Source organism: Acidobacteriota bacterium, assembly GCA_016716715.1.
Classification (GTDB): domain Bacteria; phylum Acidobacteriota; class Thermoanaerobaculia; order UBA5066; family UBA5066; genus Fen-183.
Window position 1 is genome coordinate 169989 of record JADJVE010000007.1, and the last position, 57671, is coordinate 227659.

The window sequence follows — 57671 nt, forward strand, 5'->3', positions numbered from 1 at the left end:
ATTCTCACGGACATGTTCGGCGGAACTCCGTCCAACCTCGCGCTCGCGTTTCTCGAGCCGGGCAAGGTGGAGATCGTGTCGGGCATCAACCTTCCGATGGTCGTGAAGGCCCGCGCTCTCGCCCGCGAGGGCAAGAGCGCCCGCGAGATCGCCCACGTGCTCGTGGAACGCGGCCGGCGCGCGATCGTCGCCGCCGCCGAGCTCGTGGACGGCGCCGCGAAGGGCAAGCCTTGAAGGAAGAGGTCCTGACGCTCCGGAACCGACTCGGTCTCCACGCCCGCGCGGCCGCCAAGTTCGTCCACGCCGCGGCGAATTTCGAGTCGAAGATCACGATCACGAAGGACGGCGACGAGGTGGACGGCAAGAGCATCCTCGGCCTGCTGCTTCTCGCCGCGGGGAAGGGCACGCCTCTTCTCGTGAGGGCCGAGGGGCCCGACGAGGACCGGGCGCTGGCGGCGCTGCGTGACCTCGTCGACCGCCGCTTCGATGAAGCCGAGTAGGCGCCCCGCTACAATAGGAAGGTGAAGCGTCCCCTTTCGTTGACCGGCATCGCGGTTTCCCCCGGCGTGGCCGTGGGTCGTGCGGTGCTCTGGGTCTCGCGCGAGGACACGTCGCCGCGGCGCACGCTCGAGCCCGAGGAGATCCCGGGCGAGATCGAGCGCTTCCGGCGCGCGGCGCAGGCCTCCGTCGCCGAGATCGAGGAGACCGCGCGCCACGTCAAGGAGCGGCTCGGCTCCGAGTACGCCGGAATCTTCCACGCCCACGCGCTCTTCCTGCAGGACAAGGCCTTCGTCGGCCCCGTCGAGCGCCGCATCGTGCACGACGCCGCCAACGCCGAGTGGGCGGTCGCGCAGACCACGGAGGACCTCGTGGCGCGCTTCCGGAGCCTTCCAGACGAGAGCCTGAGGGACCGGGCCTCCGATCTCGACGACGTCTCGCGCGTCCTGCGCCGCCACCTCGGCGGCGAGGAACAGTCGCGCCTGAAGATGAGCGACCTTGCGGGCGAGGCCATCGTCCTCGTCGCGGACGAGCTCACGCCCTCGGACGCGGTTCGCATTCCGCGCGACCGGGTCATCGCGTTCGTCACGGAGCGCGGCGGCAAGACGTCCCACGCGGCGATCCTCGCGCGCTCCTTCGGCCTTCCGGCGGTCGTCGCGGTCCACGGCCTCCTCACGGCCGTGGGGGACGGCGACCGGGTCGTCGTGGACGGACGCGACGGGGTCGTGTGGCGCGAGCCCTCCGAGGACATCGTTTCCCTTTTCCGCGACCGGCGCGACTCCGAGGCCCGCCGCGAGCTTTCCCTCAAGGAGCGGGCGCTCTCCGGCCCCGCGCACTCGGCCGACGGGACGCCCGTCGAGATCCGCGCGAACATCGAGCTCACGAGCGAGATCCCGGACGTCGTCGGCTACGGCGCGGACGGCGTCGGCCTCTTCCGCTCGGAGTTTCTCTACCTCTCCAAGGAGGGCGTCGAGTTCCCGAGCGAGGAGGAGCAGGCGGCCGTCTACCGCGAGGTCGTCGCGGGCATCGCGCCGCGGCCGGTCGTGATCCGCACGTACGACCTCGGCGGGAAGAAGGGCGCGCGCCACCTCGTCGGCGCCGAGGAGATCAACCCCGTCCTCGGCCTGAGGGGCGTGCGCCTCTGCTTCGCCCGGCCCGAGATGTTCATGACGCAGCTTCGGGCGCTGCTCTCGGCCGCGAACGCGGGCGACCTCCGGATCCTCGTCCCGATGGTCTCCAGCGTCGAGGAGTTCCGCCGCGTGCGCGAGATGGTGAAGGAGGCGCGAGAGCAGGTGCTCGCGAAGGGCATCGCGGTGCCCGACGACATCCCGGTCGGCGCGATGATCGAGGTTCCCTCGGCGGCCATCACGGCCGACCTCCTCGCTCCGGAGACCGACTTTCTCGCGCTCGGGACGAACGACCTCATCCAGTACACGCTCGCCGTCGACCGCTCGAACGAGACCGTCTCCGAGCTCTTCCGCCCGACCCACCCAGCGGTCCTGCGCCTCATCGCGCAGGTCGCGGGGGCGGCGCAGGCGGCGCGCAAGCCGCTCTCGGTCTGCGGCGAGATGGCGGCCGACCCCGCGCTCATGCTGCTGTTCCTCGGCTTCGGGATCCGCGAGTTCTCGATGGGCGCGCGGTCCGTGCCCATCCTGAAGGACTTCGTGCGCGGCGTGAACGTTGCCGACGCGGCGCGCATCGCGAAGGCCGCGCTGTCGCTCTCGACGGCCGACGAGGTGTCCTCGCTGCTCGCCCAGGAGCTGCGCAGCCTGCCGGCGGGGGAGCCCCTGCGGCGGGTGGAGATGTCCGCGTGACCCTCGGCACGAGCCGCCCCCGCGTCGTCCCCAAGCCCTGGGGCGAGGAGCGGATCTTCGCGGAGACCGGCCGCTACGCCGGGAAACTCCTCGTGATCCGCAAGGGCGAATCGCTTTCCTACCAGTACCACGTCCGTAAGGAAGAGACGATCCACGTCCTCGACGGCGTGCTCGGCCTCCAGCTCGAGAGGGACGGAGAGGCGGCCGATCTGCGCGTCCCGCCCGGCGAAACCTTCCACGTCACTCCCGGGACCCGCCACCGGATGTACGCACCCGAGGGCGACTGCCTTCTCGTCGAGGTTTCGACGCCCGAGCTCGACGACGTCGTGCGCCTCGACGACCGCTACGGACGCGCGGGGACGTCGGCCCCATGACGCGTCGCGCCGTTCCCGAAGTCCTGGCGGTGGTTCTGTTCGCGGCCGCAGCCGCGACCGCCCAGACGCCGGCGTTCTCCGGCCTGTCGCCGACGCCCACGCCTCCGGCGGCGACGAGCGGCGAGGGCACGCCGGACCCGACACCGGCCCCGAAGCTCAAGGGCGTCGCGGGCCCCCCGACCGAGGCCGGGCGCTCCGGCCAGTCGCTCGCGGACGTCGTCCGCGTCTCGAAGGAGGCGCGGAAGGACCAGAAGCCGAAGAAGTCCCTCGGAACGATCACGAACGAGACGCTGCACAAGGGAGGCTCCACGACCGCGGTGACCGCGAAGGGCCCGTCGAAGACCCCGGCTGCGTCCGCGGCGCGGAAGGAGCCGACGCCCGCGCCCACGTACGACGTGCCCCGCGACGACCAGGGCCGCAGCGAAGCGCAGTGGAAGGCGACGATGGACCACGCGCGCTCCCTCGTGCAGGACGGCGAGCGGCGCGTGAGGGAGCTCGAGACCAAATCCAAGCAGCTCGAGAACGACTTCTACGCGCAGAGCGACGGCTATCGCCGCGACGGCGTCATCAAGCCCGCGTGGGACAAGTCGCGCGACGAACTCGCGAAGGCTCGCGTCGACCTCGACGCCGCGCGCAAGTCGCTCGAGGACCTGTCCGACGAGGCCCGGCGCTCGAACGCCTCGCCCGGCTGGCTCCGCTGACGCCCTGCTAATCTTCGGGCCGTGAGCGTGAATCCCGATCTCAAGGGCGGCCGCCGTGTCTTCGTCGAGACGTGGGGCTGCCAGATGAACGTCCTGGACGGGCGGCGCTTCGCGGGCCTCCTCGCGCGCGACGGGTACGACGAGACGTTCGACGAGTCGGACGCCGACGTCTTCATCCTCAACACCTGCTCCGTGCGCGACAAGGCGGAGCAGAAAGTCTACGACCGAGTCGGACGCCTTGCGAAGCTCAAGCGGGCCAAGCCGGGGCTCGTGCTCGGCGTGTGCGGCTGCGTGGCCCAGCAGGAGGGCGAGTCGCTCCTCGAGCGCCTGCCCGCCGTCGACTTCGTCCTCGGGACCGGCCGCATCGAGACGCTGCCGTCCGTGCTGCGGCGCGTCCGCGAGGAGGGCGATCGGCCGTGCGACACGGGTTTCGACACGGGCGAGGTCGTGTACACGCCCGGCGCCATCGCGCGCCTCGTGAGACACCGTGCGTCGATCACGGTGATCGAGGGCTGCAACAAGAACTGCACGTTCTGCGTCGTCCCGCAGACGCGCGGGCGCGAGCGCAACCGGCGCCTCGCCGACGTCGTGGAGGAGAGCCGCCGGCTGCTCGCAGACGGCGTCGTCGAGCTCGAGCTGCTCGGGCAGACCGTCAACGCGTTCCGCGATCCCGTCACCGGCGAGGACTTCGCGGACCTCGTCCGCGCGGTGGGCGCGCTGCCGGGGCTCCGCCGCCTGCGCTTCGTGACCTCGCACCCGAAGAACTTCGACACGAAGCTCATCGACGCGATGGCCGACACCGCCACCGTCGCTCCGTACCTTCACCTGCCGGTCCAGTCGGGGTCGGACGCCGTCCTCAGGCGCATGAAGCGCCAGTACACACGCGCCGAGTACGTGGATCTCGCGGGACGCCTCCGCGACCGTCTCCCGGGCCTCGCGCTCTCCACGGACGTCATCGTCGGATTTCCGGGGGAGACCGAGGTGGATTTCGAGGACTCGCTGTCGCTGCTCACCGAGCTGCGGTTCGCGCTCATCTATTCGTTCACGTACTCGCCCCGGCCCGACACGGCCGCCGCCCGGTGGGAGCACGACGTCCCGCCCCGCGAGGCGTCGCGCCGACTGGCGGCGCTGATGGACCTGCAGCAGGAGATTCAGCGAGAGACTCACCGGCGCCTGGAGGGCCGGGTGATGGAGGTCCTCGTCGAAGGACTGGACCGGAAGGGCGTCCGGAGCTCGGGCCGGTCGCTGTGCAGCCGGGTCGTGAACATCGCGCAGCCGGAAGGGGAGCCTCCGATCCCGCCGGGATCGTTCGTGAACGTGCTGATCGAGCGCGGCTACCCGAATTCGCTGCTCGGAAGAGAGATTTTTGCTTTCGGAAAATAGATTTCGTCGAATGGTTAATAAAGAGGGGTGGCACGACCCCGCTGCGGGTCGGCATGTCGCGTGTTGCGGCCCGCTCCTAAACCTCTCTAAGCAAATCTCTTAGGTGCTCTTCGGAGTCCGCCGGCTGTGATTTCTCCTTGCGCAATGGCGTTGTGCTCCCTAGATTCATTCTCAGGAGGCGTTCGAGTGCGCATCAAGATGGACGTCAAGGCGTTGATCGTGGATCCCATCGCGAACGTTCCGGTCGTGATCCTCAGGGATGCGGATGAGAAGAACTTCCTCCCGATCTGGGTGGGTGTTTTCGAGGCGAACGCCATCGCACTGCAGATGGAGGGCGTCACGACGCCGCGCCCGATGACGCACGACCTCCTGCGAAACATCATTCGCCAGATCGAAGGGGACGTGACCCGCGTCGTCATCAACAGCCTGGAAGAAAACACGTTCTACGCCCAGATTCACATCAAGCTCGCGGACCGTGAGCTCACCGTGGACAGCCGGCCCTCCGATGCGATCGCCTTGGCCCTGCGAACGCACGCGCCCCTCTTCGTCGAGGAGTCCGTGCTGGAGAGGAGCCGGACTGGCGACGATTCGGCTGAGGCCCACAGCGCCGAGCGGCTGCGCAAGTGGCTCGAGGATGCTGACCCAGAGAGCCTCGGCAAGTACAAAATGTAGCCTCGGCCTCCGGATCTCCTTGAAGGCCGGCCGGGCCCTCCGTATCATGCGCATCTCTCTCGCATGATCATCACAGTCGCGAACCAGAAAGGCGGAGTGGGGAAGACCACGACGGCGATCAACATCGCCGCCGCCTTCGCGCAGAAGGGTCTTCGCACCCTTCTCATCGACCTCGATCCCCAGGGGAACTCCACGATGTCCTTCATCGACCGGAAGGAGATCGGGAAGTCGATGTACGACGTCCTCACGGACCCGGCGACGTCGATCTTCGAGATCATCCGGCCGGCCGCTCTGCCGAAGCTCACCATCGCCCCGGCTCGCATCGCTCTCGCGAAGGTCGAGTCGAAGCTCCTCGGCGAGCTCGACGGCCACTTCCGCCTCAAGGACAAGCTCCAGGTCGTGAAGGAGTCGGGGGAGTACGACGCGATCATCATCGACACGCCGCCGACGCTGGGAATGATCACGGTGAACGCGCTCGTGGCGTCGTCCCACATCCTCATTCCGATCCAGTCGTCCTACTTCGCTCTCGAAGGCACGGACGACCTTCTCGAGACGATCGAGAAGATCAAGGGCCGCCCGAATCCGAACCTCCAGATTCTCGGCGTGGTCATCACGCTGCACGACCGGCGCACAACGCTCGGGCGCGACATTCAGGCCCAGATCGACGAAGTCTTCAAGGGCAAGGTTTTCAAGACGACGATCTCGAAGTCCATTCGTCTCGAGGAATCCCCGGCGTACAAGGAATCCATCTTCACGTTCGCTCCGCGCTCGTCAGGCGCGCTCGAGTACTACAGCCTGACGGAGGAGATCCTCTCCCGTGTCTAAGCGTCGCGGCCTCCCCGAAACATCCCGCATGCGCCACGATTCGCACTTCGTCGAGCAGCTCGTGCGGGCGGACGAACTGCCCGTCGGGCGGCGCATCCCGATCCACCTCATCGAGGCGAACCCGGACCAGCCCCGTAGCTCGATGGGCGACCTTGCCGAGCTCACGAAGTCGATCACCGACAAGGGCGTTCTCGAGCCGATCCTCGTGCGCCCTCGTGAAGACGGCCGCTACACGATCATCTCCGGCGAACGGCGCTTCCGGGCGTCGCTCGACGCCGGCCTCACGGAGATTCCGTGCATCGAGATGGAGATCTCCGACAGCGAAGTCCTCGAGATCGCCCTCGTTGAGAATCTCCAGCGCAAGGATCTCAGCCCGTTCGAGGAAGCCGACGGATACCGCGCGCTGCAGGAGCGGCACGCGTACACGCACGTTCAGATCGCGGATGCCGTGGGGAAGTCGCGCGTCACGATCACGGAGGCCCTCGCGATCGGCAGGCTGCCTGAGGCCGTCAGGGAGGAATGTCGGCGCGCCGACATCCAGTCCCGTTCCTTCCTCCTCGAGCTCGGCCGCCTCAAGGACGAGGACCTCATGCTTGCCATGGTCGCCGCGATGGCGAGGGGCGAAGACGTGAGCCGCGACGTCCTGCGCGAGGCGAAGGGCGCTGCACGCCGGGGCGCCACGCCTGCCAAACCGGGAGCGATGAAGCGCGCGTACACGCTCGATTACGCTCCCGAGGATCGTCGCTACAAGGTGAGCCTCGTCCTCAAGGGAAAGCTCCACAGGAAGGACGAGATCCTCGAAGCGATCCGCGACCTGGCGCGCCGCATTGAAGCGGGCGACATCGACCTCGAGTCCCAGGGCCGCTTCGTCAAAGCGAAGCCGAAGAAGTAGCGCCCGAAGAGAACCAGAGAGAACGAAGAGAAGATCTTCCTAGAAGGTGAAGAAGGGGCCAGGCGCCGCGTAACCGCCGCACGCGCAGACGACAGAGGCGCCCCCCACACGTTCTAGGAATATCTCCGACGCCCGCTCCCGGTTCGAGAAGCCTAATAAATTCAGGCCTGGCGTCCCTCGTATTTAACATAATAAATATTATCGGACGTTGCCTATTGGCGCCGGAATCCGGTCATGCAGCAGCTCGTGGCGCGGCGAATAGCCCGCTGAAGCCCTCTTAACCTTCTAAGAAAATCTTTGTCCTCTTCCGGCTACCATCGGTCCCGTGCTGCGTCGGCTGGATCGGTACGTCTTCAGCGAGGTGCTGGCACCGACCGTCGTCGGCTTTCTCGCCTACACCGGCTTCATGGCGGTGCGCGGCCTCGTCCAGTTCTCCGATCTGCTCGTCCAGAGCGAGCAGCCGCTCGCCGAGGCCGGGATCGTCCTTGCCCTCTCCCTCCCGCACATCGTCGTCCTCACGCTGCCGGTCGCCTTCCTGCTCGGCCTCCTCATCGGCATCGGGAGAATGTCGGCCGACTCGGAGCTGACCGCCCTCCGGGCCTCGGGCATCGACCTGGCCGGTCTCTACCGCCCGATCGGCGTCCTCGCGGCGGCCATCGCCGGGCTCACGCTGTTTCTCATGCTCGCCGTCGTCCCCCGGACGAACCACCTGCTCTACACGATGAAGCTCCGCCTCTCGAGCTTCGCGTTCGCCCAGCGGATCCAGCCAGGCGTCTTCAGCCCCGAGTTCGGGGGCCTGAGGGTCTACGTCGAGAAGGCGTCCGCCGACCGCCGCGAGCTCTCCGGTCTCATCATCTCGGACCGCTCGAACCCCGACGAGGGCGACCGCCTCACGCTGGCCCGCAAGGGCTGGCTCGAGCTCGAGGAGGACCAGGGCCGCCTCTGGCTGCGGGTCGAAGGCGCCGAGACGCATCACCAGCAGGACGGCGGCAAGTCCTACGACGTGACGTCCTTCTCCAAGCAGCGGATGGTCCTCCAGGACAACGGCCCGGCCGGTCTCGTGAAAGAGAAGCTCATTCGCGAGCAGAACCTCCGGGAGCTCATCGCCCGGGCCGCCGCTCCCTCCCGCAGGCCCGAGGACCGCCGCCTGGCCATGACCGAAGTCCACAAGAAGTTCGCCCTGCCTGCCGCGTGCCTCGTCTTCGGGCTCATCGGACTCCCCCTCGGCATCGTCAACCGGCGCGGCGGCCGCGCGGCCGGGTTCGCGGTCTCGGTCGGGATCGTGCTCCTCTACTACGCCCTCATCGCAACGGGCGAGGCCCGGGCGATCGAGGGCCGGATGTCCCCCGCCCTCGCGATGTGGCTGCCGAACGCGCTCCTCCTCGCGTTCGGCCTCTTCGCGCTCGCGCGCGTCCGCCGCGACCGCACCGTCTTCGAAGTGACGTGGCGTACCCCCGCGCGGCCCGAACCGCAGCAGCCCGCCGGCGCCACGGCCCCGGCCGCCAGGCGGAGCGTTTCGAGCCGGCGGACGATGCGCCTGCCCGGCCTCCTCCTCATCGACCGCTACGTCGCGCGCCGGTTCCTGGCGACGTTCCTGCTCGTCGTCGCGTCCATCGCGGTTCTCTACGTCCTGATCGACTATCTCGAGATCTCCGACGACATCGCGCGGAACAAGACGCCGTTCGCGATGGTGCTCCGGTACTACCAGACGTTTCTCGCGCCCATCCTCCTCGACATCGTGCCGTTCGCGTTCCTCGTCGCGGCCCTCGTCACGACGGCGAGCCTCGTGAGGTCCGCCGAGACGACGGCGCTCCTGTCGCACGGCGTCTCGCTCCACCGCGCCGCAGCGCCGCTCCTCGTCATGGCCGCCGCCGCGGGCGCGTTCCTGTTCCTCTTCGCCGAGCGCGTCGTGCCGGCCGCGGCGGCCGAGTCCGACCGGCTGCGCTACCTGCTCAAGGGCCAGACGCCTCCGGCGGCCGGCTCCACCGGCGTCTGGGTGCGAGGCGAACACGGGCGCTTCTTCGCGTCGGCCGCGTACGACCCGGCGACGCGGCGCGTAGACGGCCTCACCATGCTGCAGATCGATCCGGAGACCTGGCATCTCGAGGCGCGGACCGACACGGAGCACGCGACCGTCGTCCCCGGACGCGGGCTTCTCGCGCGGGGCGGCTGGGTGCGGTCGTTCACGGGGCCGTCCGCAATGGCCGCGCGGCGGGACGACGACTTCATCCTCGACGCGCCCGAGGCCGCGGCCGCGTTCGTCGCGGGGCCGTCCGACATCAAGCGCATGAAGTTCTTCGAGCTGCGCCGTTACATCGCGGCGCGGCGGCGCGCGGGAGCCGACTCCGCGGCGCTCGCGACGGGCCTGTACCAAAAGACGTCGACTGCGGCGTCGGCGCTCCTGCTCACGCTCGTCGGACTCCCCTTCGCCTTCAAATACGGAAAGCGCGGCGCCGTCGCGGGGATCGGCGTCGCGCTGTTCCTGGGGCTGACCTACCTGTTCCTGACGTCGCTCTTCGTCAGGTTCGGAGAGTCGGGATCGCTCCCTCCCCTCCTCGCCGCCTGGGTGCCAAACGTCTTCTTCGGCCTCGGCGCGGCCTGGGGACTTCTCGGAGTAAGAACCTAAGAGAAGATCTTCTTAGAAGGTGCCCGAGCCCCTTTCTAAGAAATCCCTCTTACGTTCCCTCTTCCCAACCAGCCAGATATTTCTCCTGCTCCGGGGTGAGGACGTCGAGCGTGACGCCCATGGACGCGAGCTTGAGGCGCGCGATCTCGGCGTCGATCGCCTGCGGAATCGAGTAGACCTTCTTGCCGAGCGTCGCGTGGTTCTTGACCATGTACTCGGCCCCGAGCGCCTGGTTCGCGAAGGACATGTCCATCACCGAGGCGGGGTGGCCCTCGGCGGCGGCGAGGTTGATGAGGCGGCCGTCGCCCAGGAGGAACACGATCCGCCCGTCCGTCAGGCGGAACTCCTCGACGAACTCGCGGATCATGCGCCGCGAGCCGGCGCGCTTCTCGAGCGCCGGGATGTCGATCTCGACGTTGAAGTGGCCCGAGTTCGAGATGACGGCGCCGGACTTCATGACGGCGAAGTGCTCGTCGGCGAGGACGCTCTTGTTGCCCGTGACCGTGACGAAGATGTCGCCGACCTTCGCGGCTTCCGCCATCGGCATCACGCGGAAGCCGTCCATCGCGGCCTCGATCCCGCGGACCGGGTTGATCTCGGTGACGATGACGTTCGCGCCGAGGCCCTTGGCCCGCATCGCGACGCCCTTGCCGCACCAGCCGTAGCCGGCGACGACGACGTTCAGGCCCGCGACGAGGAGGTTCGTCGCGCGGATGATCCCGTCGATCGTGGACTGGCCCGTGCCGTAGCGGTTGTCGAAGAAGTGCTTCGTCTCGGCGTCGTTGACGGCGACGACGGGGAACTTCAGGACGCCTTCCTTCTCCATGGCCTTGAGCCGGATGACGCCGGTCGTCGTCTCCTCGGTTCCGCCGACGATCCCGTCGAGGAGGGACTTCTTCTCGGAGGCGGACAATCCCTTCGCCCACGCGGCGAGGGAGGGCTCGAGCTGGCCTTCCTTGCCGAGCGCCATGAAGAGGAGCGACGACACGAGGTCGGCGCCGTCGTCCATCGTGACGTTCGGGCGGTGCGCGAGCGCCGCCTGGATGTGCGCGTAGTAGGTCTTGTGGTCCTCGCCCTTGATCGCGTAGGTCGAGATCCCGAACTCGGCGACGAGGGCCGCCGCGACGTCGTCCTGCGTCGAGAGCGGGTTGGACCCGCAGAGCACGACCTCGGCGCCGCCGGCCTTGAGGGCGCGCATGAGGTTGCCGGTCTCGCTCGTCACGTGGAGGCAGGCCGAGAGGCGGATGCCCTTCAGGGGCTTCTCCTTCTCGAAGCGCTCCCGGATGCGGGCGAGGACGGGCATCGAGCGATCGGCCCACTCCATGCGCAGGCGGCCCTTCGCGGCGAGCGCGAGGTCCTTGACGTCGTGGGCGGGAAGGGTGGCGGTGGTCATGAGGGCTCCTTTTGTTCGCCGCGCGCGGCGCGCACGGCGTCGACGAGATACGTGGGCAGCAGCGTCTCCCCCGCTCCCGAGCAAACGAGATAGGGGTCGAGGGCGGAGAAGCGGGCGTCGGCGAAGCCGCCGCGCTTGAGGCCGGCGCGGACCGTCTCGCGCGGGAGGCCGAGGTGTGTCGAGCCGGTCGCCTCCCGCAGCGCGCGGTGGCCGTGCGGCTCGAGCTCGACGAGGACGACGCGGCCGCCCGGCTTCACGACACGGCCGAACTCGGCGAGCGCGTCGGCGGGCTTGGCGAGGTGGCGCAGGAGATGGAACGCGAAGACGGCGTCGAGCGAGGAGTCCGCGAACGGCAGGTCCTCGGCCGAGGCCTTCTTCACGGTCACGTGCGCGAGGCCGGCGCGCCGGACCTTCTCGCGGGCGAGCCGGACCATGCGCTCGCTCGAGTCGACGGCGTGGACCTCGTCGGCGACGGATGCGAGCCCGAGCGTCAGAAGCCCCGTTCCGCATCCGACGTCCGCGACGCGAAGGCCCCGCGGGACGAGCTTCAGGAGCGCCGCCTCGCGGGCGCCGGACGCGTAGAAGGGCCCCTGGATCCGGTCCCACTCACCGGCGACGGCATCGAAGCCGCCCTCGGGCGACACGGCGGTTCGCTCCTCGAGGACGTCCTTGAGGCGGTCGTCGTCGGCCGTGAACGCGACGTCCGTGACGGCGCCCGCGACGGACTCCCAGAGCCTCAGGCCTCCAGGCGTCGCGGCGTAGCGCTCGGAACCGTTCGTCCGCCGGGTCTCCACGAGGCCCGCGTGACGGAGGACCGCGAGATGGTTCGAGACGCGCGACTGGGCGGCCTCGAGGATCCGCTGGATCTCCCGGACCTGCAGCTCCCCCTTCGCGAGGAGCCTCACGGCCCGCAGGCGGAGGGGGTCCGCGAGCGCGGCGAGAGCGGGGGCGGCGTCCAGCACCGCGAGGTTATATCACAGAATCAGATTCTGTTGATGTAACTCAGACCTTCGCCGGAACGGCGGCACCCGCCGCGGCCGCCAGCGCGGCCGCCTTGTCCGTCTGCTCCCAGGTGAACTCCGGGAGACGGCGGCCGAAGTGGCCGTAGGACGCGGTCTTCTTGAAGATCGGCCGGCGCAGCTGGAGGGTCTCGATGATGCCCTTCGGCGTGAGCAGGAAGTGGTCCCGGACGATCTTCGAGAGGATCTCGGGGTCGACCTTCGACGTCCCGAACGCGTCCACGTAGACGGAGACGGGGTCCGCCACGCCGATCGCATACGCGAGCTGGACTTCCACCTTGTCGGCGAGGCCCGCCGCGACGAGGTTCTTGGCGATGTAGCGCGCCATGTACGAGGCCGACCGGTCCACCTTCGTCGCGTCCTTGCCCGAGAACGCCCCGCCGCCGTGGCGCCCGTAGCCGCCGTACGTGTCGACGATGATCTTCCGGCCCGTGAGGCCGGTGTCGCCCTGCGGCCCACCGGTGACGAAGCGGCCGGTCGGGTTGATGTGGAACTTCGTCTTCTCGTCCATGAGGGCCGCCGGAACGACCGGCTTGATGATCTCCTCGCGGATCGCCTCGCGGAGCTCGGGCGTCGGGATCGACTCGGAGTGCTGCGTCGAGATGACGACCGTGTCCACGCGCACGGGCTTGCCGTCCGCGTACTCCACCGAGACCTGGCTCTTGCCGTCCGGGCGCAGCCACTCGAGCGTGCGGTTCTTGCGGGCCTCGGCGAGACGCATCGTGAGCTTGTGGGCGAGCGTGATCGGGAGCGGCATGAGCTCCTCGGTCTCGCGCACGGCGAGGCCGAACATGAGGCCCTGGTCGCCCGCGCCGCCCGTGTCGACGCCCATCGCAATGTCCGGCGACTGCTTGTCGATCGTGGAGATCACGGCGCACGTTTCGTAGTCGAATCCGTACTTTGCCCGCGTGTAGCCGACGTCCTTGATCGTCTGCCGCACGATGCCGGGGATGTCGACGTACGTCTTCGTCGTGATCTCGCCTGCGATGAGGGCGAGACCTGTCGTCACGAGCGTTTCGCACGCGACGCGGCCCATCGGGTCGTCCGTCAGGATGGCATCGAGGATGGCGTCCGAGATCTGGTCGGCGATCTTGTCGGGATGCCCCTCGGTGACGGACTCCGACGTGAAGAGATGACGGTTCTTGCTCATGAAATGTCTCCGCGCCGCGTGCGGCGAAAGGCGGATGTTAGCAGGCGGGAAATCGGTCAGGGACGGTAGATCAGGAACCGCGTGAGGCCGTAGCGGCGGCGGTCGGACGGCGAAACGCCGCCTGGAGAGAGTTCGGAATCGTCGCCGCGTTCGTGGAACAGCCACCCGCCGACCACGACGACCGAGAGAAGGAGTTGAAGATCGGATTCGGAAGAGATTTCTTTGAAAGGGGGATCGTGGAAGACCACGTCGAACGAGGCACGTCCGGGCGCAAATCTTCCTGCGGACATCACCTCGAGCCGCGACGTGGCCGTTGCGCCGAGACGCTCCACGTTCCCCCTCAAGACCTCCGCGACCTTCCGATCCGCTTCGACGAACGTCGCGTGCGCCGCGCCCCGCGAGAGGGCCTCGAGCCCGTACGCCCCTGAGCCGGCGCACGCGTCGAGGACGCGCGCACCGCGGATCGCGTCCCCGAGGATGTCGAACGCCGCCTTGCGTGCGACCTCCGTCGTCGGCCGGATCCCATCCGGCACCTCGAGCTTCCGCCCGCGCCACTCCCCTGCCGTGATGCGGACCACCTAGTGCCGCCTTGCGGGGGGAACCGGCGTCGGGGCCGGCCCCACCTTCTCGGGATTCTCGAAAAGCCGCGCAATGTCCCCCCGGTAGAGGAAGAGGCGCATCTTGTGGCTGCCGTCGCCCCCCGTAACGGCCATCTCCTCGAGCTCGAAGTCGTGGTCGAGCACGTCGTCGTGGACGATGCGGTACCAGACGCCGTCGGACCGCTTCTTCAGGAGAGACCCGGCCTTGAGGCCCTTCGTGTCCCAGTTGATCTCGGACGGGTCCTCCTTCTCGAAGCGCGCTCGCAGGTCCTCGATGGCGCCCCGCGCATGCCCGACGGCGAGCGGGAGGGTCGAGAGCTCGTCGAATGGGTATGCCCGGATCTTCCCCGGCCCGTCCGCGATCTCCAGCCGCATGCGTCGGGCGGCCGAGTCGCCCAGCACCATGCGGGCCGGATCCTCGACGTCGCGCCGCTCCACGACGAGCGCGTCCTGGCAGACCCGCTTGATGACCTCGAGCTCCTGCTGCGAGACGGTTCGACGCTCCATCGTGTCGACTCCGCGGAAGCTCAGGATCTTCACGAGCGTGCCGTCGTCGAAGAGCGCCGTGCGCTCGCGGCCGACGCCCTGCCACGACTCGAGCGCGATGACGAGGCGGGGATTCCGGATCTCCGGAGTCCGCGTGGGCGTGACCGTGGCGGTCGGCGTCGGCGTGAGCGTCGGGAACGGCGCTTCGCCCGGCGCAAACGCGAGCGCGGCCGCGAGGACGAAGAAAACGCTCACGAGGGGACCCCGGCCGCGCGCCGGAGCGCGCGCGAGAAGTTGAGACGCGCGGCGGCGGCGGCGCGCTCGGGCCCCGGCAGGGGCTCGAGGAGCCGGCGCCAGATTTCCTCTTGCTTCGGACGCGCATCCGCCGCAAGGGGCTCGTCGAGCGATCTCGAAGCATCGGAACCGATGGTTGAAGATTTCTTAGAAGGTGAATGGGAGCCCGCCCAGCCTGGAAGCACATCGCCGAAGAGTTCGAGCTCCGCCGCGAGCCCAACCGCCTGGCCCCAATTACCTTCTAAGAAAATCTCTTCGATCCCTCTTCTCATTCGGTCGCCCGAAAGGCGACCGAATGCATCTCCCTTTCGTGCCGCTTTCAGAGCCTTTCCGAACTCCGCGTCCCAGGCGAAGCCAAGCCGCACCGCGTACTTCACCGCGCGGTACGCGCGCGTGGGGTCGTCGACGAGGGACTTCGCGTGCAGGAGCCGCAGGGTCTTCGCCGCGAGGTCGCGCTTGCCGCCGAAGGGGTCGAGGGTCGCGCCGACGAGGCCGCGCTTCCCGATGCGCCGCGCCATCGCGTGGATCGTGAAGTCCCGTCGCCCGAGGTCGTCGTCGATCGTGGCCGTGCCCGTCACGACGGGCAGGCTCGCGGGCGCGGGGTATTCCTCGCGCCGCGTCGCCGCGAGGTCGACGCGCAGGCCGCCGGGCGCTTCGAGCGTCGCCGTTCCGAATCGCTCGTGCCGCGCCTTGAGCGTCCAGCCCGGGAGCGCCGCGAGGCGGGAGGCGAGCTCCAGCGCGCTCGCGGCCCCCGCCTCCACGGCGAGGTCGACGTCTTTCGTCGGGCGCCCGAGCAGCAGGTCGCGCAGCGCGCCTCCAACGAGCCAGAGTCCCATCTCGCGGCGCTCCGCCGCCTCGCCGATCCGGGCGAGAAACGGCCGGAGGTCTTCCGCGTCCGGCGTCATGCCGACGGCGCGTAGCCGTACCGGACGGATCCCGGGCCGAGGAGCGTCTCCATCGACGTCGTGAACTCCGGCGTGGGCCGAATCCAGTACTCCGACGACAGCTTGAGCGGGGCCGCGAACTGGCCCGAGCGGCGCATCTCGAGAAAGACCGGCGTCGAGCCCGGGAACCTTCTGAGAATCTCTCCGAGCGACTTCTCGTCGAACGTGTCGAAGTTCGATGGGGCGATCACGACGTGCCGCGCGCCCTGCTCCTTCATCCCCTCGAGCGGCTGGATCTCCCGCGCGATCACCTCGATCGGCATCGACGACGTCTCGCCCTCGTGCTCGCCGGAAGCGGTGCCGCCGCCGATCTGCATCGAGGATCGGACGGTCCCGGTCACGAGAATGGCCTTGCCGGGCACGAACCAGCCGTTGATGCGCTCCAGCAGGCTCGCGAAGACCGTGACGGGCACGGTGCCCGTGAGATCCTCGACGACCGCCTTCGCCATCATCTTCCCCTCGTTCTGGCCCTTCTTGATCTGGTTCTTCTTGATCGAGGACACGAGGCCGACGAGCTTGACCGGCGCGTCGAGCCGTTCGTGGAGCGTCTCGCATGTCGCGTCGCCGAACATGCGGATCTCGTCCTCGAACCGCGTCAGCGGATGGCCCGTGATGTAGAACCCGAGCGTCTCCTTCTCGAAGCGGATCTTCTCGTCCGCGCTCATCTCGGGCTTGTCCGGGAAGCGGTCTTCCACCTGCGCGTCCTTCGGGACGTCGAAGAGGAGGCTCTGGTTCGACGTCGCGGCCTCGCGGGCGGCCGCGGCCACGTCGACCGCCATGTCGAGGCCGTCGAGAAGGGCCGCGCGGGTCTTGCCGAGCGTGTCGAAGCACCCGGACTTCACGAGCGCCTCGATGACGCGCCGGTTGTTGAGCCGCAGGTCGACGCGCGAGCAGAAGTCCGTGAGCGACCGGAACGGCCCCTCGCCCCGGCGCGCGTCGAGAACGGAGTTGACCGAGCCGTCGCCGACGCCCTTGACGGCGCCGAGGCCGAATCGGATGGAATCGCCGTCGGGCGTGAAGGACAGCTCCGACTTGTTGACGTCCGGCGGGAGGACCGCGATCTTCATCTCGCGGCACGTGTTGACGTACTTCACGACGTCGTCCGAGCTCCCCGACGAGGCCGTCAGCGTCGCCGCGAGGAACTCCACGGGGTGGTGGACCTTCATCCAGGCCGTGCGGTAGGCGAGGAGCGCGTAGACGACCGAGTGCGACTTGTTGAAGCCGTAACGCCCGAACGGCAGGATGAGCGCCCACAGCTCCTCGGCCTTTTTCTTCGGCGTCCCGGCGGCCGCCGCCTTCTTCATGAACTTGTCGCCCTCGGCCTTGAGGAGCGCGTCGTCCTTCTTGCCGATGGCCTTGCGGAGCTTGTCGGCCTCGCCGGGCGAATAGCCCGCCACGGCGCGGGCCGCGAGCATGACCTGCTCCTGGTAGACGAGGATGCCGTACGTTTCCTTCAGGATCGGCTCGAGCTGCGGGAGCGGGTACTCGAACTTCTTGCCGCGCCGGCGCTCGATGTAGATCTCGACCGTGCCCGCGTCGAGGGCGCCCGGCCGGTAGAGGGCGTTCAAGGCGGCAAGGTCCTCGAAGACGTCGGGCCTCACGCGGCGGAGGAGGTCGCGCATGCCCGACGACTCGAACTGGAAGATGCCGTCCGTCCTTCCGTCCGCAAACAGCCTGTAGACCTCCGGGTCGTCCAGGGGGATCGTCGAGAGGTCCGGCCTGACGCCCGTCTTTCGCTCGACGAACGCGAGCGCGTCGTCGAGGATCGTGAGCGTGATGAGCCCGAGAAAGTCCATCTTCAGGAGGCCCATCCGGTCGACGGACTTCATCTCGAACTGGGTCGTGATCTCGTCGTTGCTGTTGCGGTAGAGCGGCAGGTACTCGACGAGAGGCCTCGGCGCGATCAGGACGCCGGCGGCGTGGACGCCCGCGTGCCTCGAGACACCCTCGAGGCGCTCCCCGAGGTCGAAGAGGCGCCGGTACGTCTCGTTGTCGCGCAGCGCGTCCGCGAGCTCCTTCACGTCCCGGCGGGCCTCGGCGAGCATCGTCGGCTTGCCCGGGTTCGCCGGGATGAGGGAGCAGAGGCGGTTCACCTCGGCGAGCGGGACGTCGAGGACGCGGCCCACGTCGCGGATGACCGCGCGGGCCTTCATCGAGTTGAACGTGATGATCTGCCCCACGTTCTCGCGCCCGTACTTGCGGCGCACGTACTCGATGACCTCGCCGCGGCGGCGCTCGCAGAGGTCGACGTCGATGTCGGGCATCGAGATGCGGTCGGGGTTCAGGAACCGCTCGAAGAGGAGGTCGTACCGAAGCGGGTCGACGTCCGTGATCCCGAGCGCCCACGCAACGAGCGAGCCGGCCGCCGAGCCGCGGCCCGGACCGACGGGAATTCCCTCGTCCTTGGCGTACTTGATGAAGTCCCAGACGATGAGGAAATAGCTCGACAGCCCCATCTTCAGGATGACGGAGAGCTCCCACGTGAGGCGTTCGTCGTATTCGGCGCGCGTCTTCGGCGGCTTCGACCCCGCCGGATAGGGCGCCGGATGCGCGAGGCGCTTCTCGAGGCCCTCCTTGGCGAGAGATCCTCGAGGTACTCGTCCGGGTTCCGGTCGGGCACGGGGACCGGGTACGTCGGGATCTTCAGGCCCGTGTCGATGATGACGCTCGGCGTGATCCGGTCCGCGATCGCGGCCGTGTTCTTCACGGCCTCCAGCGTGTAGGGGCGGAAGACGTCGCTCATCTCCTCGGGGTTCTTCACGTAGAACTCCGAGTTGTAGAACTTCATCCGCTTGGTGTCCGTGAGCGTCTTGCCCGTGCCGATGCAGAGGAGGACGTCCTGCGCCGCCGCGTCGTCGCGCGTCAGGTAGTGAGAGTCGTTCGTCGCGACGGGCGGGATGCCCGTCTCCTGCGAGAGGCGCAGCAGGTCGGGCAGGATCTGCCGTTGCTCGGGCAGGCCGTGATCCATGATCTCGATGAAATACCGGTCCTTGCCGAAGAGGGCCTGGTACTTCAGCGCGACCTTCTTCGCCCCCTCGTAGTCGCCGGCGCGGAGGCGCTTCGGCACCTCGCCGTTCAGGCACCCGGAGAGCGCGATGATGCCGTCGTGGTGCTTCTCGAGAAGCTCCCAGTCCATCCGGGGCTTGTAGTAGAAGCCCGTCAGGAACGCCTCCGAGACGAGCCGCGCGAGGTTCTTGTAGCCCTCGGGCGTCTCGACGAGGAGCGTCAGGTGGTAGTTGTTCCCCTCGCCGTCGAACGTCTTGACGTTCTCGCGGTCGAAGCGCGAGCCGGGCGCGATGTAGGCCTCCACGCCGACGATCGGCTTGATTCCCGCTTCGAGCGCCGTCGTCTGCAGGTCGTACGCCCCGAACATGTTCCCGTGGTCCGTCACGGCCACGGCATCCATCCCGGCCGCCTTCACGTTGCGGATGAGGTCCTTGACGCGGTTGGCGCCGTCCAGGAGCGAGTACTGCGTGTGCAGGTGGAGGTGAACGAAGTCGCCGGACATCCGGGCCGGATTGTAGACTCGCCCCCACCAGGCCATGGCGCTGACTCCCGGAACGAAACTCGGACCCTACGAGGTGGTCGCTCCGCTCGGCGCGGGCGGGATGGGCGAGGTCTGGCGCGCCCACGACTCGCGCCTTTCCCGCGACGTGGCCCTGAAGGTCCTTCCCGATTCCGTCGCACAGGACGCCACGTTCCTCGCGCGCTTCCAGGCCGAGGCGCGGGCGGCGTCCGCTCTCAATCACCCGAACATCGTCGTCGTCTACGACGTCGGGCAGCAGGACGGCCGCGCCTTCATGTCGATGGAGCTGCTCGAGGGCAAGTCCCTCCGGGCCGTCCTCGACGGCGGCGCTCCCCCGCTCCGCAAGGCGCTCCAGATCGCCGCCCAGATCGCCGACGGCCTCGCGGCCGCGCACGCGAAGGGCATCGTCCACCGCGACCTCAAGCCGGAGAACGTCGTCGTCACGAAGGACGGCGTCGCCAAGGTGCTGGATTTCGGCCTCGCCAAGACGTCGCCTCTCGCGGCCTCTACGGACGACGAGACCGTGTCGGCTGCCGCGCCAGCCACCACTCCCGGCACGCTCCTCGGCACGGTCGGCTACATGTCGCCCGAACAGGCCTCCGGGCACCCCGTGGACTTCCGGTCCGATCAGTTCTCGCTCGGCACGATCCTGCACGAGCTCCTCACCGGAAAGCGAACGTGGAAGAGGGCCACGCCCGCCGAGACGCTCACGGCCATCCTGCGCGCCGACCCGCCGCCGCTCGCGGACGCACCGGTGCCCGCACCCGTCCGCTGGATCGTCGAGCGGTGTCTCGCCAAGGACCCCGAGGAGCGCTACGGCTCCACGCGGGATCTCGCCCGCGACGTCCGTTACGCCGCCGACCATCTCTCCGAGGTGTCGTCGATGGCCAGCGGCGCTCCCTCGGGTAGACGACGCGCGTTCGCTTCCTCGGGCGCCCTGCTTCTCGGGGCCGGGCTCCTCCTCGGCGCTCTCGCGGCTGTGCTCATGCGCCCGCGCGCAGCCGTGCGTTCGGGAGCGCCGCCCACGCTCCGCTATCTGACGTATTCCGGCCGGGAGAGCGCCCCCGCGGTTTCGCCCGATGGCCGGCTCCTCGCGTTCGTGTCCGAGCGGTCGCGTGTCTCGCGCATCTGGATCAAGCAGCTGAGCGACGGCACCGAAGCGGCCCTCACGCCCGGTCCCGACCGGTCGCCGCGTTTTTCGCCGGACGGGGCCTCGATCCTCTACACGCATCGCGAAGGAGGGGTCGAATCGCTGTTTCGCGTTCCCGTCGTCGGCGGCGAGCCACGCAAGATCGTGAACGACGCCCGCGACGGTGACTATTCACCCGATGGTGCGCGAATCGCGTTCATCCGCCCCGTTCCGTTACCCGACAATCGGGAGGAGTACGACCTCATCGTCGCCCTCGCGAACGGTACGGAGGGAAAGGCCGTCCATCGGACCGAGGGCGCACTCGTTCTCGCTTCGCCTCGCTGGTCGCCCGATGGCCGCACGATTTCGTTCCCCTACAGCCCGAACGGTCCGCTCGGAGGGTACCCGTGGACGATCGCCCTCGTGGCGACCGATGGAACCGGCGTGCGGATCGTGACTCCGCCGGGGTCGACGGGGCTTCTCTCGCCCGTGGTCTTCGCGGACTCCCGACACGTCATCTTTACGCGGACCGACGCCGGATTTCTCGCGACGACCGGCAGGATCGTCCAGCAGGACCTGGCGGGCGCCGAGACCCGCGTTCTCCTCGGAGGCCTCGCCTTCGGCAACGGCTTCGATGTCGTCGGAAAGGGATCTCTCGTCTACCAGGCGGTCACGAATCGCGCGAACCTTCGCGAGATCCAGCTCCCGGGCGACCTCTACCGGGCCGTTTCACCGGAAAGCGTCTGGCTGACGCGCGGCAACGGCGTCGACCGCCAGCCCTTCTACTCGCCGGATGGCAAGCGGATCGTTTTCACGTCCAACCGGGACGGCAACATGAACATCTGGGAGCTCGAGCGTGCAACCGGTGCGACGCGCCGGCTCACGGACGATCCGAACCAGGACTGGGACCCGGCCCTGTCGCCGGACGGGTCGACGCTCGTGTGGAGCAGCGACCGGACCGGGAAATACGAGATCTGGGCCGCGAACCGCGACGGGACGAGCCCGCGCCAGGTGACACACGACGGCGACGACGCCGAGAATCCGTCCGTTCTCCTCGACGGGAAGTGGGTCGTCTACAGCCAGCACGGCAGCAGAAAGGACGAGCGTGGCGCGTCACACGAAGGGCTCCGCCGCGTCCCGCTCGCAGGCGGACCCTCCGAGCTCCTCGTGCAGGCGACCCTGCGTGCCCCGGCCCTCTCGCCGGACGGGCGCTGGATCGCCGTATTTCGATTCCCGGCGAAGACCCTCTCGTTCATCGACCTCAACGGCCGCGCGTTCCTCCCGAAGACGATCGAGAGCGGGCTCGACCCGGTGGTCGGGATGGGCGACGCACGGCTGCGCTGGCTGCCGGACGGGAAGGCGGTTGTCTTCACCAACCGCGACGACCAGGGCCGCTCGGGCCTCTACATCGAGACCTGGGACCCGGCCGGGACACGGCGCCGACCCGCCGCCGCCTCTACGGCTTCGACCCCGACTACTTCATCGACACGCTCGCCGTGTCGCCCGATGGCCGCTCGCTCGTCATGTCCGCGACGGAGCGGCCTACGGATCTCGTGATCGCCGAGGGCATCGAGGGCGTCGACCGCCCTCCCGGTGCGCGCTAGAACTCGACGCGCGCCCCCAAGGTGAACGCCCGCGGCGCCGTCCGGCTCGAGGCCTTCTGCCAGTCCGGGTTTCCCGGGTAAGGGTCGGTCGGCGGGTTGATGAACTGGAACTGGTCCGTGTTCGTGACGATCTGACGGTTCAGGAGGTTCCGCGCCGTTCCGATGAAAACGAGACGGAACCCGCCGATCGTGAACGCCTGCTGGAGGGAGAGCGAGACCTCGTACTCCGTCGGCTGCCGCCCCTCGGAGCCTCTTTCCGACAGGTACACGCGGTAGCCGTTGTAGCCCAGGACGCCGAACCGGCTGATCGGGGCGCCCGAGCGCACGTAGCCCTGGAAGCCTGCCGTGAGCCCGATCGGGAACGTGTAGAAGGCGTCGATCCGGAAGGAATGCGGCCGGTCGAGGAAGAGCTTGCCGTCGGCGTTGACGTAGAGGAGCGGATAGTCGAAATCCGCGTTGACGCCGGGGTCGGACTGGCCGTTGTTCGAGAGGCTCGCCGCGCCGTCGTAGTTCCCCGTGAGGGCCGAGTAGACGTAACTGGCCTGCACGAAATACTTCGCCGGCACCTGCTTGCGCACCATGAGCTCCACGCCGTCGTAACGCCGCGCGGCGGCCGGGAGCCCGTTGTTCCCGTTCGCGACGGGGCTCGCGCACTCCGACTGGGCCGGGTTGCCGGACGTGTCGACCCAGTCGAGGCCCGTGCAGGTGTGGAGGCCGGTGCCCGTCGAGAAAGGACTGTCCGAGCCCGGATTGAAGATCACGCAGTTGTTCCCGTTCGCCTCCGGGTAACCGGTGTCCATGTCGCACCGGTCCTCGATCACGTTCTGAAGGTTCCGGTGCGTGTATCGGAGTCCCACCGTGAGCGTACGGTCGAACGCCTTCTCGACGCCAAGCGTGAACTCGTCCTGGTACATCCCCTTGAGACCGGGCGCGATCGGCTCGGAGAACACACCTCCGGAGGCCGATGCGAGGCGCGGCGCGAGCGGGTCCTGCACGATGCTCGTCGGGCTGAAGTTGTAGGTGACCCCGTTCAGGTCGTTCCCGAAGGCCCGGACGTTGATGTCGAGCGGAAGCCTCAAGTACGACCGGCTGAAGGAACCGGAAACGCGCATCGAGCCGTCCTTCAGCGGGTCCCACGCCACGCCGAGCCGCGGCTGCCACTCGTTGTCGAGCACGAAGAGCGTCGTGTTCGACCAGTCGCGCACGTCCTCGCGGTCGTAGCGCAGGCCGGCGCTGACGGTCACGTTCCCGAGGCGCACCTTGTCCTGGAGAAAGACACCCACGCGATTCGTGGGGGTCTCGTTGGTGTTGCCCGACGGGAGGTAGCCCGCCGCCGGGTCGGTCCGGTTCGACGTGTAGAACGTGTGCGTGTAGTACGTCGTCACGCCCGCGGGGCAGCGCAGCGCGCCCTTCGTCGGGCAGAAGACGAGGCCCACCGACTGCCCACCGGAGCGGCTCGCCGTCGAGGTGATGACGTCGCGCTCCACGTCGACGCCGCCCTTGATCTCCCCCAGAGACGTGAAGAACGAGGCGGTCAGCTTCCCGAGATCCCGGTCGCCTGTGTAGTTCCGCGGCCGGGCCACCGATCCGAATCCGCCGTAGCTGACGGTACGGCCCGGGACCTGGGTCGAGTCCTGGACACGGGGCGTGTCCACCTCGCCCGTCAGTTGGTCCCGCTCGGAGTGCCGCGCGAGGCCGAGATCGAGCAGTCCCGTCGCGCCGAGAGCCTGCGAGCCGGCGAAGACGACGTCCGTCGCGCCGTAGCGCCTCGTCCCGCGGCGCGTATTCGGGTCCGGGGACGTGAAGTTCCGCAGTTCGCCCGAATCCGTCCACGGGTCGCCGAACGCGCTCAGCGTGAGCGACGTCCCCGATCCGGGCGAGGCCGAGAGTTTGGCCGAAAAGAGGTTCGCGGTCGTGGAGTACGGGAACGTCTGCCCTGCGTTCGGAATCGCCGGGTCCGCGATGAAAATCCGGTCCGTGACCGCCTGCCGCCGGTTGTAGCCGCCGAAGAACCAGAGCCGGTCCCTGAGAATGGGCCCTCCGAGCGCCGCCCCGAAGTCCTGGACGTCCTGCGGCAGGTCGAAGGTCGTCGCGTCCGTAGCGGGATCGGCCACGGACGCCGCCGTGAGCGACATGAACCCGAAGTTGCCGAAGGCGTCGCCGTGGAACTCGTTGCCGCCCGAACGGGTCACGACGTTGACGACGCCGCCCATCGCGCCCGCGTACTCGGCTTCCGGCGCGCTCGTCTTGACCTGGAGCTGCTCGATGAAGTCGTACGAGAGGATCTTCCCCTGGTTCCCGGCGAGGAGCCCGGTCGTGTTCGCGCCGTCGGTCACGAACTGGTTCTCCAGCGACGTCGCTCCGTAGACGCTCAGCGCGAAACCCCGGCCGGCGAGCGCGTTGTCCGTCTTCGTCCCCGGCGCGAGGAGCAGGGCCTCGGCGTAGTTGGGACCGGTCGGAAGGGTCTTGAGCACGTCGAGCCCGAGATCGAGACCGGAGGAAGCCGACGTGACGTCCACGAGCGGCCGCTCGCCGTTGACCGCGACCTCGGCCGTTGCGGCCTTCAGGAGCCGCAGATCGACGCGCGCCGCCCCGAACGCGACGAGCGTCACCCCGGGCTGGTGCTGGGGTGTGAACCCCTCGAGTGCGACGCGGATCTCGTATTCCCCCGGCGGGAGGGCCGCCAGGCGGAAACCGCCGCGGGCGTCGGTTGCCGTCCCCCGCAGGCCCGGCATCCGTGGGGAGCGCGCCTCGACGCGGGCGCCCGGCAGCGGCAGCCCGCCCCCGTCGGTCACCCGGCCCTCGATGACGCCCGTCGTCGGGCTCTGAGCGCGCGCGGCACACGCGGCGCAGAAGAGCACGGCGGCAGCGAGTCGCGTGGCGATCCTCATGGCGTTCTCCTCGTCATTTCGTGGGGAACTTCGGATGGGTCTTCACTTCGCGGATCTGCGCGGTGTGCCGCTCGGCGTGGGCCGCGAGGAGCGCGATCCACTCGTAGCCGTCCAGCAAGCCCATCTCCGGATGCGGCGCCGCGTGGGCGCGGAGGTCGTCCTTCGTGGTCCGCACGTACTCGATCGTCTTGGCGCGGTTCGCCGCGAAGTCCCTCATGACGTCCGCCGGCGAGGCCCACCGGTCCGATGGCGCGAGAAAGTCCGGCCGCGTCATTCGATGCATCGACCGGTCCGCGATCTCCTTGTAGACGCGGTCTTCCTTGCCCTTCAGCTCCCCTCCCGCCACTTGCGGCGACTGCAGGACGGGTCCGCGCACGAGCTCGAGCGTCTTCACCTCGGCGAGGTCGAGGTGGTCGGCGATCTCGGAGATCGACCACCGGTCCGGGGCCGGCTTGAACCGCCATTGCGAGGGCGTAAGACCGCGGAGCCCGGCGAAGAACGCTTTCTGGCTCGATTGAAGGTGAGCCACCGCGTCCTCGCGCTCGCGAGCCGACAGCTCGGCCCGCGCCCCCGGAGCCGCCACGGCCAGTGCGACCACGAGCCAGACGGATCGGATCATGTTCCCTCCTCTTGCTGGATACGTCGTTGATGAGACTCAATCTAGGAGCGGCACGGCCCAATGTCTTTGTAGAATCCTCAGGAAATACTCATGACCGCCCCGTCCGGACTCCTCCAACTCGGCTCGGCGACGTTCGACCGCGATCGTCGCGTCCTCGTGGTCGCGTCGGGCCCCATCCCGCTCGCACCGAAGGAGTTCGACCTTCTCTCGCTGCTCCTCGCCAATCGGTCGCGGGTCGTCACGAAGGAGGAGATCCAGGACGCGCTCTGGCCCGACACGAACGTTGCCGAGACGAGCCTCTCGACCCTCGTCAACGAGCTCCGAAGCAAACTGGGACAGGCCGGCCGCGACGGTCCGATCCGGACCGTCCACGGCGTGGGCTACGCCCTCGCGGACGACGAGGAGCCTGTCCTGCCGCGGGAAGGTCCCCGCCTCGTGCGCGGACCGGACCACATCCTTCTTAAAGGTTCCGAGACGATTCTCGGCCGCGAGCCCGGTTTCCCGGGGACGGTCGACGACGGCTCGGTCTCGCGCCGCCATGCGCGCTTCTCGTGGGACGGTGCGCAGGCGACGCTCGAGGATCTCGGCAGCAAGAACGGGACGTTCCTGCGGGGAGCGCGGATCTCCGGGCCCGTCGTCCTCGAGGACGGCGACGAGGTCAGGCTCGGGCTCGTCTCGTTCGTCTATCGCGCCCCGCGCGTGCCGGGCGACTCGGAGACGAACACGGTCGCCTGACGGCCCCGCCCTACAATCGCCGGATGGACGAAGCTCGAATCCGGCAGCGCGTGGCCGAGGCCAGGCGGATCGTCGTGAAGGCCGGGACGAACGTCATCATGCGCGACGACGGCGCCGTCGCCCTCGGGCGCCTCTACGGGCTCATCGAATCGGTGGCGACGCTCCGGAAGCAGGGCCGCGACGTCCTCATCGTGTCGTCGGGCGCCGTCGGGCTCGGCGCGCAGCGCCTGCGCCTCGAGAAGAAGCCCGGCTCGCTGGCCCTCAAGCAGGCCTGCGCCGCCATCGGGCAGAGCCGCCTCATGTCCGTCTACGAGGAGGGCTTCGAGAAGATGGGCCTCTCGACGGCCCAGGTCCTCCTCACCGAGGACGATTTCGCGGACAAGGCGCGATTCTCCAACCTTTCAGCCACCCTCGAAAAGCTCTTCGAGCTCGGCGTCGTCCCGATCCTGAACGAGAACGACACCGTTTCGACCGCCGAGCTCGTCACGCCGGACGGCGCCGACGCAAGGCGGGGGTTTTTCGGGGACAACGACCGGCTCTCCGCGCTCGTCATGAGCAAGGTGAAAGCGGACGTCCTCGTGATCCTGTCCGACGTGGACGGCCTCTTTACCGGCAACCCGGCGCACGACCGAGCGGCAAAGCTCATCCCGCTCGTCCGCGAGATGACGGACGAGGTCGCCCGATACGCCGACGGCGCGGGCGCCCGCGGCCGCGGCGGCATGGCTTCCAAGCTCGACGCCGCGCGCATCGCGACGCGCGCCGGCGGCATCGCGGTGATCGCGAACGGCCGCACGCCGGGGATTCTGGATCGGCTTTTCGGAGGGGAACCCATGGGGACCCTCTTCGTGCCTCAGTCTCCTCGCAGGTAGAAATGGCTGAAGAGAGGATCTTCTTAGAAGGTGAAGAGGGGCCGTCCGGGATCGCGCGGCGTGCCCGGCGAGCAGCTCGCAGCCTCGCCGTCGCGTCCTCGGAAAAGAGGGACGAGATCCTTCGAATGGTCGCCGACGGGATCGACGCGGCGCGAGACGCCATCCTCGAAGCGAACCGCCAGGACGTGCTCCAGCTTTCCACCACCTTCAAAGAAATCCCCTCTTCGTATTCTTCCCGCTCCCTCCTCGACCGGCTCCTCCTCGACGAGGCGAAGGTCGCGGCCATGGCAGCCGGTGTCCGCGCCGTCGCCGCCCTCCCCGACCCTTCCGGCCGCGTCCTTTCGCGCACGCTCCTCGACGACGGCCTCGTCCTCGAGAAGGTCTCGTGCCCGCTGGGGGTGCTCCTCGTCATCTTCGAGTCCAGGCCCGACGCCGTGCCGCAGATCGCGTCCCTCGCGCTCAAGTCGGGGAATGCGGCGATCCTCAAGGGCGGCCGCGAGTCCGCCCGGTCGACCGCCGCGATCCTCGACGTCTTCGCGAAGGCGTACGCCGCGCATGCCGTGCCCGACGGCGCGCTTCAGTCCGTCGGCGGCCGGGCCGAGGTGGACGCGCTCCTCGCGCTCGACGACGACATCGACCTCGTGATCCCGCGCGGGGGCTACGACCTCGTGAAGCACGTCAAGGCGGCGACCCGCATTCCGGTCCTCGGGCACTCCGAGGGCGTCTGCCACGTTTACGTGGACCGCGCCGCCAGCGAGGCGATGGCGACGGCGATCGTTCTCGACGCGAAACTTCAGTACCCGGCCGCGTGCAATGCGGCCGAGACGCTCCTCGTCCACCGCGAGGCCGCCGGGAAGCTCCTGGTCCCGCTGCTCTCACGCCTGCGGGAGGCCGGGATCGAGCTGCGCGCCTGTGAGACGACACGCGCGCTCGCGCCCGCCCTTGCCCTCTCCTCCGCTTCCGAGGAAGACTGGAGGGCTGAGTACGGCGCGCCCGTTCTCGCGGTGAAGGTCGTGGAATCTCTCGACGAGGCGATCGAGCACGTGAATCGCTACGGCTCGCACCACACGGAGGCGATCGTGACGGACGATGCCTCGGCTGCCGAGGAGTTCCTCGCGCGCGTGGACGCGGCCGGCGTCTTCCACAACGCTTCCACGCGCTTCGCCGACGGATTCCGGTACGGCTTCGGCGCGGAGGTCGGGGTCTCCACGTCGCGCCTCCACGCCCGCGGCCCGGTCGGCCTCGACGGCCTCGAGACGTACAAGTACGTCCTCCGGGGCAGCGGCCAGGTCGTCAAGACGTACAGCGGGAAGGGCGCGCGGCCCTTCCGGCACGTGAAGCTCTCCTAGAGGCTCACTCCCACTCGATCGTGCCGGGGGGCTTGGACGTGACGTCGTAGACGACGCGGTTCACGCCGCGCACCTCGCCCACGATCCGGCGCGCGACCTTGTCGAGGAGGTCGTGCGGGAGGCGCGCCCAGTCGGCGGTCATGAAGTCCTCGGTCGTGACGGCGCGCAGCGCCAGGACGCTCTCGTACGTCCGGCCGTCGCCCATGACTCCGACCGTCTTCACGGGCAGCAGCACCGCGAACGCCTGGGACGTGCGGTCGTACCAGCCGGACTCGCGCAGCTCCTCGATGAAGATCGCGTCGGCTTCCTGCAGGATGCGTACGCGCTCGGGTGTGATCTCGCCCGGCATGCGCACGGCGAGACCCGGCCCCGGGAACGGGTGCCGGTAGAGCATCTCCTTCGGGATCCCCAGCTCCTCGCCGAGACGGCGGACCTCGTCCTTGAACAGCTCGCGGAGCGGCTCGACCAGTTTGAATCCGAGCTTCTCGGGCAGGCCGCCGACGTTGTGGTGCGTCTTGATGACGGCCGAAGGGCCCTTGATCGACACGGACTCGATGACGTCCGGGTAGAGCGTGCCCTGGGCCAGCCACTCGGCCCCGTCCACGGCCCTCGCGTTCTCGGTGAAGACGTCGATGAAGAGGCCGCCGATGATCCTGCGCTTCTTCTCCGGCTCGACGACGCCCGCGAGTCCGTCGAAGAACCGCTGCGACGCGTCCACGCCGACGACCGGAAGGCCGAGGTGGCGGAACGCCTCGAGGACCTGGCGGCCTTCGTTTTTCCGAAGGAGGCCCGTGTCCACGAAGACGCCGCGGAAGCGCTCCCCCACGGCTTCGCGCAGGAGGACGGCCGCGACGGTCGAGTCCACGCCGCCCGATAGCGCCCCGAGGACGACGCCGCTCCTGATCTCGTCCTTGAGACGCGCGATCGTCGCGTCGCGGAAGCCCGCCATCGTCCAGGACGGCTTCGCGCCGCAGACGTCGTAGAGGAAGTTTTCGAGCATCTGGGCGCCATGCTCGGAGTGGTGGACCTCCGGGTGGCCCTGGATTCCGTAAAGGTTCCGGGCCGCGTCCTCGAATGCCGCGACGGGCGCGTTTCCGGTCGTCGCCGTGACGGAGAAGCCCGCCGGTGCGGACTCGACGTGGTCGCCGTGGCTCATCCAGATCGTCTCGACGGGGCCGAGCCCGCGGAAGAGACGGCCGCCTGACACCTTCACGTGCGCGCGCCCGTACTCGCGGCCCGGCGCGCTGCCGACCTTGCCGCCGTAGCGCTGCGCCAGCCACATCATTCCGTAGCAGAGGCCGAGGACGGGCACCTTCAGGTCGAAGAGACCGGCGTCGCCCTGCGGAGCTTCCTTGTCGTAGACGCTGGAGGGCCCGCCCGACAGGACTATCCCCTTGGGCGCGAGGTTCGCGACTTCCGACGCCTTCGCGTCGAACGGCAGGACGACCGACCGGACCCGCGCCTCGCGGATCCGCCGGGCGATGACCTGTGTGTACTGGGAGCCGAAATCGAGGACGACGACGGTGTCCGTGGCGGCGCTCACGCCGCGGAGTATAGAGGCGCGGCGGGCCGCGTCAGGCCGCGGCGCCGAGCCGCCTCGCCACCGCCCGCGGAAGCGCGGCCAGCCCTGCGGCGACGAGCCCGAGCGCCACCGCCCCGAACGCCGCGATCACGACGAAGAGAGGCGAGACGTTGACGCCTCCCGGCAGCTCGCCGCCGTGCGCGACCCGGTGAAGGAGGACGCCGAACGCGGCCGCAGCGGCGAGGCTGACGGCGACGAATCCCCACCGGCTCTCGGGCAAGGGCCCCGCGGCCGGACGCTTCGCCCTGGCCTTTCCCCACAGCGGCGCCGCGGCCGAGACGCCGGCGTCCGCCACGAAGAGAAGAAGGCCCGTCACGAGGTACGGCGGCACGAAAAAGACAATCGAGGTGAGCACGAAGCGGATCAGCGGCCGCTTGCTCACCCACGCACCGAGCGACTCCGCGAGGAACGGGTACGCGACGAACGCGTCGGCGGCGCCCGGGTGGAAGGCGAGGTACGCGATCAGGACGACGAGGAACGCTCCAGGCAGGACGAGCAGGAAGGCGCGAGCCGTGCGGAACATCAGAAGGCTGCCGCCGCGGCAAGCGGCTGCGTGGCGCCGGCCCAGAACGCGAGAACCTTCCGGACGTACTCGCGGGTCTCGCGGTAGGGCGGGACACCCTTGTGCTCCTCCACGGCGCGCTCCCCCGCGTTGTAGGCCGCGAGAACGAGGTCGGCGCGCGTGTCGCCGTAACGTGCGGCGAGCTCCGCGAGGTAGGCCGTCCCGCCGCGGATGTTCTCCTTCGGGTCGAACGGCCTTCGCACGCCGAGACGGTGCGCCGTCGCCGGCATGAGCTGCATGAGCCCCCGCGCACCCTTGCGCGACACGGCATTCGCGACGCCGTTCGACTCGGCGCGGATGACGGCGGCGATGAAGGCCGGATCGACCTTGTGCTCCTTCGCCGCAGAGAGAATCTGCGTCGAGTATGGGGACGGGGAAGAAAGAGAGGGACTTTCTGAGAAGGCGCGGAGCGAGCGGCCCGCGCCGGCAGCCGGCCCGGCCGCGATGGCGTCCTCCGGCTTGACGGGGGCGGGGCGTTCGTATTCGTCGTCGACGATCCGGTCGACGACGTCCAGCGACACCGTCATCGCTCCGCCGCCGAAGAGCTTCATCGAGAGGCGGTCGCCGTCCCCGTCCTCGCCGCCGGGCACGACGGCATACGACGCGACGCGAACGTGCCTCCCGTCCTCGAAGACGACGAGGGTTCCCAATGCCGGCTGTGCCGCCACAAGGAGCGCGATGACGAATCCCGCCGCACATACCCCTCTTAACCTTCTAAGAAATCTTCTCTTCTCCTCGTGCTCTTCGAACATGACAGGACCGGCTACGCCCGCGGATGCGTCCGGTCGTAGACCTTGCGCACGCGGGAACGGGAAACGTGGGTGTAGATCTCGGTGGTCGCGATGTCGGCGTGGCCGAGCATGAGCTGGACCGCCCGGAGGTCGGCGTCGTGATCCACGAGATGCGTCGCGAACGCGTGGCGAAGGACGTGCGGCGAGACCGCGGCGGCCGCGAGGCCCGCCTTCAGGGCCGCGGCCTTGAGCGCGAGGAAAACGGTCTGGCGGGTCACGGGCCGTCCCTTCGTGCCGGGAAACACCCAGCGGCTGCCCGCGCCTCCCGTGTCGCGACCCTCCGCGAGCCAGCGCTTGACCCAGCGCCCGGCCGAGTCGGCGACGGGCACGATGCGCTCCTTGCTCCCCTTGCCGCGCACGAGGACGAAGCCTTCGTTCAGGCGCAGGCTCTCGATTGGCAGCGCCGAAAGCTCCGAGACACGCAGGCCGCACGCGTAGAGAAGCTCGAACATCGCGCGGTCGCGCAGGCCTTTCGGCGTCGCCACGTCCGGCGCGTCGAGCAGCTTCTGGACCTCGTCCTCGGAGAGGATCTTCGGCAGCATCGCCCAGCGCCGCGCGTTCGTCAGGTCGGCGGTCGGGTCCTCGGGAACGACCTTCTCGGCCGCGAGAAAGCCGTAAAGGCCGCGCAGGGCCGAAGTCTCGCGCGCGAGCGTCCGCGGCGACATCCCCTCGGCGCGGCGGGCCCCGAGGTACGCGACGACGTCGCCCCGGGACACCTTCCCAGGATCGACGGATTTCTCGGCCAGAAAAGCCCCGAATCCCGCCAGATCCCTCCGGTACGCCTCGAGCGTGTTCGCCGCAAGGCCCTTCTCGGCCGAGAGGTAGTCCAGGAACAGCGGCAGGTGCCGTTCGAGGAACACGCCTCCGCGGGCGCCGGCGGAAGGCCTCACGTCAGGATTTTACGGAAGCCGCGGGGCTCGCGTCGCGCGCGCCCCCCGGCTGGCCGGCCTCCGGGAACGAGCCCAGGATGGCGCGGATTTCCGCGTCGGCGAGCACGTGGTTCGCGAGCTTGGCGGCGCGAAGGATGGCAGCGACGCGGTCGGGCTCCGCCTCGAGCCCGCGCTCCTTCAGCCAGGCGACGACGTTGGACTCGCCCGACATCGGGCCCACGTCGATGATCTGCTTGAGCCCGAACATTCCGGCCGGGACCCCGGAGTAGACGCGGTCGGCGAGCCAGTCGTCGCCCTTGGCACGCGCCTTCACGATCGCGGCGGCGTGTCCGCCCGTCCCGGTCCGGAATGCGTCACGCCCGACCACCGGGTAGCCGTCCGGGATGGGGACGTGCACGTAGGCCGCGACCTTCTGGACGTACTCCGCGAGGGCCGAGAGGTCGCGGTCGATCCAGCCGAGGAGGCGCAGGTTCACGAGCATCTGGTCCATCGGCGTGTTACCCACGCGTTCGCCGAGTCCGAGGCCGCACCCGTGCACGCGGTGCGCGCCGGCGCGCAGGGCGGAGAGCGAGTTCGCGACGGCGAGGCCGCGGTCCTGGTGGCCGTGCCAGTCGATCCTCACGGCCGGGTTTTCGCGTGCGACGAACTCCGCCAGGAAGCCGACGAGCGCTCCCGTGCCTTCCGGCGTCGCGTGCCCCACGGTGTCGCAGGCGCAGATCCGCGTCGCGCCGGCCTGGATCGCGGTGCCGTAGAGCGCGACGAGGTCCTCGGGCCTGGCTCGCGTCGTGTCTTCGGTGACGTACGTGACGAGGAGCCCTTCGGCGACGCCCAGCGTCACGGCGTCGCGGGTGAGCTTCATCATCTGCGAGAGGTCCCAGTCCTCGACGTACTGCCGGATGGGCGACGATCCGATGAACGTCGTCATCTCCAGGGTGCGGCCCACGCGCTGGGCGATCTCGACGACGGGCTCGATGTCTGCCCTGAGCGTCCGCGCCGCGAAGCCGGGCTGCAGGGAGAGCCGCGCCTCCGTCACCAGGCGCGCGAGAGCCTCACTCTCGGCGCGCGCCGTGGGGCCCGCGGCCGGGATGCCGAGGACCGCGGTGTCCACCCCGAGGCGCTCCATGAGGCACACGAGCTCGAAGCGCTGGTCCACGGTCGGGGCCACGGCGGACGGCGACTGAAGGCCGTCCCGGAGCGTCTCGTCGACGAGCTCGACCGGAAGATGCCGGGGCCGGCCCTCGCCGGCCGCCCGGTTCCAGTCGTAAACGAGTCGGCTGCGGTCCATCGGGCCTTTCGGGACCGGGTGGTTGTTCCCCCGGCGGGTCCACCCGGCTTACACTGGGGATTATGGATTCGATTGGGATCGTCGGCTACGACTCGTTCCACTTCGTCGTCTCGGACCTCGCGCGGAGCCGGCGGTTTTACGCGGAAGCGCTCGGCTTCACGGAAGTCGCCCGTGCAGGCCGGGAGAAGGTCGAGCGCGGGGGCGAGGAAGCTTCCGTCTTCGGCGCGGGCCAGATCCGCGTCCTCGTCTCGACGCCCGTGCGCAAGGACTCGCGCGCGGCGCGCTACCTGAGGATTCACCCGGACGGGATCTCCTCGCTCGCGTTCCGCGTGAAGGACGTCGAGGCCGCGTGGAAGTTCCTCGACGCCCGCGGGGCGACGTTCCTGTCGGACGTCCAGACGGACGAGACGCCGGACGGTGCGTTCCGGACGTTCAACATCGCGACGCCTCTCGACGACGTGACCTTCCGGTTCATCCAGCGGGACGGGGACTACCCCCACTTCGCCCCCGGCTTCGAGACCGTGGGCGACGGCAGGCCGAAGGAGAACCCGCACGGCTTCGCGACGATCGACCACGTCACGTCGAACGCCTACACGATGCTCCCCGTCGTGAACTGGTACCGCGACGTCCTCGGGTTCACGCACTACTGGGACGTCGAGTTCCACACGGCCGAGGTCGCGGCCGCCCGGCCGATGGCCGGCTCGGGCCTGCGCTCCATCGTGATGGCGGACCCGGGCAGCGGCGTCAAGTTCGCGACGAACGAGCCCATGCGCCCGTTCTTCCGCGAGAGCCAGATCAACCGCTTCTGCGAGGACCACCACGGCGCCGGCGTCCAGCACGTCGCGTTCCTCGTCAAGGAGATCATCCCGGCCGTCGAGGCCCTGCGTGCTAAGGGCATCGCCTTCCTTCCCGCGCCGGGCGCGTACTACGACCGGCTGCCGAAGCGCCTGGCCGAGGTGAAGATCTCTAAGCTCCGGGAGCCCATGGACCTTCTCCGCAGCAACCACATCCTCGTCGACGGGGCCGACGAGAAGTACATGCTCCAGATCTTCATGCTCGACGCGATGGCGATGTACGGCGACGAGACGGCCGGGCCGTTCTTCTACGAGCTCATCCAGCGGGAGGGCGACCGCGGCTTCGGCTACGGGAACTTCCGAGCGCTCTTCGAGTCCATCGAGTCGTCCCAGCGGTCCGGTTCGTCGGCTCTCGAGGTGGTCGGTTGATCGACTGGATGCGGTGCGGGGAGCTGCCCGCCAAGCCGCACACGGCGTTTCGTTCTCCGGAGGGGGCGCTTCGCTTCGAGGAGTGCCTGACGCGGCGCGGTTTCGACGGCGAATTCTCGATCCTGTACCACGAAGGGCCGCCGATGACGGACTCTCTCATCGGGCCCGCGGCGCCCGGCCGGTGGGACCGCAAGGCGCCGGTCCCGGCGGAGCACCAGCCGCTCCGCCGCAGGCTGCTCCTCGGCGAAAAGGCGCCCGAGGGCTATACGCCGGTCCTCTTCAACGAGGACGTGACGGTGTCCTTGTTCAGGATCCCCTTGGCGGGCGAATCGCCAGACGGGTTTTCGAACGGCGACGGGGACGACCTGTATTTCTTCCATGAAGGTGAGGGAACGCTGGAGTCGCCTTTCGGCGATCTACCGATCCGTGGGGGTGACTACGTCTGTGTTCCGCGCGGGTCGTCCATGCGCATGCGGATCTCTAAACCATTCGAAGGAATTCTCCTCGAAGTGCGCGGCGGATTGCACCTGCCTCGCGAATTCAGGAATCCCGTCGGCCAGCTCCGCATGGACGCGCCGTACACCCACCGCGACTTCGTGCGGCCCGTCTTCGCCGGGCCGCGCTCCGGCCCGAAGCGCATTCTCGTCAAGAAGGACGACGCGTTCGTCGAGCGCTTCCCGGTCGCGTCGCCGTTCGACGTCGTCGGGTGGGACGGCACCGTGTGGCCGTTCGCGTTCGACATCCTGAAATACCAGCCCCGGACGGGCCTCATCCACCTGCCACCCACGATCCACTCCACGTTCGCGGGACGCAACGCGCTCGTCTGCTCGTTCGTGCCGCGCGTGACGGACACGCACCCCGACGCGATCCCGTGCCCGTACCCGCACACGTCCGTCGATTGCGACGAGATCATCTATTACGTCCGCGGCAACTTCACGAGCCGCAAGGGCGTCGGCCCGAAGGCCGTCTCGCTCCATCCCGCCGGCGTCCCGCACGGCCCGCACCCCGGCGCGTACGAGGGCTCGATCGGAACGCGCTCGACGGACGAGCTCGCCGTCATGGTCGACACGTTCGCCCCCCTCCGCCTCACGGCGCAGGCTCTCGCCCTCGAGTCCCCCGGATACCACGACAGCTGGATCCCGGGCTAGGAGGGCAATTCCGCACTGAAACCCCGGGGCCTCCGGGCCGTATCTCCTCCAATGCCCGAAAACGGAGGAACGATGAAGCCACGCCTCGCCCTTGCCGCTCTCGCCCTCGCGGCGGCGATCGGGCCGGTCGCCCCCGCCGCGGAGCCTTCCGCCCCCGCCCGCGCCCCGATTCCCGTCGACTACCGCAAGCTCCCGAACGGCCTGAAGGTGGTCCTTTCGCCCGACCACACCTCCCCCACGGCGGTCGTGGCCGTCTACTACAACATCGGCTTCCGGATCGAGCCGCGCGACCGGACCGGATTTGCCCACCTCTTCGAGCACCTGATGTTCCAGGGTTCGAAGAACCTCGGGAAGATGGAGTTCATCAAGCTCGTCCAGTCCAACGGCGGCATCCTGAACGGCTCGACGCGCTTCGACTTCACGAACTATTTCGAGGTCGTGCCCGCGAACGCGCTCAAGACCGCGCTCTGGGCCGAGGCCGACCGCATGCGCGGCCTCGCGATCACGCAGGAGAACCTCGCGAACCAGCAGGGCGTCGTCAAGAACGAGGTCAAGGTCAACGTCCTGAACCGGCCGTACGGCGGCTTCCCGTGGCTCGACATGCCGCAGGTCGCGAACGAGAACTGGTTCAACGCCCACAATTTCTACGGCGACCTCAAGGATCTCGACGCGGCGACGCTCAAGGACGCCGAGGCGTTCTTCAAGGCGTTCTACTCTCCGGGTAACGCCGCGCTCGTCGTGACGGGTGACTTCGAAACCGAGCCCACCTTCAAGTGGATCCAGGAGTACTTCGGCCCGATCCCGTCCGCGCCGCACCAGGAGCTTCCCGACATTTCCGAGCCCCGGCAGGAAAAGGAAAAGCGGACTTCCAGGCAGGACGCGCAGGCGCCGCGCCCCGCGCTCGCCGTCGCGTACCACGCGCCGAAGCGCAACACGCCCGAGTACTACGCGCTCGGCCTCCTGGAGCAGATCCTCGCGGGCGGCAGCGACAGCCGCCTCTACGACGCTCTCGTGCGCAAGGGCGCGCTGACCGGCGAGGTGAACTCCTCGATCAACGGCCTCGGGAACCAGTTCAACATCGCGGGGCCGACGCTCTTCACGCTCTCGCTGTTCCACGACCGGGACAAGACGCCCGACGCGATCCTCAAGGTGCTCGACGCCGAGATCGAGAAGCTCCGGACGACGCCGGTCGACCAGGCGACGTTCGACCGCGCGATGGTGAAGATGCGGTCCGACCTCTACGCGATGCAGGAGAGCACGTTCGGCTTCGGCCGCGCGGACCTCCTCGCCTCGTTCGCGCTCTTTGACGACGACCCGGCGCGGATCAACGGCCTCGAGAAGGAGTTCGCGAAGGTCACGCCCGAGCTCATCAGAAGAACAGCTGAAGAGGTTCTCCGCCCCACCAACCGCACGATCCTCGCGATCGAGCCGAAGCCGGAGGCCCCCAAGCTCCCCGGCCCGAAGGTCTGAGGAAGGACGCCATGACGATCCGCAGAACGTATTCGCTCATCACTGCCTCGGCGCTCCTCGCTCTACTTCCGGGCGCCGCGCGCGCCGACGAGGCACCGGTCAAGGAGAAGCCACCCGAACTGGACGCCCCGCGTCCGTTCAAGCTCCCCGCGCCGACGCGCTTCACGCTGCCGAACGGCCTGAAAGTCTCGATGGTCCCCTACGGGACAGTCCCGAAGGCGCTCGTCCGCCTCACGGTCCAGGTCGGCAACGCCGACGACCCGGCCGGCCAGACGTGGATGGCCGATCTCACGGGCGACCTCCTTCTCGAAGGCACGAAGACGCGCAGCGCGACCAGGATCGCTCAGGACGCCGCCTCGATGGGCGGCGAAGTCGCCGTCCAGGCCGGAGAGAACCTGACGACGGTGGCCGGCGAGGTCCTCTCCGAGTTCGCGCCCGCCATGGTCGACCTCGTGGCCGACGTCGTCCGAAACCCCGCGTTTCCCGATTCGGAGCTCGCACGCCTCAAGGCCAACCTCGAACGCCGCCTCTCGATCGCGAAGAGCCAGTCGCAGCAGATGGCCCTCGAGGCCTTCCGGGCCGCGATGTACCCGGGCCAGCCGTACGGCCGGCTCTTCCCGGCAGCCGACGCGGTCAAGGGCTACACCCTCGCAAACGCCAAGGCGTTCTGGTCCGGCCATTTCGGAGCCGACCGTTCCACGCTCTACGTTGTCGGCGTCTTCGACGCCAAGGCCACGGAGGCCGCCATCCGCAAGGCGTTCGACGGCTGGGGGAAGGCGACCGCGGCCGCGGCCCCGGCACCGAAGGCGGCGACGAAACGCACGCTGACGGTTCTGGACCGCCCGGGCGCTTCGCAGTCCACGGTCATCCTCGGTATGCCCGTCGTCGACCCTTCGAGCCCCGACTACGTCCCTCTCGTCGTCACGAACGCGCTCCTCGGCGGCTCCTTCGGTTCGCGCATCACGAGCAACATCCGCGAGCAGAAGGGCTACACGTACTCGCCGTTCAGCCAGGTCTCCGTGCGCCGGCAGGGGGCCTACTGGTCAGAGGCGGCGGACGTCACGACGGCCGTGACCGGAGCCTCGATCAAGGAGATCTTCGGCGAGATCGACCGCCTGCGCGCGGAGCCTCCGGCCGCGGCGGAACTGAAAGGCATCCAGAACTACCTCGCGGGAACGTTCGTCCTGCAGAACTCCTCGCGCGCCGGCATCGCGAACCAGCTCCAGTTCCTCGCGCTGCACGGCCTGCCGGACTCGTACCTCTCCGGGTTCGTCGCGCGCATCCAGGCCGTCACGCCCGAGGAGATCACGCACCTCGCGAAGGCCTACATCCGGCCCGAGCAGACGACTCTCGTCGTCGTTGGCGACCGCAAGCTCATCGACGAGCAGCTCAAGCCCTACGCCCCCGCCGGACAGCCCTGACCGCGCCCTGACGATTCCTCAGCGGCCGGCGAACTTCGCCGGCCGCTTCTCGAGGAACGCGGAGACGCCTTCCTTCATGTCGTCGGTCGCCGCGCAGAGGCCGAAGAGCGTCGCCTCGTGGTCCTCGGCCGCGGCGAACGGCATGTCGAGGCCCGCGTTCACGGCGTCGAGGACGTAGCGCACTGCGACGGGCGCCTTGCCGAGGATCTTTTTCAGCGTCTCGCGGCAGGCCGGCAGGAGCTCGGCCGGCTCGACGACCTTGTTCACGAGGCCGATCCGGAACGCCTCGTCGGCGGAGATCGCGTCGCCCGTGAGCAGGAGCTCGAGCGCTCGGCCCTTTCCCACGAGCCGCGGCAGGCGCTGGGAGCCTCCGTAGCCGGGGATCAGCCCGAGGTTCACTTCCGGCTGGCCAAGCTTTGCGTTCTTCGACGCGTAGCGGAAAGTCGCCGCCATCGCGAGCTCGCATCCGCCGCCCAGCGCAAAGCCGTTCACCGCGGCGACGACGGGCTTGCCGAGGTTCTCGATCAGGTCGAACGTCGCCTGTCCCTTGCGCGCGAAGTCGCGCGCCCCGGCGGGCGTGAACGCCTTGAACCCCGCGATGTCCGCACCGGCGACGAACGCCTTCTCTCCCGCGCCCGTGAGGATCACGGCGCCGACGTCCGGGTTCTCCTTCGCGGCGGCGAACGCGGCGTGCAGGCCGTCGAGGACCTCGGCGTTCAGGGCGTTCAGCTTCTCGGGACGGCTGACCGTGACGGTGAGGATGCGCTCGGAGACCTCCGTGACGACGACGCTCATCGCGTTCACCCGAACGGATTCTCGTCCGCGCTCGGCCCGTAGATGGAGGGCACGGGCACGTCGAGGAGCCGCAGGTACACCGAGAGCTGCCCGCGGTGGTGGATGAGATGGTTCAGGAGGATCGTCCGCACGAACGCGATGCGCGGCATTTCCATGATCACGGCGGGCCCCTTCCGAAGCGTCCAGGGACCCATCGCCCGCGCGTCGTCGAGCTGCGCCATCGCGACCTTCGCGGCCGCGGCGGCCTCCTCGAAGGTCTTCATGAGGGCCTCGGCGCTCGCCGGCTCCTTCGCCGTGCCGTCACCGCCCGTGGCCAGATCGAACTCTCCGGGAAGCAGCGAGCCCGCGACCCAGTGCGGCATTCCGGCGATGTGGCCCGCGAGCGCGCCGAGCGACATCGACTTCGCGTGCGGCTTCCAGGAGTATTTGTCCGCCGGCACCCGCGAGAGAAGCTTTTTGGTGGTCGCGCTCTCTCGGTCGAACTCCATCAGCATCGGATCGATCATGCGCATGGTTCAGCCCTTTCTGTTGCCCCGTTCGTCGTACTCGAAGAATCCCCTTCCGGTCTTTCTTCCGAATCGCCCGGCCAGCACCAGCCTCTTCAGGAGGGCGGGCGGCGCGAAGCGGGCCTCACGATACTCCGCGAACATGATCTCGGCGATCGCGTAAACCGTGTCGAGCCCGACGTAGTCGAGAAGCTCGAACGGGCCCATGGGGTGGGCGCAGCCGAGCTTCATGCCGGTGTCGATGTCCTCGAGCGAGCCGACACCCTGCTCGTGCGCGCGGATCGCGTCGAGAAGGTACGGCACGAGGAGCCGGTTCACGATGAACCCAGAGTTGTCGCGGCAGGCGACGGGCTCCTTGCCGAGGGCGCGGGCGAAGGCCGTGACGGCGGCGACGGTCGCGTCCGACGTCGCAAGGCCGCGGACGACCTCGACGAGCTTCATCACAGGCACCGGATTGAAGAAGTGCAGGCCCGCGAACCGGTCCGGCCGCTGCGTGGCGGCGGCCATCTCGGTGATGGTCAACGACGACGTGTTGGAGCAGAAGATCGTCTCCGGCCCGCAGAGCGCGTCGAGCGCCTTGTAAACCTCGCGCTTGACCTCGAGGTTCTCGACGATGGCCTCGAGGATGAGATCGGAGGAAGAAAGATCTTCCAGTGAACATGAATAGCTCAAGCGATTGCGAATCGCCTCGCCGTCTCCGGCCGTCAACTTGCCACGCTCAACTGCCTTCGAAAGTGAATTCTCGATGCGGCGCTTGCCCGCGTCGAGCGCCTTCTCGTCCACTTCGCGGACGACGACCGCGAACCCCGCCTTCGCGCACACCTCGGCGATCCCCGACCCCATAAGCCCCGCACCGAGCACGCCGACCGAACGAATTTCGCGCATCAGCCTGTCTCTCCCCTCTTCACCTTCAAAGAAATCTTCTCATCGGTTCTCTTCGGACACGCCACCTACGAGAGCGCCTCAACCACGACCGCGATGCCCTGGCCCCCGCCGATGCACGCCGAGGCGAGGCCCCAGCGCTTGCCGCGGCGGCGGAGCTCCTTGAGCAGCGTGAGCGTCAGGCGTGCGCCGCTCGCCCCGAGCGGGTGCCCGAGCGCGATCGCGCCGCCGTTCACGTTCAGCTTCGCCCGGTCGACGCCGAGCTCCTTGAGCACGCCGAGGATCTGGCCCGCGAACGCTTCGTTGATCTCGACGAGGTCCATGTCGGCGAGAGACTTCCCCGCCTTCGCGAGCGCCGCGCGGCTCGCGGCAACCGGGCCGAGGCCCATGAACGCCGGGTCGCAGCCGGTGACGGCGTCGGCGACGAGACGGCCGAGCGGCACGATGCCCTTCGCGCGTGCGCGCTCCTCGGTCGTCACGACCATCATTGCCGCCCCGTCCACGATCCCGGACGCGTTGCCGCCCGTCACCATGCCGTCCTTGCCGAACGCCGGGCTCAGCTTCGCGAGCCCTTCCAGCGTCGTGTCGGGCGTCATGTGGTCGTCCTTCGACACCGTCACGGTCTTCCGGCCCTTCTTCGCCTCGACGGCGACGACCTCCTCCGCGAGCCGCCCGGACGCCCACGCCTCCGCGGCCTTCCTCTGGCTTTCGAGCGCATACGCGTCCTGCTCCTCCCGCGTGATCCCGTGGCGGCGCGCGACGTTGTCGGACGTCTGCGCCATCGCGAGACCGGGCACCGTGTCGAAGAGGCCGCTCATGAGCGAGTCCTCGAGCTTGCCCTGGCCGAGCCGGAGCCCCGTGCGCGCCCCGCGGACCACGAACGGCGCCTGGCTCATGTTCTCCGTTCCGCCCGCGAGGACGACCTCGGCCTCGCCGAGGAGGATCCGGTGTTTTGCCTGCACGAGCGCCTCGAAGCCCGAGCCGCAGAGCCGGTTCACCGTGACGGCGGGAACCTCCTGAGGAACGCCGGCGCGCAGGCCGACGTGGCGCGAGAGGTAGATCGCGTCGGACGACGTCTGGAGGACGTTGCCGACGATGACGTGGCCGATCTCGCCCGGCTCGAAGCGAGCGCGGCGGAGCGCTTCCTGCGACGCGAGGACGGCGAGATCGGTGGCCGTCATGTCGGCGAAGAGGCCGTTGTACTCGGCCATGGGCGTGCGTACGCCCTCGGCGACGACGATGGAAGGTGAGGCCATGCGGCCCTCCGGGCGGGGGCGAGTCGAACGCTCGCCGGTCGCGGCGCGATCTTACCGATTCCGGCCCGATGAGACCGGATCGCCGGGGCGCGCCTCTTAGAGCGCCGCCGCGATCTCGTGGAAGCGGCGCCGGAACGCGTTCATCTCCACCGCGCGCGCGTCCGGGTGCAGTCGGTTCGCGAGAAGGACCGCCACGCGTCCGCGTTCGGGGTCGACGAAGAGAGACGCGCCGGTGAAGCCCGTGTGCCCGAACGCGGTCGGGCCGAGCGGCTCGCCCGGGCTCCCCGGCGTCGACGCGAGCTGCCAGCCGAGACCGCGGTCTTCACCGAGGCCGATGGTCGCATTCTCCGTGGCGAGAGCGAAGAAGCGCTCCGGCAAGAGGCGCCCGTCGCGCGTGAGCCACGCGCGGCCGAGAGCGGCGGCCGCTTCGGCCGTGCCGAAGAGGCCCGCGTTCAGCGACACGCCGTTGCCGCGGCGGTACGCGTTGCCGTCGTTCGCCTGCGCGTTCACGACACCCTCGCGGAAGCCGCCGTACTTGAGCTTACGGTCGGTGGTCATCGCTCGCTCGGTTGCGTCGTCCCTCTCGCCACCTGCGCATCTGGCCAGGTCGTCGGGAGAAGCGGGAGAGAAGAGAAGATTCTTTGAAAGGTTAAGAGGGGCGGAGACCCTCGCCTCGAAGAGCCGGTCGAGCGTGCTCCCTGAGACTCGTTCGACGATCTCTGAAAGGAATAGATAACCAGGGCAGGAGTAGATGACCTTCGTGCCCGGGATCGCCGCGGCGTCGAGTTCCCCGAGGGTTCGGGCATAAGCGGCCCGGCCCTCGCCCTTTGAATAGACGGGGAACCAGTCCACGAGTCCGCCGAGATGCGCGAGCAAGAACCTGACGCTGACACCTTCTAAGAAGCTCTTCCTCCACCGATCCTCGAATCGCCATACGGTATCGTCCAGCGAGAGGGCGTTCTCTCCCGCCAGAGACAAGACCAACGCAGCCCCCGCGAGAGGTTTCGTCAGCGACGCGAGATCCCAGAGCGTGTCGGGCCCCGCGGCGCGGCGCTCGCTGGCCGGCTCGACACGCGCGTCGCCCGCGTGGCGCTCCGCGAGCGTGTCTTTCTCCGAGACGACGAGAGCCGAGGCGCCCGCGAAAAAGCCGCGCTCGAGCCCCTCGTCGAGGAGCGCGCGAAGGCTCTCCGGCGCGCTCACGGCTTTCCGGCCGGGGACTTCGCGGGTTCCTTGGCGGCCGCCGGGAGGAGCGGGCGATCCAGGGCCTCGTGCGCGGCCGCGATGCGCGCGCGGAACGGCTCGAGCGTCTTCATGTTCGCCCGGACCGAATCGGGCTCCTTCTCGCGCGATTCGCGCCTCACGCGCTCGGCCTCCGCCTCGAAGCTCGCGATCTGCTCGGAGACGAGCTTTCGCGACCCCTCGTCCGCCGCGTCGGCCTTCCGCGCCCTGAGGTCGGCGAGGGTCTTGTCGAGCATCGCCAGGGCGGCGACGTTCAGGCGCGCCGTCATCGCGGCGGCCTCGGCCTCCAGCACGCGCTCTTTCACCCAGAGGTACTCCTCCGTATTGACGCTCCGGGCGCGCGCCACGGTGACGTCGGCCGGCTCGGACGCGAGCGGATCGGACGGCGGCGGCGCCTTGCCCGCCTTCCGGTCGAGGCGCACCCGGTCGAGGACGCCGAGGTAGGTCTCGACCTGCTTGGGGGTCACGTGGCCGTCGGCGGGCGGGCGGTAGACGTCCCGGGAAATGCCGGGGCGCGGGACGGCGGCAGCCGGTGCGGGGGCCGTCGGCGCGTCGGAGCCGCCGCAGCCGGCGAGGGCCGCAGCCGCGAGAAACGGCAGCAGAAACGCGGCGCGGCGCCTGAACACGTCCGAATGATAGCCGCGTGGTACGATTTTTTTCTTCATCATGCTTACCCAGGTCGGGAAATACCTGATCGAGGAGAAGGTCGGGGTGGGCGGTTTCGGAACCGTCTACAAGGGACGGGATCCGTTCATCAAGCGGGCCGTCGCGATCAAGACCTGCCAGAGCGAGGAAGAAGAGATCAAGAAGCGGTTCTTCCGCGAGGCCGAGTTCGCGGGGAACCTCCACCACCGCAACATCACGACGATCTACGACTTCGGCGTCACGGACGACGGGACGCCCTACATCGTCCAGGAGTTCCTGACCGGCGAGGACCTCGACAAGCTCGCACGGAAGCGCGATCCGCTGCCGCTCCGGCGCAAGCTCGAAATCCTCGTGGACGTCTGCGAGGGCCTCGGATACGCCCACACGGCCGGGATCATCCACCGCGACATCAAGCCCTCGAACGTCCGCATTCTCGAGGACGGGACGGTCAAGCTCATGGACTTCGGGATCGCGAAGTCCATGGTCTCGCAGTCCACGCTCACGCAGACGGGCATCACGCTGGGCACCGCGTCGTACCTCGCCCCGGAGCAGATTCGCGGCGAGGATCTCGACGCGCGCACGGACCTCTTCAGCCTCGGCGTCCTCGCATACGAGCTCACGACGGGGCAGAAGCCCTTCACGGGCGACCACATCTCGACGGTGCTCTACCGGATCATGAACGAGCAGCCCGCGCCGCCCTCGACGATCGTCCCGGGACTGCCGCGGGCCCTCGACGCGATCGTCGTGAAGCTCCTCGAGAAGGACCGCACCCGCCGGCACACGAACTGCGCGGAGGTGAAGGCCGAGCTCGGCGCGGTTCTCGCCCTGCTTTCGAGCGCGCCGGAGAACGAGGCGCCGGTCGACGACATGGACCGGACGGTCGCGACGCCGTCCGCCGGTTACCAGACGGGCGCCGCGCCCCGGGCGGCCTCCCGCGTCCTCGACACGCCGCTCTCGCCCCCGGGTCCCCTGCGCCAGACGCAGGGCGGCGCCGCCGACGTCCGTCTGCGCGCCACGGGAGGCGCTCCCGTTCTCCCCTCCTCCACGGAGGCGCACGCGCGGGAAAGCGGCCCGGTCCTTCGCGTCCTGCTGTCGGCCGCGGTCGTCGTCCTCGCGGGCGGCGGCGGCTTCTGGCTCTACGTTCAGAAGAAGGCGGCGAAGCCGCAGCCGCCTTCTCCCGCCGAGGCCTCGGCCCCGTCCGTGCCGGCGCCGGCCGCAACGACCGCCTCGTCCAACGCCCCCGCGACTGCCCTGGTCCCGTCAACCGCCGCTCCCGAGCCGGCCCCGGCCTCCGCGTCGGCGCCACCCGTGGCCGTCGCGCCCGAACCCACCCTGGCACCGACTCCGGCAGGTCCCGTCATGGTCACGTTCCGCTCCAACCAGGTCGCGACTCTGACCATCGACGGGAAGAAGAAGGGCTCGGTCCCTCCTGCCGGCACGCGGTTCTCCGTGGAGCCCGGCAAGCACACCGCGGTCTTCGGGATTCCAGGGTTCATGACGCTGCCGCCCGTCACGTTCGTGGTGGACGGACTCGACACGATACCCGTCACGGCGATCTTCCCTGCGAAGGGACAGATCGTACTCACCGTATCGCCGCCCGGCGCCGAGATACGGATCGACGGCGTGGCGCAGGAGCCGCCAGCCGCGCCCCCGTTCAAAAAGTTCCTCGTGGCCGGGCAGCACGACATCGTCGTCAGCATGCCGGGCTACCGCACGGAGACGAAGGCGATCGACCTCGAAGAAGAGGCCCAGAACACGTACAGGTTCGACCTGAAGAAAGAATAGCTAGAATCCCTCCGTGCGCATCCGGACGATTCTTGTGGTGGCCGGCGCGGTCCTCCTGATCGGCGCGCCCGCCTTCGCCCAGGAAGGGTCGGAATCGCTCGAAAAAGAGGCCCGCAAGGCGTTCAACGGCGGCCAGTTCCGGCGCGCCGCGCTGAAGTTCGAGAGCGCCGCTTCGGCGGCCGGCGACCCGGCGCGCAAGGGCCGCATGCTCGTGCAGAGCGCGTGGGCCTCCTACAACGAAGGCAAGCGAACCGACGCGCAGGAAGCCCTGCGGCGCGCGTACGCCGCGAGCCCGGACCTCGAGATCGTCCCCGACTTCTACTCGCCCGAGTTCGTGAAGGTCGCTGCCGACGTGAAGTCCACGCTGCGCACGACCCCCGCGGCGCCTTCGGCCGACGTCGCCGAGCTCAAGCGCGTCGCGCGGCAGAAGCTCGCGGACGGCCTGCCCGAAGACGTCATCCACGATCTGACGTACAACGTGCCGCGCGAAAAGCTCGACGCCGAGTGCCTCGAGCTCCTCGCGGCCGCTTACGAGAAGGTCGGCAAGTTCAACGAGGCCTCGCGCATCCGGGCCGCGAAGGGGGATCCGGCGAAGGCGCCTCTCCCGGCCGTCGCTCCGGCCGTGGCCGCCTCGCCGGCTGCGACTGCCCCGCCGCCCCCGGCCGCGCCCTCGTCGACACGCATCGCGGCCGGAGCCGCCGCGCCCGCCGTGGACTACCTCGCGCTGGGACGGGCCGCCCTGTCGCACGGCGACGCCCTGAACGCGCAGTCGGCCGCGAACCGGCTCCTCGAGGTCGATCCCCAGTCGAGCGACGCGTACCGCCTCCTCGGAAACGCCTTCTCGATGCGCGGCGAGAAGGTCCTCGCCGAAGCGAACCTCAAGCAGGCGATCAAGTACAACGAGAAGAACGAGGGCGCGCTCCTCGACCTCTACGACTTCTACATGGCGGACAAGAACTGGGAGCCGGCGCTCGACGCCCTTCGCAGGGCGGCCGAGATCAACCCGGAGAACCGCGACAAGCTCGTCGCGCTCGGGCGCAAGGCGCGCGCCGAGGGCGACCTCGCGCACGCGAAGCAGGTCTTCGCGACGGCCGCCGCCGCGGCGCCCAAGGACACCTCGATCCTCACGGAATACGCGTCCATTCTCCTCCTGATGAAGGACCCGGACGGCGCGCTCGAGCCGCTCACGAAGGCCGCGGCGGCCGAGCCCGACCGAGAGATCGTCCGCGCAAACCTCGCCGCCGTGCTCCGGAAGAAGGGCCTCTGGAAGGAGGCCGAGAAGGAGTACCGCGAGGCGATCCGCTCGGACCCGGACTACGCCCCGGCACTCACGGGCCTCGGCGGGCTCCTCCTCGAGCGCGGCCAGGCGGCCGAGGCGATCGAGCCTCTCAAGAAGGCCGTCCTCCGCGCGCCGCAGAGCGTGGACGCCGCGTGGGCGCTTGCCCGCGCGCAGCGCCAGACGGGCGCCCTGAAGGACGCGGCCGACGCGCTCGAAAGGCCGCTGGCTCTCGACGCGCCGGAGCTCTGGAACGAGGCGGGCGCGATCGCGATGGACCGCGGCCGGTGGGACGAGGCGGTCATCTACTTCGACAAGGCCGTCTCGCGCGACGGCACCGTCCCGCTCTACAAGGCGAACCGCGACAAGGCCGCCGCCGCCGCCGCGTTCGTCAAGACCGCGGCGCCCGCCTCCTGATCAACGCAGCCCTTCGACGGCGTAGAGCCGCGAGAGGGTGCGGAGGACGGTGTAGCAATAGCTCGACCCGTCCGGCGTCATCTGGACGCTGACGAACCGGTCGACGCCCGTCGGGTCCGAGAGGGCGATCTCCTTCCAGAGGTTCCGCGCGCCAGTCGCGATGTCGAGCCGCTCGATCCGGAGGGGCACGCCCTGGCGGTACACGAAGAGGCTCTTGCCGGACGCGTCGAAGCGGAGCACGACGTCGCCCGCCCCGAGACCTGGAACAGGCTGAGGTGCGCCTCCGTCGACACGGACGAGGAACGCGTGGCGGGACCGATCCCGGGCGACGACGATCGTTCCGTCCGGGGCGAGTATCGGGAACTCGAACCCTTCCCCCGTGAACGGGCGCGGCGGTCCCTGCGCGACGTCCCTCACGAAGAGCCGCGAGAGCTTCCCGCGCTCGCGGGCCTCGACCAGAAGCCTCCGGCCGTCCGGAAACCACGACGCCCTGATGTACTCGAGGCCCTCGTCCTGGAGCGTCCGAGCCCCGCCGGGGCCCACGGGCAGAAGGACGAGGCGGTCCGGCGACACGCGCACGACCCACTTCCCGTCCCGGGACATGCCTCCGACGAACTTGCCGTCCCCGAGACGCACGGCCGGACCGGAGCCGTCCGTCTTCCGGAGATACACCGCGCCATTCGCGCCCACGGCGGCGCCGCTCTCGGTGAAGAGAAGATCGCGTCCGTCGTCCGACAGGTCCATGCCGTTCGAGAAGTCCTGCCAGCTCAGGTTCACCTCGTGCGCGCTGCCCGATGGCCGGCACGCCATCGTCGTGGGCCAGTCGTCACTGCGAACGAGCACGGTCCCGTCCGGTGCGATGTCCTCCACGACGAGGATCGTCGGGGCGCGGGCGACGACGCGCTCCTTTCCCGCGAGCGTGATCGCGCGCAGCTCGACGACGCCGAATCGCGTGTCCTGCTCGCGGCCGGAGAACCAGATCTCGCCTGTCCGCGGGTGCCACGCGACGGACGTCGCGTTGTCCAGGCCCGTGCGCAGGATCGTCTGGTGCCCGTCGAGGTCCGTGACGCCCACCACCCGGCGGCCGACCTGGCCGCCGACGAAGGCGATCCGCTTGCCGTCTGGCGAGAACCGCACGGAGCCGCCGATGCCGTCCCCGGCACGGCCCGGGAGAAGGACCTTCCCGACCGGAAACTCCAGCTGCCAGTTGCGCATGACGGCGAGGCCGCCCTCGCCGGGCGCCCAGTCCGCGACCCCCGGCGCGAAAGGAAGGGAGAGCCAGGTGCCGTCCACGAGCTCGCGCGGCGCCCCGCCGGCGAGCGAGACCTCGGCCACGAGCGGCGAGGGCTCCCGCGGCAGCACGATCGCGAGCACGCCCTTGCTCGACACGGCCGCCAGGTTGGCGCTCGGGAGCGGCAGGGCGGTGGATTCTGTGCTGTCCAGCCGCGTCGTGAAGAGCTGCATGGGGTCACCCTGCCAGGCCGCCGAGTAGACGACGGTCTTCCCGTCGGGCGCGAAGCGAGCGCCGCCGATCGAGCCGCGCCGAAACGTCAGAGGGCGCCAGACAGGCGGCCCGGCGGGCGGCTTCCTCGTCGCGAGGAACGCGAGGACCGCGCCGCCGGCCAGCGCCGCGGCAAACGCCGGGATCGCCCAGCGCGGGACGCGACGTGCCACGACCGCTCGCGCCCCTCCCGACGTGAGGAGGTCCGACGCGCCGTCCCTCAGGCGCGCGAGGTCCTCGCGCGAGGTCCCGCGTCGACGCGTAACGCTCATCCGGCTCCTTCGCGAGGCAGCGTTCGACGATCCAGCGCAGCGGGAGGGGAAGCGCCGGAGCCGCGGACGCGAGAGGCTCGGGCTCGTCGCGGATGATCGCCGTCATCGTCTCCGGAGCGCTCGCGCGCGGGAAGGCCCGCCTCCCGCTCGCCATCTCGTAGAGCATCGAGCCGAACGAGAACTGGTCCGAGCGGAAATCCAGCTTGCCGCCCAGAGCCTGCTCGGGCGACATGTACAGGACCGTCCCGACGACGGATCCGGCCTCCGTGAACACCGAGACGGTCGGGGTCTGAGTCGCCCCCTCGCTCTCGCCGGGCCGCTCGACGAGCTTGGCGAGGCCGAAGTCGAGGATCTTGACGGCTCCGTCCTTCGTCACCATCACGTTCTCTGGCTTCAGGTCCCGATGGACGATTCCGCTTTCGTGCGCCCTCGCGAGCGCGTCGGCGATCTGGGCCGCCCACGCCAGGAGCTTCTTCAGCGGCAGCGCGCCGCCGGCGAGGCGCGCGCGAAGAGTTTCGCCTTCGATCAATTCCATGACGAGAAGGTGACGCGACAGAGTTCCGGAAGAACCGGGGATCTCTTCGAACGCGTAGAGGGTGGCGACGTTCGGGTGATTCAGGCTCGCCAGCAGCTTCGCCTCACGCTCGAAGCGCACCCTCCTCTCTTCACTTTCGAAGAACTCTTCAGGCAGGACTTTCAGCGCCACCGCCCGGTCGACGCGGGGGTCTCTTGCCCGGTAAACCTCGCCCATCCCCCCGGCGCCGAGAGGCGACAGGATCTCGTACGGGCCGAGGCGGGTTCCCGCTGCGAGCGCCACGTTGTTGAGAGCGATTCTACGTTGCCGAGTCCGTCTCGCCCCGCAACGCCGTCAGGAAGTCCGCGAGGATGCGCGCGGTCGCGCCCCAGATCGCGTGGCCTTTGTAGTGGTAGACGAGAGTCATCACGTCGCGGCCCTTCCACTTCACGGGCCGCTCCTCGACGACCATCGGGTCGAGGAGGTACGACACGGGGACCTCGATGATCGACTCGACCTCCCCCGCGTGCGGCGCGAACTGCGTCGGGTACGGGATGGCGCCGACGAACGGCGAGATCTCGAAGTCCGTGACGGTGACGAGCTTCGGAAGCGCGCCGAGGATCTTCACGCCCGCCCGCGGCACGCCGATCTCCTCTTCCGTCTCGCGGATCGCCGTCTCCCACGGGTTCGCGTCGGAAGCGTGCTTGCCGCCGCCGGGGAACGAGATCTGCCCCTTGTGGTGCTCCACGAGGTCCGTCCGCTTCGTGAAGAGCGTCCAGAGCGCCTTCTCGCGCACGAAGAGTGGGATGAGAACCGCGGCTTCCCGGAGCGGTCCGGCGTCCGGCGCACGTTCGAGCTCGAGCTTGCGCTCGGGCCAGTCGCGGAGGAGGCGGGCGCGGATGTCGTCCAGCCAGGTGCGCGGGGCGTCTCCGCCGCCGCCGGCATCGCCGCTCACGCCGGGTCGGCCGCGTTGAAGCCCGGGCGATCCGTCGCGGCCTTCTCGCCCTTCTTGACCATCGTCTGGAGGAACGCCTCGATGAACCCGTCGAGGTCGCCGTCGAGGACGCGGTCCACGTCCCCGACCTCGTAGTTCGTGCGGTGGTCCTTGATGAGCCGGTACGGCGCAAGCACGTACGACCGGATCTGCGAGCCGAAGCCGATCTCCATCTTCGTGCCCGCGCGCGCGTCGTTCTTGGCCTGCTGCTCTTCGAGCGCCTTCTGGTAGAGGCGCGAGCGCAGGACCTTCATCGCGGACGCCTTGTTCTTGTGCTGCGACCGCTCGTTCTGGCACTGGACGACGAGTCCGGTCGGAAGGTGCGTGATCCGGATGGCCGATTCCGTCTTGTTGACGTGCTGGCCGCCCTTGCCGCCGGCCCGGAACGTGTCCACGCGAAGGTCCTTGTCGTTGATCTCGACGTCGATCGTGTCGTCGATCTCCGGCGAGACGTAGACGGCCGCGAAGGACGTGTGCCGCCGCGCGGCCGCGTCGAACGGCGAGATGCGCACGAGGCGGTGGACGCCGCGCTCGGCCTTCATGTGCCCGTACGCGTACTCCCCCTCGAAGCGCAGCGTCGCCGTCTTGATCCCGGCGTCGTCGGCGTACGTGACCTCGAGGACGTCCGTCTTCCAGCCCTGCCGCTCGCCGTAGCGGAGGTACATCCGCATGAGCATGTCGGCCCAGTCCTGCGCCTCGGTGCCGCCCGCGCCCGCGTGGATCTCGAGAAGGGCCGGCATCGGGTCCTCGTCGTTCGTGAGCTTGAACGTCAGCTCCTTGCGGCGCGCCCACGGGCCGACCGTCGCGATCGCCGTGTCGGCGTCCTTCTCGACGGCCTCGCCCGACTTGAGGAACTCCGCCAGGATCTCGAGCTCCTCCTGCCGTTCCTTGAGGTCTTTGTCGTCGAGGAGAATGCGCTCGGCGCGCTTCAGCTTCCGGAGCGTGTCCTGCGCTTCGAGGGCGTTCGTCCAGAAACCGGGCTCGCCCGTCTTCCGCTCCAGCTCGTCCTTCTCACGTCCCGCCTGGCGGACGTCAAAGATAGCCCCGGAGGGAGCTCACGGACGACGCGAGTTCGAGCAGGCGCTCAATGCGTTCTTCGTTCACGTGTTTCCTCTCGGCGGCGCGGGGGACGCGGACGCCACGGGACCCCGGGGCGAGGGGAACCGCGCTCGCAGGATACCGGCGAGGAGGCCGGCGGCGCAAACCCACAGGATCGCGTCGCCGAGGGCGGCGGCGGGCGGCGTCCCGCGCGGGCGGAAGACGGGCGCCGAGAACGCGCCCTTTCTCCCCGCCGGGAGCGACACGAGGACGCGCCCGTCGGGCTCCACGGCGCCGCTGATGCCCGTGACGGCCGCGCGCACGAGCGGGCGCCCCGTCTCCACGGCGCGCAGCACCGCCGCCTGCCAGTGCTGCCGCTGGGCGCCCGCGCGCCCGTACCACGCGTCGTTCGTGAGCGTGAAGAGGACGTCGGCGCCCGCGCGCGCTTCGGCCCGCGCGATCCACGGGTACACGACCTCGTAGCAGACCGCGCCGCCGAGATTCCAGCTTCCGAGCTTCAGAAGCACGGTTCCCGAGCCCGGCGTGAAGCCGCCGGGCACCGCGCGGCTGATCGGCTTGATCATCCTGAGGACCGGCGCGAGGGGCACGTACTCGCCAAACGGCACGAGGCGCTGCTTGAGGTACGGCGGCAGGACAGGACCGTCCTTCGTCACGAGGAGCGCTGCGTTGTAGTACGGCGCGTCGTCGTCGCCTGGCGTGTCCGACCAGACCGTGCTCATGAGGATCGCGACGTCCAGCTCGCGGCACAGGCGCTGCACCCGCTCGCGGAAGACGGCGTTGAACGACCACGCGTAGGGCGAGGCGCTCTCCGGCCAGAGCACGACGACCGGCCGGTCGGCCCGGCACAGGGCGCGCGTCTGATTCTCGAGGTCGCGCTGAAGGCGCTCGGCGGTGCCGGGGTCCCAGCGGATGGCCTGGTCGACGTTCGGCTGGACGACGCCGACCTTGAGAGCCTCGTCTGACGGACGGGGCCGCAAGGGCTGCACCGCCGCCGCCGCGAGCGCGCAGACGGCGGCGCCGAGGAGCCATCCGAGACGCGCGTTCCGCCCCGGCCGCGTCCACGCGACGAAGAGCGCGGCGTTGAGGGCCGCGATGAGGAACGAGGTGAAGAGGACGCCTCCGAGGGCGGTCGAGCCGAGGAGCGCCGGGACGTCGGCGAGCGGGTTCGCAAGGAGGTTCCACGGGAACCCGCCGAAGACGAAGACGTACGTACGGAACCCTTCCTGGACGACCCACGCCGCGGCGAACGCCGCGACGACTCCCGGTCCCGAGCGCGGCCGCGCTGCTGCGTAGAGCGACGCCATGAGGCCGAACGGAATCGCGTAGACGCCCGCCGTGATCGCGAGCGCGAGCCCTGCAAGCGGCCAGCCCACCCCGCCGAAGCGGTGGACCGTGTACGCGATCCACGGGATCGTGACGAGCCAGAACGCGGCACCGAACACGAATCCCGGAAGGAACGCCCGCCGCCAGGTCAGCCCGTCGAGCGCCGCGAGCAGCGGGATCAGCGCGATGGGAAGGAGCGGGAGGATCGAGAAATTCGGAAAACAGAGGGCCAGAAGGACCCCGGCGCCACAGGCCCAGAGCAGTCGGGGGATTCTCTTAGAGGGTAATAGGGGAAGCATGCGGCGTCCGGGCGTCTCCTGGGAGGGACCGCGTTCAGTCTAGCGGTTCAGTCGGCTGGGCGGACAATCGAGAACGCTCTGAGGCCGATTCCGGCGTTCACCTTCATCGGATTCTTCCTCTCGGCGCCTGCCGCCGCGCAGCGTGAGATAGCGCCCCGGCCCTCACCCCCGGCCCCAGGGCGGCGCGGGCGCCATCGCCGGGGTCACCGACACGTACGCTCAGATGGAGAAGAACATCGAGGCCCAGTACGCGAAGCTCCTCAAGGAGGCCAGGACCAGAAGAGCTCTCTCGAGGACAAGATCAAGGACATCGACCGGCAGATCCAGGCGCTGAAGGAGCAGGCGAAGAAGGTCGAGCAGGTCGCGCGGAAGATCCAGGAGTTGCTGCCTAAGATTCTGTCGGCAGTCGGAAGCGAGTCCGGTGGGAGGTGCGCGCGCGCCTCCTCTGAGGCGAAGCGCGACGAACAGTCCTCGCGGCCGAGCTCGCGAAGGCGGGACTTTCGCTGTCCGCGAAGGATATTGAGGCGTTGTCGCGGCGATCCCGGCGGTCAGGAGCATGGACGCTCCCGGCAAATCGGGTCACCAGCGGAGGCGGGCCTGGCGCCTCCGGCCTTCCCAGGTGATCCCCTCCAGGCTCGCCGCCGCCCATGCCGGACGCTTCCGCGGCCGCGTTTTTCTCGAGCCGGTTCAGCGACCAGGCCTCCCAGAAACTCCACGCCTTGAACCGGACGATCGACTCGGCGAACGCCGAAATCTCAAGGAACAGATCGTGGCGGCCGAAAGCAGATCGCCAGGCTCGAAGCGGACAAGGCCAAAGCCCTCGCAGACCTCAGGAAGCAGAAGGAGAAGGCGCTCGCGGAAGCGACGAAAGCCCAGGACGGACGCCTCATCCGGCTACCCACGCCGACGCCGAACCGCAAGCCCTGACTCCAGGCCCGCGAGGCTTTTTTTTCTTACCCTCTAAGAAACTCTTCCGTGCAGTAACTCGACCGGACAAAGGGCCCCGAGAAGACAGCCGCGAAACCCATTTCGATTCCGCCCTTCTCGAGCGCCGCGAAGCGCTCCGGTGTCGCGTACTCGACGACGGGCAGGTTCCACGCGCTCGGCCGGAGGTACTGCCCCACCGTGACGACGTCGATGCCGGCGCCCCGGAGCGCCCGGAAGACGTCGAGGACCTCTTCGTCCCGCTCGCCGAGCCCGAGCATGAGGCCCGACTTCGCCGTCATCTCGGGATGCCGCGCCTTGACGCGGCCGAGGAGGTCGACGGAGCGGCGGAAATCCGACTTCGGCCGCACGGTGCCGTAGAGCCGCGGCACGGTCTCGACGTTGTGGTTGTAGACGTCGCCTCCCGCGTCCGCGACGCGGTCGATCTGTTCCGCGACGCCCTGGAAGTCCGGCGTGAGGACCTCGACCGTCCCGCGCCGACTCGTCGGCCTTGAGGGCGCGGACGACGGCCGCCCAGTGCGCGGAGCCACCGTCCGGCAGGTCGTCGCGATCCACGGACGTCACGACGACGTGGGCGAGGCCCATGTCCCGCGCGGCGGCGGCGAGGTTTGCGGGCTCGGCGGGGTCGAGCGGCGCGGGCTTCCCCGACGTGATGTGGCAGAACCCGCACGCGCGCGTGCAGACGTCTCCCGCGATGAGGAACGTCGCCGTTTTCCGCTCGAAGCATTCCGTGCGGTTCGGGCAGCGGGCCTCCTCGCAGACGGTCGAGAGCTTCCCGAGCCGCATCCGCGCCTTGATCGCGTGGAGGTCGTGGAGGCGCAGCTTCTTCTCGCGGATCCACGGCGGCAGCGCCGGCTCGCCGCGGACCGGCAGCGGACGGCTCACGGCACCACGAGCGGAACGTTCTTGATCTGCTTGTCCGTGGCCTTGATCTTCTTCGCGAGAGCCTCGGCCTTCGCGCGGTCCTTGAACGGTCCGACGTGGACGCGGAACCATCCGGGCTTGCCCGCGATGACCGCGACGTCCGCGTTGAACCCCTCGTCCTTGAGCCTCTTGGCGAGCTCGTCCGCCGCCGCGGCGTTCTTCGTCGCGAGGATCTGGACGTAGAACGGGCCTTTCGGAGCGGGTTTGGCGGTAGGCACGGGCTTCGGCGTCGGGACCGGCGGCCGTGCGGCGTCGGAGGCACGGGCGTTGGCGGGACGGCCGTCGGCGCGACCACGGGAACGGGCGCGGCCTCGGCCGCCCTCTTCTCCTCGGGCTTGATTCCAAGCGTGTCGTCCGGCTTTTTCGTCTCGCGCGGGCCCTCGGCCGGCGCAAGCGTGGGGACGGGGATGTCGGAGGCGGACGCGATCACCGCGGCAGCTCCCCCGCCAGGGCCCTTCTTCGCCGCGGCGCCGGTCTTCATCCCGAAGAAGAACGAGAGCCCCAGAGCGGCGAGGAGGAGCAGGAAGAAGAACCCTGCCTGCCGCCCGGTGATCGAGATCTGGTAGTGGACCGGAGCCGGCTTGTCCGGCGCGTCCTCGGCGCGGTCTTCCAGTCCGAGCCCCGCCATCAGGCCTTGTCCTTCTTGAGGAAGGCGCTGATGAGGTCCATGGGCAGCGGGAAGATGATGGTCGAGTTCTTCTCGGTCGCGATCTCGGTCAGCGTCTGCAGGTACCGGAGCTGCAACGTCGCAGGCTCGCGGCCGATGATCGCGGCGGCCTCCGAAAGCTGCTTGGAGGCCTCGAACTCGCCGGACGCGTGGATGATCTTGGCGCGCTTCTCGCGCTCGGCCTCGGCCTGCTTCGCCATGGCGCGCTGCATCTCGATGGGCAGGTCGACGGCCTTCAGCTCGACCATCGTGACCTTGATGCCCCACGGGTCCGTGTGCTTGTCGAGGATCTCCTGCAGGTTCTCGTTCAGCTTGTCGCGTGAGGAAAGGAGCTCGTCGAGCGTCGCCTGGCCGAGGATCGACCGCAGGGTCGTCTGGGACAGCTGCGAGGTCGCGTAGAGGTAGTTCTCGACCTTGACGACCGCCTTCGACGGGTCCATGACGTGGAAGTAGACGACCGCGTTCACCTTCACGGACACGTTGTCGCGCGTGATGACGTCCTGCGGCGGCACGTCGAGGACGACCGTGCGGAGCGAGATCCGGATCATCGTCTCGAACGGCCAGAAGATGAACGTGAGGCCGGGGCCCTTCGGCTGCGGCGAGAGGCGGCCGAGCCAGAACGTGACGGCCCGCTCGTACTCGTTGAGGATGTTGATCCACTTCGAGATGAAGATGATGGCCACGAAGACGACCGGGACGATGAAAGCGAGGTTGTTCATCCGGGCTCCTGGCCCGCCTTGCGGGCCGGCCTCACGACGAGCGCGAGGCCTTCGATGCCGACGATCTCGACGAGGTCGCCGGCTGCTACGGGGACGTCGGAATGCGCTTCCCAGAGGTCGCCGTCGGCGAACACCTTGCCGACTGGCGCGATCGGGCTGCGCGCGGAAACGATCTGGCCGACGAGAGCGCCGAGGCCCGTGCGGTCGGGCAGGCGTTTCATCGCGAGGGCCTTGAAGGAAAGGACCGCGAGGATCGCCGCGGTGGCGACGGCTCCGGCGACGAGCACCGCGAACTCGCCCCGCGGCGCGCCCGCCTGCTCGGGGAAGAGCAGGATCGCGCCGAACACGACGGCCGCGGCGCCGCCGACGGCGAGGACGCCGTGCGAGGCGAGCTTCACCTCCAGGAAGAAAAACAGCGCCCCCACGAGGAGGAGCGCGACGCCGGCCGCGTTCACGGGCAGGACGGACATCGCGAAGAGCGCGAGAAGGAGCGCGATCGCCCCGAGGACGCCCGGCAGGATGCCGCCCGGGTGGGACAGCTCCGAATAGAGCCCGACGAGGCCGATCAGGAACAGGATGCCCGCGAGGCCCGGGCTCGCGATGACGCCGAGGATGCGCTCGCGGCGCGTCATCGTCCGCGCGGCCGTCACGAGGCCCGAGGTCTTCAGCACGGCGTCGGGCTTGCCGACCCGCTTCACCGTTCGCCCGTCGAGCTGCGCCAGGAGGTCCTTCTCGTCGCGCGCGACGATCTCGATCAGCTTCCGCTTCAGGGCCTCGCTCTCCGAATACGACGCAGCCTCGCTGACGGCCTTGACGGCGTCGTCCACGGGGCGGCCGCGCGGCTCCGTCACGGAGCGCAGGAGCGCCGAGACGTCCTGCCCCGCCTTTT

Annotated in this window: 47 protein-coding genes and 1 pseudogene (2 of these 48 cut by a window edge); 20 read left to right on the forward strand and 28 right to left on the reverse strand. The window is 69.1% G+C overall.

The genetic code is table 11. The features are described from left to right. The 10 genes from IPL89_12995 to IPL89_13040 all read left to right on the forward strand — a co-directional run. Window positions 1–234, forward strand: the 3' portion of a protein-coding gene (locus IPL89_12995; GenBank protein ID MBK9064092.1) for a PTS sugar transporter subunit IIA. It extends 210 nt beyond the left edge of the window; only the last 234 of its 444 coding nucleotides appear in the window; its start codon lies beyond the left edge, outside the window; its stop codon occupies window positions 232–234. Next, window positions 231–500: an HPr family phosphocarrier protein gene (locus IPL89_13000; protein ID MBK9064093.1), complete on the forward strand. Its 270-nt coding sequence runs from the start codon at window positions 231–233 to the stop codon at window positions 498–500. Before IPL89_12995 ends, IPL89_13000 begins: the two co-directional genes overlap by 4 nt. Before the next feature lie 21 nt (window positions 501–521). Further along, window positions 522–2312 (forward strand): phosphoenolpyruvate--protein phosphotransferase, encoded by a 1791-nt coding sequence (gene ptsP / locus IPL89_13005; GenBank protein MBK9064094.1) that lies wholly within the window; start codon window positions 522–524, stop codon window positions 2310–2312. After that, window positions 2309–2686, forward strand: a complete 378-nt coding sequence (locus IPL89_13010) for a cupin domain-containing protein (protein MBK9064095.1) — start codon at window positions 2309–2311, stop codon at window positions 2684–2686. Before ptsP ends, IPL89_13010 begins: the two co-directional genes overlap by 4 nt. Continuing rightward, window positions 2683–3387 carry a hypothetical protein gene (locus IPL89_13015; GenBank protein ID MBK9064096.1) on the forward strand — a complete coding sequence of 235 codons (705 nt, stop codon included), beginning with the start codon at window positions 2683–2685 and terminating at the stop codon, window positions 3385–3387. The genes IPL89_13010 and IPL89_13015 overlap by 4 nt, the downstream gene beginning before the upstream one ends. A gap of 21 nt (window positions 3388–3408) precedes the next feature. Then, a complete protein-coding gene (miaB, locus tag IPL89_13020) occupies window positions 3409–4770 on the forward strand; it encodes a tRNA (N6-isopentenyl adenosine(37)-C2)-methylthiotransferase MiaB (GenBank protein MBK9064097.1) in 1362 nt (453 codons plus the stop codon). Window positions 4771–4956: 186 nt separating this feature from the next. Then, a complete protein-coding gene (locus IPL89_13025) occupies window positions 4957–5442 on the forward strand; it encodes a bifunctional nuclease family protein (GenBank protein ID MBK9064098.1) in 486 nt (161 codons plus the stop codon). Window positions 5443–5505: 63 nt separating this feature from the next. Next, window positions 5506–6267: a ParA family protein gene (locus IPL89_13030; GenBank protein ID MBK9064099.1), complete on the forward strand. Its 762-nt coding sequence runs from the start codon at window positions 5506–5508 to the stop codon at window positions 6265–6267. Window positions 6268–6295: 28 nt separating this feature from the next. Continuing rightward, window positions 6296–7159 (forward strand): ParB/RepB/Spo0J family partition protein, encoded by an 864-nt coding sequence (locus IPL89_13035; protein MBK9064100.1) that lies wholly within the window; start codon window positions 6296–6298, stop codon window positions 7157–7159. A gap of 325 nt (window positions 7160–7484) precedes the next feature. After that, entirely contained in the window at window positions 7485–9785 is a 2301-nt protein-coding gene (locus IPL89_13040; GenBank protein ID MBK9064101.1) for an LptF/LptG family permease, read from the forward strand. Between the two features lie 49 nt (window positions 9786–9834). Here IPL89_13040 and ahcY read toward each other — a convergent pair whose 3' ends face one another. The 7 genes from ahcY to dnaE are packed head-to-tail and all read right to left on the reverse strand — an operon-like array spanning window position 9835 to window position 18753. Further along, window positions 9835–11178, reverse strand: a complete 1344-nt coding sequence (ahcY, locus tag IPL89_13045; GenBank protein MBK9064102.1) for an adenosylhomocysteinase — start codon at window positions 11176–11178, stop codon at window positions 9835–9837. Further along, the gene (locus IPL89_13050; GenBank protein ID MBK9064103.1) at window positions 11175–12140 is read right to left on the reverse strand and encodes a metalloregulator ArsR/SmtB family transcription factor; all 966 of its coding nucleotides are present in this window, start codon (window positions 12138–12140) and stop codon (window positions 11175–11177) included. The genes ahcY and IPL89_13050 overlap by 4 nt, the downstream gene beginning before the upstream one ends. Before the next feature lie 40 nt (window positions 12141–12180). After that, window positions 12181–13347 carry a methionine adenosyltransferase gene (locus IPL89_13055; GenBank protein MBK9064104.1) on the reverse strand — a complete coding sequence of 389 codons (1167 nt, stop codon included), beginning with the start codon at window positions 13345–13347 and terminating at the stop codon, window positions 12181–12183. A gap of 56 nt (window positions 13348–13403) precedes the next feature. Then, window positions 13404–13925, reverse strand: coding sequence for a 16S rRNA (guanine(966)-N(2))-methyltransferase RsmD (gene rsmD / locus IPL89_13060; protein ID MBK9064105.1), 522 nt, complete (start codon window positions 13923–13925; stop codon window positions 13404–13406). Then, window positions 13926–14687, reverse strand: coding sequence for a hypothetical protein (locus IPL89_13065; protein MBK9064106.1), 762 nt, complete (start codon window positions 14685–14687; stop codon window positions 13926–13928). Further along, window positions 14684–15631 carry a CCA tRNA nucleotidyltransferase gene (locus IPL89_13070; GenBank protein ID MBK9064107.1) on the reverse strand — a complete coding sequence of 316 codons (948 nt, stop codon included), beginning with the start codon at window positions 15629–15631 and terminating at the stop codon, window positions 14684–14686. The genes IPL89_13065 and IPL89_13070 overlap by 4 nt, the downstream gene beginning before the upstream one ends. Beyond that, window positions 15628–18753, reverse strand: coding sequence for a DNA polymerase III subunit alpha (dnaE, locus tag IPL89_13075; protein ID MBK9064108.1), 3126 nt, complete (start codon window positions 18751–18753; stop codon window positions 15628–15630). Before dnaE ends, IPL89_13070 begins: the two co-directional genes overlap by 4 nt. A gap of 459 nt (window positions 18754–19212) precedes the next feature. On the opposite strand from dnaE, the gene IPL89_13080 reads away from it, so the two are divergent. Further along, the gene (locus IPL89_13080) at window positions 19213–21882 is read left to right on the forward strand and encodes a PD40 domain-containing protein (protein ID MBK9064109.1); all 2670 of its coding nucleotides are present in this window, start codon (window positions 19213–19215) and stop codon (window positions 21880–21882) included. Window positions 21883–21925: 43 nt separating this feature from the next. Here the strand turns inward: IPL89_13080 and IPL89_13085 are convergent, their stop codons facing one another. Further along, window positions 21926–24820: a TonB-dependent receptor gene (locus IPL89_13085; GenBank protein MBK9064110.1), complete on the reverse strand. Its 2895-nt coding sequence runs from the start codon at window positions 24818–24820 to the stop codon at window positions 21926–21928. 13 nt (window positions 24821–24833) lie between these two features. Beyond that, complete coding sequence (locus IPL89_13090) at window positions 24834–25439, reverse strand: DinB family protein (GenBank protein ID MBK9064111.1); 606 nt, start codon at window positions 25437–25439, stop codon at window positions 24834–24836. A 90-nt stretch (window positions 25440–25529) separates the two neighbouring features. Here IPL89_13090 and IPL89_13095 point away from each other — a divergent pair, with 90 nt between their 5' ends. From IPL89_13095 to IPL89_13105, 3 genes are read left to right on the forward strand one after another with little or no spacing between them, the layout of a single operon-like run. Then, on the forward strand, window positions 25530–26174 hold the full coding sequence (locus IPL89_13095) for a winged helix-turn-helix domain-containing protein (GenBank protein MBK9064112.1): 645 nt from the start codon (window positions 25530–25532) through the stop codon (window positions 26172–26174). Between the two features lie 23 nt (window positions 26175–26197). Continuing rightward, entirely contained in the window at window positions 26198–27043 is an 846-nt protein-coding gene (gene proB, locus IPL89_13100; GenBank protein ID MBK9064113.1) for a glutamate 5-kinase, read from the forward strand. 2 nt (window positions 27044–27045) lie between these two features. After that, window positions 27046–28392: a glutamate-5-semialdehyde dehydrogenase gene (locus IPL89_13105; GenBank protein ID MBK9064114.1), complete on the forward strand. Its 1347-nt coding sequence runs from the start codon at window positions 27046–27048 to the stop codon at window positions 28390–28392. Window positions 28393–28396: 4 nt separating this feature from the next. Here IPL89_13105 and guaA read toward each other — a convergent pair whose 3' ends face one another. From guaA to IPL89_13130, 5 genes are all read right to left on the reverse strand, one after another. Continuing rightward, a complete protein-coding gene (gene guaA, locus IPL89_13110) occupies window positions 28397–29935 on the reverse strand; it encodes a glutamine-hydrolyzing GMP synthase (GenBank protein ID MBK9064115.1) in 1539 nt (512 codons plus the stop codon). A gap of 31 nt (window positions 29936–29966) precedes the next feature. Further along, window positions 29967–30497, reverse strand: coding sequence for a hypothetical protein (locus IPL89_13115; GenBank protein ID MBK9064116.1), 531 nt, complete (start codon window positions 30495–30497; stop codon window positions 29967–29969). Next, window positions 30497–31063: a lytic transglycosylase domain-containing protein gene (locus tag IPL89_13120; GenBank protein ID MBK9064117.1), complete on the reverse strand. Its 567-nt coding sequence runs from the start codon at window positions 31061–31063 to the stop codon at window positions 30497–30499. The genes IPL89_13115 and IPL89_13120 overlap by 1 nt, the downstream gene beginning before the upstream one ends. A 236-nt stretch (window positions 31064–31299) precedes the next feature. Beyond that, complete coding sequence (xerD, locus tag IPL89_13125; protein ID MBK9064118.1) at window positions 31300–32217, reverse strand: site-specific tyrosine recombinase XerD; 918 nt, start codon at window positions 32215–32217, stop codon at window positions 31300–31302. Window position 32218: 1 nt separating this feature from the next. After that, window positions 32219–33502: a 2-isopropylmalate synthase gene (locus IPL89_13130; GenBank protein ID MBK9064119.1), complete on the reverse strand. Its 1284-nt coding sequence runs from the start codon at window positions 33500–33502 to the stop codon at window positions 32219–32221. A 53-nt stretch (window positions 33503–33555) separates the two neighbouring features. Here IPL89_13130 and hppD point away from each other — a divergent pair, with 53 nt between their 5' ends. The 4 genes from hppD to IPL89_13150 all read left to right on the forward strand — a co-directional run bounded on the left by hppD (window position 33556) and on the right by IPL89_13150 (window position 38764). After that, on the forward strand, window positions 33556–34725 hold the full coding sequence (hppD, locus tag IPL89_13135) for a 4-hydroxyphenylpyruvate dioxygenase (GenBank protein ID MBK9064120.1): 1170 nt from the start codon (window positions 33556–33558) through the stop codon (window positions 34723–34725). After that, complete coding sequence (locus IPL89_13140; GenBank protein ID MBK9064121.1) at window positions 34722–35873, forward strand: homogentisate 1,2-dioxygenase; 1152 nt, start codon at window positions 34722–34724, stop codon at window positions 35871–35873. Before hppD ends, IPL89_13140 begins: the two co-directional genes overlap by 4 nt. 72 nt (window positions 35874–35945) lie before the next feature. Then, window positions 35946–37343: an insulinase family protein gene (locus tag IPL89_13145; protein ID MBK9064122.1), complete on the forward strand. Its 1398-nt coding sequence runs from the start codon at window positions 35946–35948 to the stop codon at window positions 37341–37343. 11 nt (window positions 37344–37354) lie between these two features. Continuing rightward, on the forward strand, window positions 37355–38764 hold the full coding sequence (locus IPL89_13150) for an insulinase family protein (protein MBK9064123.1): 1410 nt from the start codon (window positions 37355–37357) through the stop codon (window positions 38762–38764). 18 nt (window positions 38765–38782) lie between these two features. Here the strand turns inward: IPL89_13150 and IPL89_13155 are convergent, their stop codons facing one another. The 6 genes from IPL89_13155 to IPL89_13180 form a co-directional block, all read right to left on the reverse strand. Next, the gene (locus IPL89_13155) at window positions 38783–39559 is read right to left on the reverse strand and encodes an enoyl-CoA hydratase/isomerase family protein (GenBank protein ID MBK9064124.1); all 777 of its coding nucleotides are present in this window, start codon (window positions 39557–39559) and stop codon (window positions 38783–38785) included. 5 nt (window positions 39560–39564) lie between these two features. Next, complete coding sequence (locus IPL89_13160; GenBank protein MBK9064125.1) at window positions 39565–40071, reverse strand: DinB family protein; 507 nt, start codon at window positions 40069–40071, stop codon at window positions 39565–39567. A 3-nt stretch (window positions 40072–40074) separates the two neighbouring features. Further along, window positions 40075–40953, reverse strand: coding sequence for a 3-hydroxybutyryl-CoA dehydrogenase (locus tag IPL89_13165; protein MBK9064126.1), 879 nt, complete (start codon window positions 40951–40953; stop codon window positions 40075–40077). Window positions 40954–41015: 62 nt separating this feature from the next. Continuing rightward, complete coding sequence (locus IPL89_13170; protein MBK9064127.1) at window positions 41016–42203, reverse strand: thiolase family protein; 1188 nt, start codon at window positions 42201–42203, stop codon at window positions 41016–41018. Window positions 42204–42299: 96 nt separating this feature from the next. Next, window positions 42300–43403, reverse strand: coding sequence for a beta-lactamase family protein (locus IPL89_13175; protein MBK9064128.1), 1104 nt, complete (start codon window positions 43401–43403; stop codon window positions 42300–42302). Further along, window positions 43400–44068 carry a hypothetical protein gene (locus tag IPL89_13180; GenBank protein MBK9064129.1) on the reverse strand — a complete coding sequence of 223 codons (669 nt, stop codon included), beginning with the start codon at window positions 44066–44068 and terminating at the stop codon, window positions 43400–43402. The genes IPL89_13175 and IPL89_13180 overlap by 4 nt, the downstream gene beginning before the upstream one ends. A 40-nt stretch (window positions 44069–44108) precedes the next feature. On the opposite strand from IPL89_13180, the gene IPL89_13185 reads away from it, so the two are divergent. Together IPL89_13185 and IPL89_13190 are read left to right on the forward strand one after the other, a co-directional pair. Further along, entirely contained in the window at window positions 44109–45872 is a 1764-nt protein-coding gene (locus tag IPL89_13185; protein MBK9064130.1) for a serine/threonine protein kinase, read from the forward strand. Between the two features lie 13 nt (window positions 45873–45885). Continuing rightward, window positions 45886–47565 carry a tetratricopeptide repeat protein gene (locus tag IPL89_13190; protein MBK9064131.1) on the forward strand — a complete coding sequence of 560 codons (1680 nt, stop codon included), beginning with the start codon at window positions 45886–45888 and terminating at the stop codon, window positions 47563–47565. Here the strand turns inward: IPL89_13190 and IPL89_13195 are convergent, their stop codons facing one another. The 8 genes and pseudogenes from IPL89_13195 to IPL89_13230 all read right to left on the reverse strand — a co-directional run. Beyond that, a complete protein-coding gene (locus IPL89_13195) occupies window positions 47566–49239 on the reverse strand; it encodes a PD40 domain-containing protein (protein ID MBK9064132.1) in 1674 nt (557 codons plus the stop codon). 932 nt (window positions 49240–50171) lie between these two features. Further along, complete coding sequence (locus tag IPL89_13200) at window positions 50172–50807, reverse strand: CoA pyrophosphatase (GenBank protein MBK9064133.1); 636 nt, start codon at window positions 50805–50807, stop codon at window positions 50172–50174. Beyond that, a complete protein-coding gene (gene prfB / locus IPL89_13205) occupies window positions 50804–51886 on the reverse strand; it encodes a peptide chain release factor 2 (protein ID MBK9064134.1) in 1083 nt (360 codons plus the stop codon). Before prfB ends, IPL89_13200 begins: the two co-directional genes overlap by 4 nt. A 60-nt stretch (window positions 51887–51946) precedes the next feature. Further along, entirely contained in the window at window positions 51947–53527 is a 1581-nt protein-coding gene (gene lnt, locus IPL89_13210) for an apolipoprotein N-acyltransferase (GenBank protein ID MBK9064135.1), read from the reverse strand. A gap of 953 nt (window positions 53528–54480) precedes the next feature. Continuing rightward, window positions 54481–55321 (reverse strand): annotated as a pseudogene (gene lipA / locus IPL89_13215) (lipoyl synthase). A 32-nt stretch (window positions 55322–55353) separates the two neighbouring features. Continuing rightward, on the reverse strand, window positions 55354–55614 hold the full coding sequence (locus IPL89_13220) for an SPOR domain-containing protein (protein MBK9064136.1): 261 nt from the start codon (window positions 55612–55614) through the stop codon (window positions 55354–55356). A 409-nt stretch (window positions 55615–56023) separates the two neighbouring features. Continuing rightward, window positions 56024–56782 (reverse strand): slipin family protein, encoded by a 759-nt coding sequence (locus IPL89_13225; protein MBK9064137.1) that lies wholly within the window; start codon window positions 56780–56782, stop codon window positions 56024–56026. Next, window positions 56779–57671: the 3' portion of a nodulation protein NfeD gene (locus tag IPL89_13230; GenBank protein MBK9064138.1), read on the reverse strand. The gene runs 418 nt beyond the window's last position; 893 of the gene's 1311 nt are visible here — the last part of the coding sequence; its start codon lies beyond the right edge, outside the window; it ends in the stop codon at window positions 56779–56781. Before IPL89_13230 ends, IPL89_13225 begins: the two co-directional genes overlap by 4 nt.

Excerpts from the sequence above, each read along its gene's own strand:
- IPL89_13055 (MBK9064104.1), bottom strand. The coding sequence starts at position 13,347 with ATGAGCAAGAACCGTCATCTCTTCACGTCGGAGTCCGTCACCGAGGGG.
- proB (MBK9064113.1), top strand. The coding sequence starts at position 26,198 with ATGGACGAAGCTCGAATCCGGCAGCGCGTGGCCGAGGCCAGGCGGATC.
- IPL89_13015 (MBK9064096.1), top strand. The coding sequence starts at position 2,683 with ATGACGCGTCGCGCCGTTCCCGAAGTCCTGGCGGTGGTTCTGTTCGCG.
- IPL89_13105 (MBK9064114.1), top strand. The coding sequence starts at position 27,046 with ATGGCTGAAGAGAGGATCTTCTTAGAAGGTGAAGAGGGGCCGTCCGGG.
- IPL89_13225 (MBK9064137.1), bottom strand. The coding sequence starts at position 56,782 with ATGAACAACCTCGCTTTCATCGTCCCGGTCGTCTTCGTGGCCATCATC.
- IPL89_13095 (MBK9064112.1), top strand. The coding sequence starts at position 25,530 with ATGACCGCCCCGTCCGGACTCCTCCAACTCGGCTCGGCGACGTTCGAC.
- IPL89_13155 (MBK9064124.1), bottom strand. The coding sequence starts at position 39,559 with ATGAGCGTCGTCGTCACGGAGGTCTCCGAGCGCATCCTCACCGTCACG.
- lnt (MBK9064135.1), bottom strand. The coding sequence starts at position 53,527 with ATGCTTCCCCTATTACCCTCTAAGAGAATCCCCCGACTGCTCTGGGCC.
- IPL89_13120 (MBK9064117.1), bottom strand. The coding sequence starts at position 31,063 with ATGACGGTGTCGCTGGACGTCGTCGACCGGATCGTCGACGACGAATAC.
- IPL89_13085 (MBK9064110.1), bottom strand. The coding sequence starts at position 24,820 with ATGAGGATCGCCACGCGACTCGCTGCCGCCGTGCTCTTCTGCGCCGCG.
- IPL89_13090 (MBK9064111.1), bottom strand. The coding sequence starts at position 25,439 with ATGATCCGATCCGTCTGGCTCGTGGTCGCACTGGCCGTGGCGGCTCCG.
- IPL89_13170 (MBK9064127.1), bottom strand. The coding sequence starts at position 42,203 with ATGGCCTCACCTTCCATCGTCGTCGCCGAGGGCGTACGCACGCCCATG.
- IPL89_13030 (MBK9064099.1), top strand. The coding sequence starts at position 5,506 with ATGATCATCACAGTCGCGAACCAGAAAGGCGGAGTGGGGAAGACCACG.
- IPL89_13150 (MBK9064123.1), top strand. The coding sequence starts at position 37,355 with ATGACGATCCGCAGAACGTATTCGCTCATCACTGCCTCGGCGCTCCTC.
- IPL89_13070 (MBK9064107.1), bottom strand. The coding sequence starts at position 15,631 with ATGACGCCGGACGCGGAAGACCTCCGGCCGTTTCTCGCCCGGATCGGC.
- IPL89_13145 (MBK9064122.1), top strand. The coding sequence starts at position 35,946 with ATGAAGCCACGCCTCGCCCTTGCCGCTCTCGCCCTCGCGGCGGCGATC.
- IPL89_13130 (MBK9064119.1), bottom strand. The coding sequence starts at position 33,502 with ATGGACCGCAGCCGACTCGTTTACGACTGGAACCGGGCGGCCGGCGAG.
- IPL89_13185 (MBK9064130.1), top strand. The coding sequence starts at position 44,109 with ATGCTTACCCAGGTCGGGAAATACCTGATCGAGGAGAAGGTCGGGGTG.
- IPL89_13035 (MBK9064100.1), top strand. The coding sequence starts at position 6,296 with ATGCGCCACGATTCGCACTTCGTCGAGCAGCTCGTGCGGGCGGACGAA.
- ahcY (MBK9064102.1), bottom strand. The coding sequence starts at position 11,178 with ATGACCACCGCCACCCTTCCCGCCCACGACGTCAAGGACCTCGCGCTC.
- IPL89_13115 (MBK9064116.1), bottom strand. The coding sequence starts at position 30,497 with ATGTTCCGCACGGCTCGCGCCTTCCTGCTCGTCCTGCCTGGAGCGTTC.
- IPL89_13160 (MBK9064125.1), bottom strand. The coding sequence starts at position 40,071 with ATGCGCATGATCGATCCGATGCTGATGGAGTTCGACCGAGAGAGCGCG.
- IPL89_13080 (MBK9064109.1), top strand. The coding sequence starts at position 19,213 with ATGGCGCTGACTCCCGGAACGAAACTCGGACCCTACGAGGTGGTCGCT.